A 57,270-nucleotide genomic window follows, 5' to 3' on the forward strand; every position below is an offset into this window, starting at 1 on the left:
ATCGCCGCCGTCAAAGACGTCTTGCCATGGTCAACGTGACCAATCGTGCCAATGTTCACATGAGGCTTCGTGCGCTCGAATTTACCTTTTGCCATAGTCTCTTTCCTTGGGCGCGTGGACCTTTGGTTCAGTCGAATGCGGGGCGATTAGCGAGAACGGCCACAAAACACAAGTGTCTTTTGGCCGGCCGGGGCTCCGCCATGCCCCCGGAGCATGCGACTGCGGGTGAATGACGCAGATATAGGAAGCCACCGGCGCCACTTTAAGAGGGGCCCGGAATGCGGCCGAAACCGGCGGAAGCTCTTGGGTACTGGAGCAGGAGGATTGGAGCGGGTGAAGGGAATCGAACCCTCGTATTCAGCTTGGAAGGCTGCTGCTCTACCATTGAGCTACACCCGCATTTCAAGTCTCCGGTCCGGCAGTGGTGGAGGAGGTTGGATTCGAACCAACGTAGGCTAAGCCAACGGATTTACAGTCCGTCCCCTTTAACCACTCGGGCACTCCTCCAGTCTGCCGACGGAGCCTTGCTGCAAGGCATTTGCAAGGATGCCGGAGCCCCTTACGGATGCCCGTCATCAGCGAAGCGCCTTATGGCCGCAAGGTTGTTTTGTGTCAACCGCGCCGGAGGCGTTTTCTCCGCAGAATTTTCATGCATGCCGCAGACATAGGCAAAGCGGGCCTCCCCGGCTATAGGACAGCAATGAGCGACATGAAGAAAACCGGCACCCCGAAGGATTCCCACTACGCAAGGCTGCGCCGCGCCCATCGCGACGAGAAGGCCGGCGGGCCGCCCCAGCATCGGCCCCGGCGCAAGGTCGCTCCCGGCGAAGGGCCTGCGGACGGGCTGGTGCATCTGTACGGGCTGCACACGGTGCGGGCGGCCATCGCCAACCCGGCGCGCAAGGTGCGTTCCATGCTGGTCACCCGCAACGCGGCGGAGCGGCTGGACATCGGGGCGCTGGAGGCCCTGCCTTTTCCGGCCCGCCTCGCCGAGCCGCGCGAGATCGAGAAGATCACCGGATCGGATGCGGTGCACCAGGGCGTGCTGATCGAGGCCGAGCCGCTGAGTCCCAAGCCGCTCGATGCGCTGGGCGAATCGAATCTGGTGCTGGTTCTGGATCAGGTGACCGACCCGCACAATGTCGGCGCCATACTGCGCTCGGCGGTGGCGTTCGGCGCCGGCGCGCTCATCACCACCGCGCGCCATAGCCCGGCCGAATCCGGCGTGCTGGCGAAATCCGCCTCCGGCGCCCTCGAACACATCGATCATATCGAGGTGCGCAACCTGGCGGAGGCATTACAGACCCTGCACGAGATGGGCTTCCAGAGCATCGGCCTCGATTCGGAAGGTCCGGCCGAGCTGGAAAAGACGTTTTCCGGCGACCGCATCGCGCTGGTTCTGGGGGCCGAGGGCAAGGGCCTTCGGCAAAAGACGCGCGAGACGGTGAGCGCGCTCGCCCGCCTCGACATGCCCGGCGCTATCCGCTCGCTCAATGTGTCGAATGCGGCGGCCGTGGCGCTCTACGCGGCAGGCAGGTTCCTGAACGCATAGTTCCCTTGCGCTTCCCAACGGAAGCGCGAGATTTCCGGTCAGATACTGTAACGGGCGGCACAACGGAACGCCGGTGGGAACATCCCGACGCCCCGTCTGCCACCCGCTACGGGTACTGGCTGTTCGCCAATCCCGTTCCTGCGATCAGGCTACATCATGCCCGGCCATGCGCTCCAGCGCGCGCACCATGGCCGAGTGATCCTCCTTGGCCCCGCCATTGGCGGCGCAGGAATTGAAAAGCTGCTGCGCGGTCGAGGTGTTCGGCAGCGACACGCCCAGCGAGCGGGCGCCTTCGAGCGCCAGGTTGAGGTCCTTCTGGTGCAGTTCGATGCGGAAGCCCGGATCGAAGGTGCGCTTGATCATGCGTTCGCCATGCACTTCCAGGATGCGCGACGAAGCCAGCCCGCCCATCAGCGCCTGCCGCACCTTGGCGGGATCGGCACCGGCCTTGGAGGCGAACACCAGCGCCTCGGCCACGGCCTCGATGGTCAGCGCCACCACGATCTGGTTGGCCACCTTGGTGGTCTGGCCGACGCTGTTGGGGCCGACCAGCGTGACGTTCTTGCCCATCTTGTCGAACACCGGCCTGGCGCGCTCGAAAGCCTTTTCCTCGCCGCCGACCATGATGGTGAGCGAGGCCGCCTTGGCGCCGACCTCGCCGCCCGAGACCGGAGCGTCGAGATAGTCGCAGCCGAGCTCGTTGATCTTCCTGGCGAACTCCTTGGTGGCGATCGGGGAGATCGACGACATGTCGATGACCAGCTTGCCCTTCGACAGGCCCGAGGCGACGCCGTTGTCGCCGAACAGCACCTCGTCCACCTGCGGGGTATCCGGCACCATGGTGATGACGATATCCGCCGCCTGCGCCACCGCGGCATTGCCGGTCACGACCTTCAGGCCCTTGGCGACGAGATCCGCAGGCGGTTTCGACCTGTGGTCGGTGGTGACGACCGTGTAGCCGGCATCCAGCAGATGCCCGGCCATCGGTGCACCCATGATACCCAGCCCGATGAAGCCGATGGTGTCCATTGCTCTGTCCTTTCGATCCGTCACGCTGCCGCGCTGTCCTTGGCCGCCAGTTCACGCAGCCAGCCAAGACCGGCCTCGGTGCCGTCCTTGGGCTTGTATTCCGCACCGATCCAGCCGGAATAGCCGAGGCGGTCGATGAAGTCGTAGAGGAACGGGTAATTGATCTCGCCCGTGCCCGGCTCATGACGGCCCGGATTGTCCGCAAGCTGGATATGCGCGATGCAGTCGAGATTGGCCTCGATCGTGCGGGCGAGATCCCCCTCCATGATCTGCATGTGATAGATGTCGTATTGCAGATAGAGATTCTGCGAGCCGACCTTCTCGATCAGGTCGAGGGCCTGTTGCGTGCCGGTCAGGAAGAAGCCGGGAATGTCGCGGGTGTTGATCGGCTCGATCAGCAAGCGCACGCCCGCCTCGCCCAGCTTGTCGGCGGCGAATTTCAGGTTCTCGACGAATACCTTCTCAAGCTCTTCCCGCGAAGCGCCGGCCGGCGCGATGCCGGCAAGGCAGTTCACCTGACCGCAGCCGAGGGCCTTGGCGTAGGTGATGGCCTTGTCGACGCCGGCCTGGAACTCCTCGACCCGGCCCGGCAGGATGGCGATGCCGCGCTCGCCGCCGGCCCAGTCGCCCGAAGGCACGTTGAAGAGAACCTGCGTCAACCCGTTCTTCGTCAGGCGGGCCGCCACCTCCTCCGGAAAGTGGTCGTAGGCTCCGAGATATTCCACGCCCTTGAATCCGGCGCGGGCGGCGGCCTCGAAGCGGTCGAGGAAGTCATACTCGTTGAAGAGCATGGAAAGGTTGGCTGAAAACCGTGGCATAACGCTGTTCCCTGATAAAATGAATCTACTCCCCGGCGCGGCCTGCCGGCCGCGAGCCGGCTCAGTCGAGCATGACGATGGCCGTCGGGGCATCCTCGTTGCGCTCGGCAAGCTCCTCGAATTCGGTGATGTTGTCGATCTCGGTGCCCATGGAGATATTGGTGACCCGTTCGAGGATGAATTCAAGCACGACCGGCACCTGATGCTCTTCCATCAACCGCCGCGCCTCGGCGAAGGCGTGCTCGAACTCCTCCGGCCTGCGCACGCGCACCGCCTTGCAGCCCATGGCCTCGGCGACGGCGACGTGATCGACACCATAACCGACTTCCGAATGGCCGACCGTGTTGATGTTCTCGAAGGCGAGGCTGACTTCAAAATCCATCGAGAAGCCGCGCTGGGCCTGGCGGATCAGGCCGAGATAGGCGTTGTTCACGACGATATGGATGTAAGGCAGCTTGTGCTGGGCGCCGACGGCCAGTTCCTCGATCATGAACTGGAAGTCGTAATCGCCTGACAATGCAACGATATTCGCATCCGGCCGCGCCGCACGAACGCCGAGCGCCGCAGGCAGGGTCCAGCCGAGCGGGCCGGCCTGGCCGCAATTGACCCAGTTGCGCGGCTTGTAGACGTGCAGGAACTGCGCGCCCGCGATCTGGCTGAGGCCGATGGTGGTGACATAGGTCGTGTCGCGGTCGAACGCCCGGTTCATCTCCTCATAGACGCGCTGCGGCTTCAGCGGCACCTGCTCGAAATGGGTCTTGCGCTTCATTTTCTTCTTGCGCTGCTGGCATTCCTTGGCCCAGCCGGACCAGTCGCGCAGCTTGCCGGCCGTCTTCCATTCCGTCGCGACGTCGAGCAGCATCTTAAGCGCAGCACCGGCATCGGAGACGATGCCGAGATCGGGGGCGAAGACGCGGCCGATCTGGGTCGGCTCGATATCGACATGGATGAACTTCTTGCCCTTGGTATAGACATCGACGGAGCCGGTGTGGCGGTTGGCCCAGCGATTGCCGATGCCGAAGACGAAATCCGACTCGATCATCGTGGCGTTGCCATAGCGGTGCGAGGTCTGCAGGCCGCACATGCCGGCCATCAGCCGGTGGTCGTCGGGGATCGAGCCCCAGCCCATCAGGGTCGGGACGACGGGCACGCCGGTGATCTCCGCGAACTCGATCAGCAGATCCGAGGCATCGGCGTTGATGATGCCGCCGCCGGCGACGATCAGCGGCTTCTCCGCCTCGTTCAGCATGGCCAGTGCCTTTTCGGCCTGGATGCGGGTCATGGCCGGCTTGAAGTCCGGCAGCGGCTCATAGGCGTCGATGTCGAAGTCGATCTCGGCAAGCTGGACGTCGATCGGCAGGTCGATCAGGACCGGACCCGGCCGCGACGAGCGCATGAGGTGGAACGCCTTCTGCAAGGCCATCGGAACCAGATAGGGCTCCATGACGGTGACCGCCCACTTGGTGACCGGGCCGGCAATCGCCGCGATGTCGACCGCCTGGAAGTCTTCCTTGTTCAGCCGGGCGCGCGGCGCCTGCCCCGTGATGCACAGGATCGGGATGGAGTCGGCCGAGGCCGAATAGAGGCCCGTGATCATATCGGTGCCGGCCGGGCCCGAGGTTCCGATGCACAGGCCGATGTTGCCGGCCTTGGCGCGGGTGTAGCCTTCGGCCATGTGCGAGGCGCCCTCGACATGGCGGGCAAGGATATGGCGGATCGAGCCGCGCGCCTTCAAGGCGGAATAGAACGGATTGATCGCTGCCCCCGGCACACCGAAGGAATAGGAAATCCCCTCCTTCTCGAGAACGAGAACAGCGGCATCGACAGCACGCATCTTGGCCATGGCGGCACCTCCAGCAATTCAGATGCTGCAAGGATGACACCGGATCCGGTATTTTTCAATTTTTTCAAAAAAGTTTTTCATTTTTTGTTCTTTTCGTCAACATGATGATTTTTCGTTCATTTTCATTTTTCAGATCGTTCATCCGAAGCTCTCCATAAAAAACTTTTTCATTGCGATGCGGAGAAAATGGGGGACAATGAATCATGGATAAGATCGAGAAACGCCAGCGCGGGCGGCCACGCGCGTTCAATCCCTCCCCGGAAGCGGGACAGGTACAGTCGCTGGACCGGGCCTTGCGGATACTGGCCATCGTGGCGGAGGGAAGCGGGCTTTCGCTGAGCGAACTCGCCGACAGGTCCGGCATCGCCGCCGCCACGGCCTATCGCATGCTCACCACCCTCGAAGCCCACGGCATGGTCGAGTTCGACCGCACCGAGCAATTGTGGTCGATAGGCGTCGAGACCTATCGCATGGGCTCGGCTTTCCTGCGCGGGCGCAAGCTGGTGGACCGGGCGCGCGTGGTGATGCAGGAACTCATGGAGAAGACCGGCGAGACCGCCAATCTGGGGCTTGCCGAGGAAGATTGCGTGGTGTTCGTCAGCCAGGTCGAAACGCATCAGGCGATCCGGGCCTTCTTCCGCCCCGGCACGCGCACGGCCTTCCATGCCTCCGGCATCGGCAAGGCGGTGCTGTCCCATCTCGACTCCGAAAGGGTGTCGGCCATCATCGCCCGTTCCGGCCTGGAAACCTACACCGACCGAACGCACTCTTCCCTGACCGAGCTGATGCGGGATCTTGCCGATGCCCGAACGCGCGGCTGGGCGGTGGACGATGAAGAGCGCAACATCGGCATGCGCTGCGTGGCTGCCGCCATCTTCAACGAATATGGCGAGCCGGTGGGAGGCGTGTCCGTATCCGGCCCCACTGTGCGCGTCACCCCCGAGCGGCTGGCCCAGATCGGGCCGGCGGTGCGGGACGCGGCGGCGGAAGTCACCGTCCTCATCGGCGGCCGGCGTTGAGGAAGTGGCCTCCCCCTCAGCCCATGCCGCTCACATGGCGCAGATAGAAGGCGAGCACCACGAAGCCGATCATGAAGGCGACACCTGTCCAGTCGATCTTCATGCCCCTGAACACCCTGATGGTGTTGAGCAGCAGCACCCAGGCGGCAAGCACGATCAAGGCGATGATGACGAAACGGATCATCTTCTCCCTCCGGGATGGCTCTTGTCATTGATGTAGGAAACGAAGCTGCGAGTTTCAGCCCATCCAGACGCGTTCCGGTTCGGATTTGTCTTTACTGGCGCGGCAAATATGCTAACCGAAGCGCGTTGCCCTTGTAGCTCAGCTGGTAGAGCAGCGGTTTTGTAAACCGAAGGTCGCGGGTTCGATCCCTGCCGGGGGCACCAGTTCTCCTGCCGAAAGCATTGCAGAAGCCGTATCGATATCCTGTTGAAAAAGTCTGGCAGCTTCCGTTGCGCGCGCCGGATCTGGCAGGCGCAGCAGATAGGCCGGATGCCATGTCACCAGCGCTGGAACACCAAACATCGTGTCAATCGTCCGACCACGCAACACGGTCACGGAAGCGCGCTTTCCGGTCAGCGATTGGACCGCGGTCGCTCCCAGCGCCAGAATGAGCTTTGGTTTGACCAGTTCTATCTCGCGTTTCAGCCACCAGCGACAATGATCGATGTCGCCCCGGTTCGGGCTCTGGTGGATGCGCTTCTTGCCACGTGCAACGAACTTGAAATGTTTCACCGCGTTGGTGAGCCAGAGCTTTTCCCTTTCGATCCCGTGATCTGCCAGAGCCTTGTCGAGCAACTGACCCGCCGGGCCGGTGAAGGGGCGGCCGGTCAGGTCCTCGACATCGCCCGGCTGCTCCCCCACGATCATGAGATCGGCCTGGGACGACCCCTCCCCGAACACCGTCCGGGTGGCGTTGCAGTGCAATGGGCATTGCATGCAGGCGGCGGCGTGTTTGCGCAACTCATCGATATTTGCCGCAAGCGCCCCTGTCCCTGCCTGCTCCACAGGTTCCCGAACTGAAGACCGGCGTGCAGCGAGGCGATCATGAAAAGCCGGTGTTGCAAGCTGCCTTTGCTGGTGAACCATGTGCGCCGCGCGCTGCCCCGCCCCCGCGACAAGAGCGGGTATCAGGGAAGCCTCCGGCAGATTCTTCCAGTATTTCTTCGGCATCTCCGCCTGCATCGCCTTCACCTTCAATCGCGCCGGATTGAAGATGGAAGCGTAGTAGGTGCGCCACAGCGCTTCGGTAGCATCCGACAGGTCCGGGCGGACCGCAGGCTTTTCCGACAGCGTAAGCTGACCGCCTTCAAGACCCGCGCTGCCCTTCGGCGTCAGGATCATCCAGTCCATGTCGGCGAAGCGCTTGGCGAAAAACGGGGCGGTGCGGGCAACGATATGATGATCCGGCTCGAACCAGGCCACGAAACGGCGGCGCGCTCCCGGCTTGCCGGAACATTCGCGGAAACGCACGAAAGCCGTCATCTTGTGGCAGTCGCGGCGCACGGATTTTTCCATGCGATGCAGGCGCTGCATGTCAGGATCGGGCAGAAAGCCGATCAGATGAGGGTCGCCCTGCAACCGCCACAAGGTTCGATAAAGCAGGGAGAAGCGGCCGGGATCGCTGTGGCAGACCACGGCCTCGGCCATATCCAGAAAGCGGCGCGGCACAGACGGCGTGGGGGCTTCCGCTCCGGGCAGCGGTACTTCGGTCGGCACTGCACCAAAAAGATCCGCATCGCCCTGCGACCATTCCACCTCCTCCGGCGGCACGCCGGCCAGAAGCAGCGAACGCGCCGCATCGCGCCACTCGCCAAGGTCGGCGGCACGGTGCAGACACACACGCGCACTCACAGCAACACCATCTGCTCGGGCTGCGGGGTGAAGAAATCGCGCAGATCGGACCGGTCGATAAGGCGCAGCGGCGTCCACCCGCGAGCGCACAGGAAGGCGCGTACCTTGCGGACCGAAATGTTCAGCCTTGCCAGATCGTCCAGCCCCAGGCTGCGCTGCCGGCGCGCGATGATAATGGCGGACACCGATTTCGTGCCCAGCCCCGGCACCCGAAGCAGCATCTCCCGCGAGGCCCGGTTGACGTCGACCGGGAAATCCTCGCGGTGCGAGAGCGCCCAGGCAAGCTTGGGATCAAGGTCGAGATCAAGCATGCCGTCCGGCCGGGCGGAGGTTATCTCGTCGATGCCAAAGCCATAGAAGCGATAAAGCCAGTCCGCCTGATACAGCCGGTGTTCGCGCATCAGCGGCGGTTTGGCGGGAGGCAGGCGGGAAGAGGCATCGGGTATCGGGCTGAAGGCCGAATAGTAGACGCGCTTGAGGTCATAGCTGCTGTAGAGCCGCGAGGATGTGCCGAGGATCGTCGCATCGCTCGCGCCATCGGCACCGACGATCATCTGCGTCGATTGCCCGGCCGGGGCAAACCGCTTGCGCCGCTTCGTAAACTTCGTCGGCTCGCTTGCATCCTCGATGCGCAGGCGCAAGTCGCCCATGGCGCGACGGATCTGCCCCGGCTGCTTCTCCGGCGCAAGATCGACAATGCCCTCATCCGTCGGCAGTTCGATGTTGATCGACAGCCGGTCGGCATAAAGGCCGGCTTCCTCAAGCAATCCTACCGACGCCTCGGGGATGGTTTTCAGATGGATATAGCCTTTGAATCCATGGGTCAGCCGCAGGTCGCGCGCCACGCGCACAAGCTGCTCCATCGTGTAGTCGGCGCTGCGGATAATGCCCGAGGACAGAAACAAGCCCTCGATATAGTTGCGCCTGTAGAATTCCAGCGTCAGCCATATCACTTCCTCCGGCGTGAACCGGGCGCGCTCGACATTGCTGGACGACCGGTTGATGCAATAGGCGCAATCATAAATGCAAAAGTTGGTGAGCAGGATCTTCAGCAGCGAAATGCAGCGCCCGTCCGGCGCATAGGCATGGCAGATGCCGGAACCTTGCGTAGACCCGATCCCACCATTGATGGAATCGCGCTTTTCAGTTCCGCTCGATGCGCAGGAAGCATCGTATTTCGCGGCGTCGGCGAGAATGGCGAGCCGCTCTTGCAGCGTCTTTTTCATGTATGTTCACTATATGTTCCGGATTGCGTTTTCAAGATCACGCAAGGGAAGGGTCGCTCTGGCAGGCTAACGGCGTGGCATGATCAGCCAGACGAGACCTGCAGCAATCACGCCGAGTCCCAGCCACAAAGGCAGCGGCACACCAAACACGGGCGGGCCATATTCGAACAGGCGCGGCGCGAGCCCAAGGGCGAAAGCGGCCGTAACGATAGAGACGGCGATACGCGTCGCCGCCCAGCGTATGTCGCCTCCGATGCGCTCCAGCCCCTGCAACTCGACGCTTGCCGAAATGCGCCCCTGCCGAACCCGCAGCGCCAGCAGACGGATCAAAGCCGGCAGGTCCAAGGCAAGGCCGGCGAGATCGAAGGCCAGCGCCCTGCCCTTGCCGAAAACCGCGCCGGGCGCATAGCGGCGCAGCATCTCGCTCTGCACCATGGGCGCGAGTCGCAACCGTTCGGGTGCGTCAGCCTGCATGGCCTCCCCGCCATCCCGACGGGAAGAAGATGCGAGGCCCGAAAGCCCTATCCTGCCCAGAACGTCGTCTATGCCGAAACGGGCGATAACCGCGACGATTTCGGCAAGGCGCTTGCGGTCGCGTATGGCGACCAGACCCGTTTCGAGCAGACTCATGACATCCTGACCCTTCATCCCGCCAGATATCGATAGACGAGGTAGAGCAGCACCAGCCAGATGGCGACGAGCAACGCCAGTATCACGACGATGGCGATCAGCGGCCGCTTGAACCAGCGTGCGATCCAGAGATCAGCATTTTCGCCTGCCTCGGCACGCACGCCCTGCGGCAACCGTCTTGCAATGAAGCCGACCAGCAGCGGCACGATCACCAGATCGTCGACCACGCCGAGCACCGGCACGGGAAAGGGGATGAGATCGATGGGGCTAAGCAGATAGAGCCCTGCAAACAGGCTCGCCGCTTTCAGATAGAAAGGGGTCCGCCGGTCGCGAAAGGCGTACCACAGCATCACGGCCTCACGGCGGAAAAGCATGAAACGCCGTTTCAGCAGGTTGAAGATCATCGCAATTCCTGTTCCCGAAATGAATTGCCGCTTTGGAAAAAGGAGGGGCACCGTCGGAAGCGCGTGATGTAGGGCGCGACTGCATAGAATCGAGGGCAGTTCCAACGCACAGTACAATCGAGGCCCGCAGGACAGGGGCTTCCCGGACCTGTTGAGACGCGCGGACCGCGCGCTTTACGCAAGTAAAGACAAGGCGGCCGTAATCGTGTGAAAACCGGCCTACCTAGTGCAGGGGAGCAACTGGCGCAGCGAAAGCTGCCTCCTCGTTCACGCCGGCGGCAGTTCGAACAGGCTGGCGCCGTTCCCCTGTAGCTGGATGTAACCGATGATGCGGAACCATCTGGCCACTTCCGGTTCTTCCAACCAGCTTCTCGACCGAATCGGCAGATTGCCGGTCAGTTCCTGAATGCGCCTTATATGCTTCTTGCAGAAACGCACCGTCGCGGCATTGAAGAACCCCTCGCGCGCCGCAAACGCCGTTTCGGCGGCGTGGTCGATTTCATGCCAAGTGATAATGGCCACCACCGTATCGCCATCCAGCAATGCATGGGCGCGGCCTTCCTTCAAATCCATCATCAGGCTGTCCTGCGCACCCTCCAGGGTCAGGCCTGCCGCGACATAGTCCGCGGACATGCGACCGGAAAGGTCGCGGAATACCGTTTCGAGATCGCCGATCGTGGCTGTCCGTGCCCTCATTCCGTCTCCTTGTCGAAAAAGGGCATTATGACGCCGCGAAACGGCAAGGCCAAGCAAACTATGACCATCCAGCCCCGTTGTTGGGGCAAAGCTGTCCCGTTTCCATGACAGGCCGATGACTACAGGGGGCGCTTGGTCGGGCAGGCCACGCCTGTCGCCTCACCGCAGGTCACGGACGAGGATTGCGGGCGTGAGGCGCCGCCATCCGTATGCTTTGCCAGCCCGGAAAAGGCCATGGCAAAGCCGGCCATGAGGAGAGCGATGATGAACATGCGTGTAAACGGCAATAGAGGTTCCTGTCGGTCAGGCCCCCGCCTTCCGTTTCCGGAGCAGCATGCGCCGCGTCCGTTTACGCCAGCTTAAGGCCAGTCTTAACAATGGTAAACCGGACAGGCCGGATGAAGGCGCGGCAATATGCAGCGGCTTTGCCAGCCAGCCCGACCCGTGTTAGGTCGCACATTTGCATCGCCACCGGGGATCGACGCCAGGACAATGAGAGACAAGCCAGGGACGGGGAAGCCAAGGCGGTTCGCATTCGTTTCCTCCGAGACGCCGGATGCGCGCACGGCGCTGGATGCGCTCGCCGCCGAATATGGACAGTTCCCGGTAGACGAGGCCGACGTCGTCGTGGCGCTGGGCGGCGACGGCTTCCTGTTGCAGACGCTGCGCGACACGATGGGCACCGGCAAGAAGGTGTACGGGATGAACCGGGGCACCATTGGCTTCCTGATGAACGAATATGCGCTCGACGCCCTGCCCGAACGCATCGGCGCGGCGGTTGCCGAAACCATTCGCCCGCTGGAAATGCGGGCCACCACCATGGACGGCGAGACGGTGACGGCGTTGGCCATCAACGAGGTGGCGCTGTGGCGCCAGTCCTACCAGACCGCCAAGATCCGCATTTCCGTGGATGGCAAGCTCAGGATGGAAGAACTGAGCTGCGACGGCGTCATGGTGGCGACGCCGGCCGGCTCCACCGCCTACAACCTTTCGGCGCACGGGCCGATCCTGCCGCTTGATGCGCCGCTGCTGGCACTGACGCCGGTGAGCCCGTTCCGGCCCCGCGCCTGGCGCGGCGCGCTGCTGCCGAACCGGTCCGAAGTGCGCTTCGAAGTCCTCGAGGCGGACAAGCGTCCGGTCAACGCGGCTGCCGACCATACCGAGGTCAAGAGCGTGCAATCGGTCACCGTGCGCCAGTCGAAAAGCGTCACCGCAACGCTGTTGTTCGACCCCAGCCATTCCTGGAACGAGCGTATCCTGAAGGAACAGTTCAGGTATTGATGGCGGTTTTTGCCGCTATAAAGCCGTTTCCATTAAGCTTAGATAGGGCAAATGCTGCGATTCTGCCCTGTTTGTGTTGACAAGACGCGGGCTTGAGCCTATCGCGATGCACATTATTGCGTGCCCGGACGGCACGCCGCGACGCAGACCGCCGCGCTACCCGAACCATCAAAGACAGCAAGCGAACTTGTCCTCAGACACCCAGACCGCTCAAGAAGCGTTGACATTCGCAGACCTCGGCCTATCGCCGAAGGTTCTTTCCGCAGTCGCGGATGCCGGCTACACGCAGCCGACTCCCATTCAGGCAGGCGCCATTCCCCATGCCCTCCAGGGCAAGGACGTGCTCGGCATTGCCCAGACCGGCACCGGCAAGACCGCTTCCTTCGTGTTGCCGATGCTGACACGGCTGGAAAAGGGCCGCGCCCGCGCCCGCATGCCGCGCACGCTGATCCTCGAACCGACGCGCGAACTCGCCGCGCAGGTCGAGGAGAACTTCATCAAGTACGGCAAGAACCACAAGCTCAACATCGCCCTGCTCATCGGCGGCGTGTCCTTCGACGAGCAGGATCGGAAGCTGGAACGCGGCGCCGACGTGCTGATCGCCACGCCCGGACGCCTGCTCGACCATCGCGAGCGCGGCAAGCTGCTGCTCACCGGCGTCGACATCCTCGTCATCGACGAGGCCGACCGCATGCTCGACATGGGTTTCATCCCCGATATCGAGCGCATATGCGAGATGATCCCCTTCACGCGCCAGACGCTGTTCTTCTCGGCCACCATGCCGCCGGAGATCACCAAGCTGACCGAAAAGTTCCTGCAGGCGCCGGTGCGCGTCGAAGTCGCGCGCGCCGCGAGCACGGCGACGACGGTCACCCAGCGGCTGGTCAAGTCCCGGTCGAAGCCCTGGGAAAAGCGCGATGTGCTGCGCAAGCTGATCAAGCAGGAAGAAGAAGACCTCAAGAACGCGATCATCTTCTGCAACCGCAAGGTCGAGGTTTCGGAACTGTTCCGGTCGTTGGCACGCCACGAGTTCAATGTCGGCGCACTTCATGGCGACATGGACCAGCGCGCCCGCATGACCATGCTGAGCAATTTCCGCGACGGCAAGCTCAAGCTGCTGGTGGCCTCGGACGTCGCCGCGCGCGGCCTCGACATTCCCGATGTCAGCCACGTCTTCAACTACGACGTGCCGATCCATGCCGAGGACTACGTCCACCGCATCGGCCGCACCGGCCGTGCCGGCCGCCTCGGCAAGTCCTTCACCATCGCCACGCGCAGCGACACCAAATATGTCGAGGCCATCGAGAAGCTTATCGGCCAGACGATCGAGTGGCACGATGGCGATCTTTCGACGGTCGAGGAGAGCGAGTCTGCGGACGAAGCGCCCCGCCGGGGCAAGGGCTCGTCCCGCCGCGGCGGACGCAAGGATGAGGGCCGCGAGCGCAAGCCGCGCGGCGGACGCCATCACGATGCGGCACCCAGCGAGGCCAAGGCCGAGGCTCAGGAGGAGCCGGCGCCGAAAAGCACCTCGCGCCCTGCCGGCAACGAGCGCAAGCCGCGCGACTGGGCCAATGACGACGCCCGGCCGGCCCGCGAGCACCGTGGCCGCCGCCGGAACGACGACGATGGCGACACGCCGGTGGGCTTCGGTGACGATGTGCCGGCCTTCATGCTGATCGCGGCCAAGGTCTGAGCGAAAAGGCTTCCAAACGAAAAGGGCGGATCAATGCGATCCGCCCTTTTCGTTTCATGCCCGCCGATGCCGGTCAGATAGCGGTTCCGGTCCAGTTGACGATCTGCGCCGCGGCATCGCCGAATGCCCGGTCGAGCGCCGAAACATAGGCCTGGTTGCCGCTGCCGGAGACCGGGGCCGAAGCGGTGAAGCTTTGCGCCGCGCGCACTTCGCCGGTGCGGTCGTTGAGCAGCCGCACGAACAGTTCCACCACCGCTTTTTGGCCGCCGGCGACCTGCACGTCGAAGGCGCGTATCTCGGTGATCACCTGATAGTCGATCGCCAGCCCCTCGCCCGGCTTGCCGACACCGGCGAAGCGGCCTGAGCGCTGGAAGGTTTCGGCCAGCCGTGCCTGTACGATCAAAGGCAGGCGGTCGGCCCATTGGGCCCCCTTCAGATACTGGATCGAGCCGTCCGCCGGCTTGATGACGATGTTCTGGCCATCGAACGCTTTCAGCGCCGCCGGCTCGGCAATCAGGATCTGCCGGCGGCTGAGGCTGCCTGAGTTCACGCTGGCTGCCGACAGCTCAAAGGTGTCGAGCGGTGCCGGGCCGCCGCCGGGCAGCGCGGCGCACCCCGCAAGGGTACAGGCGAGCAAGGCGGCCACGAAACGAAACTTCACGGAACTCACGGATGCGACCCTCGCCTTCAAAAGCTCGGTTGCTGATGGAATTCGGACGGGGATGGCTGGTGTTGCAGACAGGCGATCAACTGGCATCAACGGCGAACCCTTCCGTCATATTGCCTCACTTCCCCCTCGCCACCGGACAGGATGCGTTGCGGATTGCGTTGCAGGTCGGTGACGGCCTGCTCGATGCGGTTGATCGAGCGGCGACTGTCGTTGACCAGCGCCTCGACATTCTGGAGCCCCTTGCCGGAGAAGCGGGCCAGATTGTCGGTGATCGTGCCGAGCCGCGCATTCAGCGTGTCCGCCACCTGCTTGAAGGATCTCAGCGTCTCGCGCGCATCCGCCATCACGCCGTCGGCCTGGTCGGAGCCCAGCAAGTTGTCGACCTTGACCAGGATGCCGTCGACGCGCACCGAGGCGTTGTTCAGCCGCTCGGCAAGCTGGCGGGCATCGGAGATGGTCTGGTCGATATCGTCGGCACGACCGCTGAACTTCTCGGTGACCTGCGCGACATCGGCGGCCGCCTTGTTGGCGTTCTCGCTGGCGGTGCGGATATTGGCGAGCGCCTCGCGCACGTCCCTCGGATCGACGCCGTCCAGAACGCCGTCCACCTTGGCCAGCGTGGTCTGCGTGCGCTGGGCGAATTCATTGATGGAAGCGACCGCCTTGTCGACTCCCTCGATGACATCGTCGAACTTTTCGCCCGACCTGTTCAGGTTCTTGGTGAAATCGTCGATATTGGTGACGATCTGCCTGACCCGATCCTGATCGATCGAGTTCAGCAGCCCTTCGGCGGCCTTGATGGTGCCGTCCAGCTTGCCGGAAACGCCCTGCAACTCCTCGGACAGCGAGCTGACGCTGCTGAGGAATCTGTCGATGGAATCGGCATTGCTGGCCAGCGCATCGGAGAACTTCTGGGCGTTCTCGACGGTCTGGGTCAACGGACCGCGCACATCCTTGGTGAATCCCTCCAGTTGGGTCAGCACCTGGTCGGCACGCGAGAAGATGTCTTGCGCGGTCTGCAACAGATTGGTCACCGCCGACGGATTGGCGGTGATCTCGGCGATCCTGCCTTGCGCCTCGGCCTCATCGAGCAGCTTCGGCTCGTCGCGGTTGGCGCCCTTCAGCTCGATATTGGCCTGCCCGGTCAGGCCGGCCAGCCCGATATCGGCCTGCGTCGAACGCGTTATCGGGGTCAGCCGGTCAACCTCGGTGTCGGCAATGGCGACGCTCGGATTTTCCACGTCGATATAGACGCGGCGCACATCGCCCACCTTGACGCCATTGAACAGCACGAAGCTGCCGCGTCCCAGCCCGGAGGCGGAGCCGGGGATGCGCACGCGCATCACCACCGTCTCGCCGCGCTCGCCGATCGCCGCCGTCCAGTAGACGAAGCCGAAGGCGGCCAGGATCGCAGCCAGGGTAAAGATGCCGACGATGACGTAGTTGGCTCTTGTTTCCATTGCTTCACTTATCGCTATGCGCGGGCTTTCAGATCAAGTTGGCGGGCACGTTTTCCGCGGAAATAGGACTTTACCCACGGTTCTTCACTCTTGAGCATATCTTCGATGGTGCCCTCCACGATGACGCGCTTCTTGCCGAGCACCGCAACGCGGTCGCAGGCGGTGAACAGCGAATCAAGGTCATGGGTGACCATATAGACGGTCAGGCCCATGGTATCGCGCAGCTTGACGACCAGTTCGTCGAACTCGGCCGCGCCGATCGGGTCGAGGCCCGAGGTCGGCTCATCGAGGAACACGATGTCGGGGTCCAGTGCCAGCGCGCGCGCCAGCGCCGCACGCTTGATCATGCCGCCCGACAGTTCGGACGGGAATTTGTAGGCCGCATCCGCCGGCAGGCCGACCAGCTCGATCTTGAGCATCGCCAGCTCGTCCATCAGCTTCTTCGGCAGGTCGAGATATTCGCGCATGGGCACCTGCACGTTTTCCAGCACCGTCAGGGCGGAAAACAGCGCCCCGTGCTGGAACAACACGCCAAGGCGCATATCGATCCGCATTCTTTCGGCTTCGCTCGCCTCGTCGACATCGACGCCGAACAGGCGGATGGTGCCGGACCGCTTGGGCGTGAGGCCCAGAATGGTGCGCAGGAGCACCGACTTGCCCGAGCCGGAGGCGCCCACGAAGCCGAGGATTTCACCACGCCTCACCTCGAGCGAAAGGTTCTCCAGAACCGTCTTGGTGCCGAAGGCCACGGTCACGTCCCGCGCCGACAGGACCACCTCGCCCTGCCCTTCCGTTTCGGGCATTTCCGCCAGATTTCCGCTCACCGCCACCATCTCAGAAATCGATCGCCGCGTAGAACATGGCGAACAGGCCATCGAGCACGATGACCACGAAGATCGCCTTCACCACCGATGTGGTGACCTGCCGACCCAGCGATTCGGCGCTGCCGCCCACCTTCATGCCTTCCACGGAAGCGATGGTGCCGATGATGATGGCCATGAACGGAGCCTTGATCAGCCCCGCCGAAATGGTGCTGACATCGATGGCCACCCGCAGCCGGTCGATGAAGGCGGCGGGCGGAATGTCGGAATAGAGCCAGGCGGCCACGATGCCGCCGCCGAGGGCGGCGAAATTCGCCAGTATGGTCAGGCAGGGCAACGCGATGACCAGCGCCACCAGCCGCGGAAACACCAGGACACCGATCGGATTGAGGCCGATCACCTTGAGCGCATCGACCTCCTCGCGCATCTTCATGGAGCCGATCTCGGCGGTGATGGCGCTGCCCGAACGGCCGGCGATCATGATGGCCGTCAACAGCACGCCAAGCTCGCGCAGCACCAGCACGCCGACCAGATCGACCACGAATATGTCGGCGCCGAAATAGCTGAGCTGGTAGGCGCCCTGCTGGGCGACGATGGCGCCGACGATGGCCGACATCAGGAACACCACCGGGATGGCCCCGACCCCCATGCGGTCGATCTGGTTGAATATCGCCGCCGGGTTCACCGCATGGCCGCGGCCGAGCTTCATCTGTGCCCCGCGAATGGTGGCGCCGAGGATGTTCATGCCGGCGATGAAATCGTCGCGCATCGAATAGACGCCGCGCCCGACCAGCTCCAGAAAGCGGATGAGGATGTTGACCGAGGGTTCCGGCGCCGCCTCGCTGCGACGGCGCGAGATTTCCCCGACCGCTCCCAACAATATGCCGGCGACGTCGCTCTGGCCTTCGACCCGGACGGTCGCACCACGCGATTCGGAGGCCACGACCAGCCGGTCGATCAGCCATGCGCCGGCGGTGTCGAGCTTCTCGATGGCCGACAGGTCGAGAACCAGCGGCTGGCCGGCCACGCGCCGTTCGACATTGCGCATCTGCCCGTCGACATCGGCAACCGTGCGCGTCGTCCATATGCCCGAAAGGGCGCAGACCAGCCCGCCATCGCGCTCATCGAGCGCGACGCGCGGCTTGTGCGCGGCCCTCTCCGCCTTCGATGCGCTTGCGTCGCGTTTGCCGATGGTCAACATGGCACCCTGTTTAACCCGGCCACGCCGGGCTGTCGATTTGCAGGCACCCCTTCAAGGCTGCCGGGGAGAAAGAAAGATATGGCGCGTGTCATTTCGGTCGAGGTCGAAAAATTCCCGATTGCCGGAAGCTTCACCATCTCGCGCGGCTCCAAGACCGAAGCGGAAGTCGTGACCTGCACGATCCGCGACGGGAACAATGCCGGACGCGGCGAATGTGTTCCCTACAGGCGTTACGGCGAGACCGTGGAGAGCGTATGCGCGGCGATCGAGGAGATCTCCGCCCGAATCGCCGCCGGCCTCGACCGGCAGGCGCTGCTGGACGCAATGCCGGCAGGAGCGGCCCGCAATGCGGTGGATTGCGCGCTATGGGACCTGGAAGCCAAGGCGTCCGGCCGCACGGTCGCAAGCCTCGTCGCATGGCAGGCAGGGCCGCTGGAAACCGCCTACACGCTTTCTCTCGGCGAACCCGAAGCCATGGCCGCTCAAGCGCGCGCCAACGCCACGCGGCCGCTGCTCAAGGTCAAGATCGGCGGCGGCGGGGACGATATCGCCCGCATCCGTGCCGTGCGTGAGGCAGCCCCGCAAAGCCGCATCGTCCTCGATGCCAATGAAGGCTGGACCGAAACGGACATCGAACGCAACCTTAGCGCGGCGGCCGAACTCGGCGTTGCGCTGGTGGAGCAGCCCCTGCCGGCCGGCAAGGATGGCATGTTGCGCGACATTGCCCATCCTGTGCCGATCTGCGCCGACGAAAGCGTTCATCAGGCTGCCGATCTGGCAGCTCTTGCCGGGCTCTACGATGCCGTCAACATCAAGCTCGACAAGGCGGGCGGGCTCACCGCCGCGCTGATCCTGCGTGATCGGGCCCACGAACTCAGGCTGAAAGTCATGATCGGCTGCATGGTCGGCACGTCGCTGGCCATGGCCCCGGCCGTGCTGCTGGCGCAAGGCGCGGATTTCGTCGATCTCGACGGGCCCCTCCTTCTGGCCCGCGACCGCGAGCCCGGCCTCGCCTATGAAGGTTCGCTCGTTTTTCCGCCCCGGCCGGAACTGTGGGGTTGATCATCGCCGCCTGTCGGTTATGGCTTCGGTGCAAGGCCGACTGCCTCGCAATTGCCACGGTGCGTGCTAAAACACACCTCGAACGACCCTGAAGCGGGTCACGATCTTCCAGATTCGCCCGGTCCGCTTCGGATTCTTGTTTTTTTCGCATGTCCTTGTCCCGAAACCGGTTCCCACTTTCGGGAGACATGCTCTTAGGGGGACTGCTTTCATGGATAACGGCAACGGCAAAAGAACACGCTCCGACATCGAAGAGGCGGCGCTGTTCTTCCACCAGCATCCGGTGCCGGGAAAGCTGGAAATCCAGGCCACCAAGGCGCTCGGCAACCAGCGCGACCTGGCTCTGGCCTATTCGCCCGGCGTGGCCGCCCCCTGCCTCGAAATCCAGGACAACCCCGAAACCGCCGCCATCTACACCACCCGCGCCAATCTGGTCGGCGTGGTTTCCAACGGCACGGCGGTGCTCGGCCTCGGCAATATCGGCCCGCTCGCCTCCAAGCCGGTGATGGAGGGCAAGGCCGTCCTGTTCAAGAAATTCGCCGGCATCGACGTGTTCGACATCGAGATCGACGCGCCCGAGATCGACCAGATGGTCAGCACCATCTCGGCGCTGGAGCCGACCTTCGGCGGCATCAATCTGGAAGACATCAAGGCGCCCGAGTGCTTCGAGGTCGAGGAGCGGCTGAAGGAGCGCATGAACATCCCCGTCTTCCATGACGACCAGCATGGAACGGCCATCATCGTCGCCGCCGCCATCCTCAACGGGCTGGAAATCGCCGAAAAGAAGATCGAGGACGTCAAGATCGTCACCTCGGGCGCGGGCGCTGCGGCCCTTGCCTGCCTCAACCTGCTGGTCTCGCTCGGCGCGAAGATCGAGAACATCTGGGTCACCGACCGTTTCGGCGTCGCCTACAAGGGCCGCACCGAGGAGATGGACCGGTGGAAGGAGCCCTATGTCAAGGACACCAAGGCCCGCAAGCTGGCCGACGTGATCCGTGGCGCCGACGTGTTCCTCGGCCTTTCCGCAGCCGGCGTGCTGACGCCCGACTTGCTCAAGCTGATGGCCGAGAAGCCGCTGGTGCTGGCGCTTGCCAATCCCTCGCCCGAGATCATGCCGGAAGTCGCGCGCGAGGCGCGGCCGGATGCGATGATCTGCACCGGCAGGTCGGATTATCCCAATCAGGTCAATAACGTACTGTGCTTTCCTTACATCTTCCGTGGAGCGCTGGATTGCGGCGCCAGGGCCATCAATGAAGAGATGAAGATGGCGGCGGTGCGTGCCATCGCCGCGCTCGCCCGCGAGGAACCGTCCGACGTCGCCGCCCGCGCCTATTCGAGCGAGACGCCGATGTTCGGGCCGGACTTCCTCATTCCCTCGCCCTTCGATCCGCGCCTCATCCTGCGCATTGCGCCGGCCGTTGCCAAGGCCGCGAGCGACACCGGCGTGGCGACGCGGCCGATCACCGATATGGCGGCCTATATCGACAAGCTGAACCGCTTTGTCTTCCGCTCCGGACTGGTGATGAAGCCGGTGTTCACCACCGCGCGAAACTCGGCGAAAAACCGCATCGTCTATGCCGACGGCGAGGACGAGCGGGTGCTGCGCGCCACGCAGGTGGTCATCGAGGAAGGCATCGCCAAGCCGATCCTGATCGGACGCCCGCATGTCATCGACGTGCGTCTCAGGCGTTACGGCCTGCGCATCCGCGCCGGCGAGGACTTCGAACTCATCAACCCCGAGGACGATCCGCGCTATCGCGACTACGTCGACCTGCTTATCCGCATCGCGGGCCGTCGCGGCGTCACGCAGGAGGCAGCACGCACCATGGTACGCACCGACAATACGGTGATCGCGGCGCTCGCCCTCCAGCGCGGCGACGGCGACGCCATGCTGTGCGGACTGGAAGGCCGTTTCGGCAAGCATCTGCGTAATGTCTCGCTGATCATCGGCCCGCGGCCTGGCATCCAGGATCGCGACCTGTCGACGCTGTCCATGCTGATCACCCAGCGCGGGCCGCTGTTCTTCACCGACACCTATGTGTCGGTAGACCCCTCGGCCGAGGAGGTCGCGGAGATGACGATCCTCGCGGCAGAGGAAATCCGTCGATTCGGCATCGAGCCCAAGGCGGCGCTGCTGTCGCATTCCGACTTCGGCTCGCGTGATGCGCCGAGCGCCCACAAGATGCGGCGGGCGGCCGAGATCATCCATGAGATCGCGCCCGACCTCGAATGCGACGGCGAGATGAACGCCGATTCGGCGCTGTCGCCGCTGCTGCGGCAGCGCGTCTATCCGCATTCGCGCCTGAAGGGTGAAGCCAACCTGCTGGTCTTCCCCAATCTGGATTCGGCCAATATCGCCATGGCGACGGTCAAGCAGATGATGGATGCGCTGCATGTCGGCCCGATGTTGCTGGGCGCCGCCATGCCGGCCCACATCCTCACCCCGTCCGTCACCTCGCGCGGCGTGGTCAACATGACCGCCATCGCGGTGGTCGAGGCCGCCCAGAAGGCGCAGGCGACCGTGGATGCGGAATTACTGGCGGCCGCATCGAAGTAGCGGCAAGGCGGGGTTAACCGGCCGCTGCTAGCCTGTGCGCTGCTAAGGGGCAGCGAGGTTGGCGTGGCGGGCACGGTTCGCAGACTGGCGGCGGGCATGATGTGGACATTGGGGCTGGCGGCCACGCTGGCCGTGTCCGGCATCGCCACCGCCCATGCCGTGCCGTCCTGTCGCCAGCTCGAGGCCGAACTCACCCGTGCATCCGGCTCCGGTGGCGCCAAGGCGACAAGGAAATATGACGACGCCATCACCCGGCAACGCCAGCAGATCGACAAGGCCCGCCAGCGCGCCAGAAGCGCCGGCTGCGGCTTTTCCTTCTTCGCCCGCCCGGGCTCGCAATGCGGCGAACTGAACGCCACCGTCAAGCGCATGCAGGCCAATCTTCAAAGCCTGCAACAGACCCGCGAACGACTGGGCAAGACCGGCAGCAGCTCCGACCGCGCCCGCATCCTGGCCGCCCTCGACGCCAGGGGATGCCGGCCGAAGAAGAACTCTGCCACAGCGGCAGCGGGCGACGGCGCCGCACGGACCGACGCCAATGCGGGCGTCGTCATCCGTGGCACCGGCAGTTCGTCGATCTACTATCCGCTGAACCGGCCCTACCGCACCCAATGCGTGCGCACCTGCGACGGCTATTTCTTCCCCATGTCGAAATCGGCCACGCCGGCTGATTTTCAGCGCGACCAGAACCGATGCGAGGCGGCTTGCCCCGGCACGCGCGTGGAAATGTTCTATGGCGAAGGCGCGGCGGCAGAGCCCGCGAACATGATCTCGGCGGTCACCGGAAAGCGCTATGCGGACCTGCCCAACGCGCTCGTGTTCCGGCGGCTGGACATTCCTGTCGATCCGGCTTGCAGTTGCGGGGCTGCAACCCCGCAGGGCGGCACCTCCTTTGTCGGCGGCAATGGAGCACCGGGCACGCGGATCACGGCAAGGCCCGGCTCGTCGGTGCTGAGCGTGGAAGCACCGCGCGGGCGCGCCGGCAGAGCAAAGGCACAGCCTTCCGCGCCTGCGCCCGAGCGCGAGGCGGACGAAGACCGCAAGGTCAGGGTCGTCGGGCCGACGTTCCTTCCGGACCAATGAGCGGCAGCAGTTCGGCCAGTTCAGGACCGGATTCGCGTCCCGTCAGCGCCAGCCGAAGCGGCGCGAACAGTTCCTTGCCCTTGCGGCCTGTCGCCTTGCGAGCGGCAGCGGTCCATTTCTTCCAGACGCCTTCATCCCAAGGGGCCTCGGGCAGCAGATCGAAAGCCTGACGCAGGAATTCGCGGTCCTCGGCCTCGAATTCGGGCGCTTCCATCGGCCCCTCGTTGACGATGCGCCACCAGTCACGCGCATCCGCCAGCTTGTCGAGATTGCCGCGCACCGCGTCCCAGAAGGGCTCGGCCCGTTCATCGGAAATGCCGAGCAGGGTCAGCCTGTCGCGCACATCCTCGAACGGCATGTGGTGCAGCAGCGTGCGGTTGAGGACGTACAAATCGTCCGGATCGAACTTGGCGGCCGATTTGGATGTCGAGGCCGGATCGAAATGCTCGGCCAGCTCGGCCATGGTGGCAAGGGCCTGCACATTCTCCGATGTGCCGATCAGCACCGCCAGCGACGCGATCGCCATCGGTTCGACCCCGGATTCGCGCAGGCTCTCGACCGAAAGCGCGCCGGTGCGCTTGGAAAGCCCCTCACCGGAAGAGGTAGTGAGAAGATTGTGGTGGCCGAAGACCGGCGGTTCCGCCCCCAGCGCTTTGAACAGCGCGATCTGCACGCCGGTGTTGGTGACGTGGTCGTCGCCACGGATGACATGGGTGATGCCCATGTCGATGTCGTCCACCACCGAAGGCAGCGTATAGAGATAGGTGCCGTCCTCGCGCACCAGAACCGGATCAGACAGCGAGGCCAGGTCGACCGTTTCCTCGCCACGCACCAGATCGTTCCACTGCACCTCGGTGCGCTGCGGCTCGGCCGGATCGGTGATGAAATTGGGCAGCAGGAAACGCCAGTGCGGGCGCCGTCCATCCGCCTCATACTGGGCGATCTCATCCTGCGTCAGCGCCAGCGCCTCGCGCCCGTAGACGGGCGGCAGATTGCGCGTGCGCCTGATCTTGCGGCGCAAATCCAGCTCTTCCGGCGTCTCGTAGCAGGGATAGAGAACTCCCGCCGCCTTCAGCTTCTCGACCGCCTGGTCGTACACGTCGAAACGCCTCGACTGATATTCGATGCTGTCGGGGAAGATACCCAGCCAGTGCAGATCGTAGAGGATCGAGTCCGCGAATTCCTTGCGCGAGCGTTCCAGGTCGGTGTCGTCGAAACGCTGGATGAAACGGCCGTTGTTCTTTTGCGCGAACAGCCAGTTGAACAGGGCCGTGCGGGTGTTGCCGATATGGATTCGGCCGGTGGGCGAAGGGGCGAAGCGGACAGTAACGGTCATCCTCGGGGGCGTAATGGATGGCGTGCAGGTTGACAAGACAACCATTCGCACAGCGCTGTATCATTTAGTTGGCGGCATATGGCATCAACGCACCAGCCGCATGTACATGCCATCATTGGACACTTCGAAGCCGAAAGCTTCGTAGAAGGACTGCGCGTCGGTGGTGCGCAGGCTGAAAGCCAGTACCCCGGCGAGCTCCGGATGGTCGAGCAGCGCCCCGACCAGCTTCTTGCCGATACCGGCGCCGCGCCGCTCGGGCCACACGACCACGTCGCACAGATAGGCAAAGCAGGCATAGTCGGTCATGACACGGCCAAAGCCGACCTGCTCGCCGTCAATGAAGGCGGCCACGCACAGCGAATTGTCGAAGGCGCGGCGGTTGCCGGCCTCGGTGCGCCGCTTGCCCCAGTAGCTGGCCCGGATCAACCGCGAGGCGGCCTCGAAGTCGATCCGGTCGCGGTCGAAGGAAATTTCGACCTCCGGCCTGTCAGCCACGGTCCCGGAACCTGTTGGTGATCGGATAGCGGCGGTCGCGGCCGAAATTCTTCTTCGTGATCTTCACGCCGGGAGCAGCCTGCCGGCGCTTGTATTCGGCGATGTAGAGCATGTTCTCCACACGCGCGACCGTCTGGCGGTCATGTCCACGCGCGACGATGTCGTCGACGCCCATCTCGTGCTCGACCAGGCATTCGAGAATGTCGTCAAGCACCGGATAGGGTGGCAGCGAATCCTGATCGGTCTGGTTTTCACGCAATTCGGCGGAGGGCGCCTTGTCGATGATGTTGGCTGGGATCACCTCCCCGGAAGGTCCGAGCGCGCCCGGCGGCACCATCGTATTGCGCCAGCGCGAAATGGCGTAGACCTGCATCTTGTAGAGGTCCTTGATCGGATTGAAGCCGCCGTTCATGTCGCCATAGAGCGTGGCATAGCCGACCGACATCTCGCTCTTGTTGCCGGTGGTCACAACCATGGAGCCGAACTTGTTGGAAATCGCCATCAGAAGCGTGCCGCGCGCACGGCTTTGCAGATTCTCTTCCGTAATGCCGGGCTCGGTGCCCTCGAAGAGTTGCGTCAAGGCATGCTGGAAGCCTTCGACCGGCTCGGCAATCGGCACGATGTCGTAGCGGCAGCCGAGCGCGCGCGCGCAATCCTCGGCATCCTTGAGCGATTCCTTCGAGGTATAGCGATAGGGCATCATCACGCAGCGCACCCGCTCTTCGCCCAGCGCATCAACGGCCAGAGCCGCGCAGATGGCCGAGTCGATGCCGCCCGAAAGGCCAAGCACGACGTTCCTGAAACCGTTCTTGTTCACATAATCGCGCAGGCCCAGCATGCAGGCGCGATAATCGGCCTCCTCCTTTTCGGGAATCTGCGACATCGGCCCCTGCTCGCAAGCCCAGCCTTCTCCGTCGTTGTTTTGCGCGCCTGCGGCGACGCCGACGCGCTTCCACGTGGTGACGGCCAGCGTCTCCTCGAACTGGCTCATCTGGAAGGCGAGCGACTTGTCGGCCCCGATCGCAAACGAGGCGCCGTCGAACACCAGTTCGTCCTGCCCGCCGACCTGGTTGGCATAGATCAGCGGCAGGCCGCTTTCGATCACCTGCCGGATGACGACCTGCTGGCGCACGTCGACCTTGCCGCGATAGTAGGGCGAGCCGTTGGGCACGATCAGCAGTTCGGCCCCGCTTTCGGCCAGCGTCTCGCACACGCCATGCTCGCCCCAGATGTCCTCACAGATCGGGATGCCGAGACGCACGCCGCGGAAATTGACCGGTCCCGGCATGTCTGGGCCGGGCTGGAAGACGCGCTTCTCGTCGAACTCGCCATAGTTCGGCAGGTCGACCTTGAAACGCTCGGCAAGGATCTTGCCGCCATCGGCAACGATGACGGCATTGTGGGTGCCGCTCTTGCGCTTGAGGGGAACGCCGATGACGATGCCCGGCCCGCCATCGGCCGTGTCGTTCGCGATATCCCCGGCCGCCCGCTCGCAAGCCTTGAGGAAGGCCGGCTTCAGGATCAGGTCCTCCGGCGGATAGCCGGAGATGAACAGTTCCGTGAACAGGACGAGGTCGGCGCCCTGGCGGGCCGCATCCGCCCTCGCCTCCCGTGCCTTGGCAAGATTGCCGGCAACGTCACCCACCGTAGGGTTGAGCTGGGCAATGGCGATACGGAGGATGTCGGGAGCGGTCTTCTTGGTCATGGATGCCGGTTTAGCGGGAGTCCGCGCCGAAGGAAACAGCCAGCCTATACCGGCGTGCCGACCAGGCGCTCCAGTATGGCGACCAGCCAGACGCCGCCCGCCAGCACCACGGCGATCAGCACGGCCAGCGAGCCGCAATCCTTGGCAAGCTGGATGTCGACGTTGAATTCACGGCTCACGGCATTGCAGGCCGCCTCGATGCCGGTGTTCAGCACCTCGATGAGGATCAGGAACAGCACCGCGGCGATCAGCAGCGCGTAACCCGCCCAGGACGACGACACCAGCCAGCCCACCGGAATGGAGATCAGCAGCAGGATCAGCTCCTGCTGGAAGGCTGTCTCGCTGCCCGCCAGCCGGCGGAAAGCGCGGACCGAGTTGAAGAACGCATCGACCAGCCGCTTCATGTCCTGATTGTCTCCTGAAAGTCGCGGGCGAGGAACGGCACGATTGTGACCGTTCGATGGAACGCCTGCCTTATCCACCAGCGATCAGGAATCGGCAACCTTGATGGTGGGCGGAGACTGCTCGAACTGCGGCAACCCGTCGGTGATCTCGTAATAGTCACCCTTGTCCGCCACGAAGATATGGCTTTCCGCGACCAGTTCCGACGGGGTGTCGAAGGTGCCGGCGGTCACCGAGATCTCGTCCAGATCGTTATGCTTCCAGAACATCACCGAGCCGCAGGTGCCGCAAAAGCCGCGCCGGGCAAAATCCGAGGCGGCATACCAGACAAGCGCTTCCTCCCCTTCGATGGCGATGTCGGCCATGGAGACGTTGGTTGCGGCCAGGACGTGGCCCGTCTGCCGGCGACATTGCGAGCAATGGCAATAGACCACGCTGCGCAGCTCTCCCCTCGTGGTGAAGCGCACCTTGCCGCACAGGCAGGCGCCCCGACGCTCGTTCGACATGATTTCCTCCTCGATATCCCGCTGCTCGCGGCTTCCAATATGCACGTTTTTAATAAAGCTTTAGCCGACACCGAATAAGACTTTTTCGGCGGGGCTCGTATGGGGGCATGGAACCTCGCTACATATCTGGGTCACCGGATGCTCCCGACCCGGCGAACGCCTGCCAAGCAAGCCGGAACAAGGGTCGAACGGGTGTCATCCATGCAGCCGGCAGCAGCCTCCCCGGAAAGTCCCCAGAAGGACATCGCAGGCGCGGTGCTGGCCACCATGCGCCGCCTGGGCGTCATCGGCCTGCCGCGTAACTACGAGATCTTCTACGAAGCCATGACCGGCACCGATCCGGCTCTCGGCCTCGCGGTCGTCGCCCTCGGCAACCATCCCACCCAGCAGGAGCTGGACGACATCGGCAGGCGCTTCTTCACCCATCACCATGGCCAGAGCGTCGTCGAGCAGGCACGCGAGGTGCTGGCCCGGGAACTGGAGGACGTCGCCTCGCTGCTGCGCACCGAGCGCACGCAGGTGGAGAAATACGGCCGCATCCTGAACGAAACGTCGGACGGGTTGGCTAACCGCTCGATCATCTCGCGCGAACTGCTGCAGAAGATCGTCGGGGCGGTGGCCGCTGCGACCAGTTCGAGCATCGATCGCGGCAAGCAGGTGGAAAGCACGCTCAGCGACAAGTCCGCCGAACTCGAGGCCGTGAAGTGCAAGCTGGAGGAGTACAAGCGGCTCGCCGACACCGATCCGTTGACCCAGATCCTCAACCGCCGCGCCTTCGACAAGGAAATCGCGCGCATCTACAGCAGCCGCAAGGACATATTGTTCAATGCGCTGATCCTGGCCGACATCGATAACTTCAAGAAGGTCAACGACCGTTTCGGCCATCCGGTCGGCGACAGGATCATTCGTACGATCGCCAACATATTGCAGTCCAGCGTGCGGCGGGGCGTGTTCGTCGCCCGGACCGGGGGCGAGGAATTCGCCCTGATCGTCGAGGGCACCAGTGAAGACACCACTCTGGAGATCGCCGAGCGGCTGCGCAGGCTGGTCGAACAGACCCGGTTCACCGATCCGGCGACCGGTGCCGAATACGGCCCGGTCACCATCTCCATGGGCATTTGCATGGCCGCCGAGGCGGAAAGTTCCGGCGACCTCTACAGCAAGGCCGACAGGGCACTGTACCGCTCCAAGGTCACCGGTCGCAATCGGGTGACGAAGCACTCGTCCATCGCCGGCCAGAGCGGCAACAAATGGCTGCTCTACCGGAAGGACTGACCGGCCAGCTCTCCGCTTTCAATCATCATCCCAACCCCTGAAACGAAAAAGGCGCCCTGCAACGAGGGCGCCTTTCGCATTCAAGTCCTATACCGTCAGGCGGTTGCGGCCTGCTTCTCCACGACCGGGCTGTTCTTGCGCAGCAGGTCGGAGACCAGGAAAGCAAGCTCGATGGCCTGGTCGGCATTGAGGCGCGGATCGCAATGGGTGTGGTAGCGGTCCTGAAGCTCCTCGGCCGTGATGGCGCGGGCGCCGCCGGTGCACTCGGTGACGTTCTTGCCGGTCATCTCGACATGAATACCGCCCGGATGGGTGCCTTCGGCGCGATGCACGTCGAAGAAGGTCTGCACCTCCCTCAGGATCCGGTCGAAGGGCCGCGTCTTGTAGCCGGCCGCGGTGATGGTGTTGCCGTGCATCGGATCGCACGACCAGACCACCGACCTTCCTTCGGCCTTCACCGCCCGCACCAGCTTCGGCAGATGCTCTTCCGCCTTGTCGGAACCGAAACGCGCGATCAGCGTCAGGCGGCCCGGCTCGTTCTCCGGGTTCAGCCTGTCGATCAGATCAAGGAGGCCGTCCGCAGTCATCGACGGACCGCATTTGAGGCCGAGCGGGTTCTTGATGCCGCGGCAGTACTCGACATGGGCATGATCGGGCTGGCGCGTGCGGTCGCCGATCCAGATCATGTGGCCGGAGGTCGCGTACCAGTCGCCGGAGGTGGAATCGACGCGGGTCAGCGCCTCCTCGTAGCCGAGCAACAGGGCCTCGTGGCTGGTGTAGAAGTCGGTTTCCCGCAACGCATAGTTGGTTTCCGAGGTGATGCCGACGGCCTTCATGAAGTCCATCGTCTCGGTGATGCGCCGGGCGAGCGATTCATACTTCTCGCCCTGCGGGCTGTCGGCCACGAAGCCCAGCATCCAGCGGTGCACGTTCTCGAGGCTGGCATAGCCGCCCTGCGCGAAGGCGCGAAGCAGGTTCAGCGTCGCTGCCGACTGGCGATAGGCCATGACCTGCCGGCGCGGATCGGGAATGCGCGAGGCCGCCTCGAAATCGATGCCGTTGATGATATCGCCGCGATAGCTCGGCAGCGTCACCTCGCCCCGCGTCTCGTTGTCGGCAGAACGGGGCTTGGCGAACTGGCCGGCAACACGGCCGACCTTCACCACCGGCTGCGAGCCGGCGAAGGTCAGCACGACCGACATCTGCAGGAAGACGCGGAAGAAGTCGCGGATGTTGTCCGCGCCATGTTCCGCGAAGCTTTCGGCGCAATCGCCGCCCTGGAGGAGGAATGCGTCACCGGCAGCCACGCTGGCAAGCTGCTTCTTCAGCTTGCGCGCCTCGCCTGCAAAAACGAGTGGCGGAAAGCTGGAAAGCTGGGCCTCGACGGCCCTCAGGGCGTCGGTGTCCGGATAAGCCGGAACCTGCTGGATCGGCTTTGCTCTCCAAGAATTCGGGGACCACTTCGTCATTGTCTTAACCACTCTTTATTGCGGGGCCAGCGCCCCATCACTCCCCTATATAAGTATAGGAAACGTCGCTCCATACATGAAGCGGCGTATCTGTGCCAGTCCGCAATTTACCTTACGTCTGCTCTACCATCGGAGCCGGGCTCACCGCTCACGGCTGACCCCACCGCAAAGTGATTCGATTCGGGGTCAAAACCTGCTCGATGACGGGCCGGTCACGCTCGAAATGGCCTTCCCCGTCGCGCATAGCCGGCTGCCGATACTTGGCTAGTTTACCATGCGTTAACCATCAGGCCGATTCAAGACATCTCCAAATCAATTTGATTTTGTTGATCTTTTTCCGGCGCACTCAGCCTTTTGCACGTATAGCGCGCTGTTGCGCGGAGGCAACTTCAGCCAGTCGGCGCATGGCTACGCCCATTATCTTCATTGAATCTGATCAAGGAGTGTTACCATTTGTAACAGAGAAAGAGAGGTTTAAGCGAAACGTGTTGAGGCTCGGCAGAGCGCGCCCAGAGGCGAAAGGAACCGGCGAAAGAAAAACGCCGCCGCTCCGCACGCCGGTGTCTGCGATGCTTTCGTTCTGGAGCCTGATGCGGGCCTACTGGTTCTCCGACAAGTGGAAGGAAGCCTGGAGCCTGACGCTGGTGGTGGCCTTCCTGACCGCCCTTTCCAGCAAGGCCGGCGTTTGGTTCGCGGAGGCTTCCGGCGAACTGATCAACTCGATCGCCTATTTCCACAGCAGCACCAACGAGGCGCCGCTCGGCACCCTGCTCGGCCATGCTGCCTTCCTCGTCGCGCTCGTCATCTTCAAGGACGCGGGCATCACGGGAACCAAGAGCTTCGTTTCGGCGACCCTCCACCGGCGCTGGCGCGGCTGGCTGAACGGCAGGTTCAACGATGCGCTGCTGGATGCCAACCACACCCACTTCCACGCCCAGCATGGAGCCGACACCGCGCCCGACAACATCGACCAGCGCGTGCAGGAATCGATCAAGGGCATGACCGGAGGCGCCATCGGCCTTGCCATGGGCGTGATGGCGGTGGCCAGTTCCGTCTTCTTCGTCGGCCAGAAGCTGCTCGAAACCTCCACGGAAGTGCGCGGCTTCGAGTTCCTGGGCGAATATGGCAGCGTCGTCTTCGCCCTTGTCGCCGTTGCCGCCTATGTCCCGGTGAACACATGGATCGCCGTCAAGCTCGGCGGCATGCTGGAGCGGCTTTCGATCAGGATGCAGAAGGCGGAGGGCAGCTATCGCGGCGAGCTTTCGACGCTGCTGCGGCGCAGCTTCCACGTTGCTTCTGCCCGTGGCGAAGCCGTGCAAAGGACCATGCACGAGCGGCTCTACACCGAGATCGACCGCACATGGAGCCGGCTGATCTGGGTGAATGCAGGCTACGGCTCGTTCGAGCGCATCTACAACTTCGTCGGTGCGCGCGTCGTCGCCTATGCGCCGGGCCTGCTGCCCTTCGTCCATAACCGCATCGACCTGAAGGGCTACATAACCGGAGCCGAACTGGTCAATTCACTGATCAGCCAGTGCTCCTGGTTCATTCACGTCATGCCCGCCATCGCCACGCTGCGCGCCAACAGCCGCCGCGTCATCGACCTGGCGCGAGCCATCGAGAACGTGCAGAAGCCGGTGGAGTTCTACCGGCGCACCGGCGACAGCGACTTCCGCTACACCACCCAGAACCCGGTTTTCGGCCTCAGCGTGCAGAATTTGCGCCTCAACCATCAGGGCCACGGCAGCGAACCGTTCCTGGTCTGCGACCGGCTGGGCTTCCGCCGTGGCGAGTGGACCTTCCTCAAGGGCGAATCCGGTTGCGGCAAGACCTCGCTGATCAAGGCGCTCAACGGCTTGTGGCCCTATGGCGGCGGCACCATCGCCTTCCCGCAGGGGGTCACGACTTTCTACGCGGCACAGGAAGTGAAGCTGCCTCCGGTCACGCTCAAGGAACTGGTCTGCCTGCCTCAGGGACCGGAGAACCACCATGACGCCGCGGTGGCGGCAGCGCTGCACAAGGCGGGACTGGGCGAATTCATCGAGCATCTGGCGGACGAGGCAAAGGCCGGAAAGAGCTGGGACCAACTCCTGTCCGGCGGCCAGAAGCAGAAGCTGGTCGTCGCCCGTATCCTGCTGCACAAGCCCGGCCTGCTGTTCCTCGACGAGGCGACCGGCGCGCTCGACCCCGAAAGCAAGATCGCCTTCCACCAGGCCATCAAGGACAATTGCCCCGGCGTCACCGTCATCAGCGTCATGCACGAAGCGGTGCCGCCGCGTTCGGCTTCAGGCGAGGAGTTCTATCACAGCGTGCTGACCATCGCCGACGGCGTGGCCACCAAGGAGCCGCTCGCGCCCAGCCTGCCGGCCGAGATCACCGAAATCCTCACCCAGCCATCGGCGCTTGCGGAAGGCTGGCTGCGCATCCCCCGCCGCCTGCGGGCCGTCACCCGCAACGAGGGTCAGGCTCGCCTTCCCGGTTGACTTGCCCGGCAACCCTCCTATGTTGCGGCCGCTCGCAGCCTTCAACCAAACCTGCGAGTGGAAAGGTCAACCCGCCATGTCTGGCGACAGTCACAGTCGAATAAAATCGCCGTCTGCCTGACGTGACCCTTTCGGGCTCGCCTCCGGCCGACGGCAAGGAGTGAGCCCATGAACAAGTTTTCGCCCGTTGCGAACGGCGATGCCATCGCAATCGCCCGTGTCCTCGCCAATGATCACGTCGCCGACATCGTCGAGGCGCTGAACAGCGAGCCCCGCGAACTCGCCTCCGAACTGCTGGCCCAGGTGCCGTTCGAACGGGCCGTCGAGATATTCGACCAGCCCGAGCTCGACGGCGCCCCCGAGCTGATCGCGGCCCTGCCCCGCGATCGCGCCGGCAAGCTGCTTGCGGAAATGTCGGCGGACCGTGCCGCCGATGTGCTGCGCGAGCTCACGGAGCCTGCCCGCTCGGAACTCCTGCATGCGCTGGCGCCGCCGCTGCGGCATTCGCTGCTGTCGATCCTGGGCTATCCGGAAGGCAGCGCAGGCTCGATCATGACCACGGAATATGTCTGCGTGCCGCCCGACTGGACGGTCGCGCGCACGCTGGACTATATCCGCCAGGTGGAGCGTACCCGCGAAACGGTCTACGCCATCTATGTGGTCGATCCCGATACGCATCACCTGCTGCACGCCTTCGGCCTGAGAAGGCTGATCATCAGCCAGCCGGACGAAAAGATCGGCTCCATCGCGGCCGACACCACGCCGGTCACGGTGCCCCCGCTGATGGATGTCGAGCAGGTCGCGCAGCTCATCCGCAAATACGACCTGCTGGCGGTGCCGGTGGTGGACGAGGACAAGATTCTCGGCATCGTCACGGTGGACGACGTGCTGGACACGATGATCGAGGAAAACACCGAGGACGTGCACCGTTTCGGCGGCATGGAGGCGCTGGACGAGCCCTACATGAAGATGGGCTTCCTCTCCATGATCGGCAAGCGCGGCGGCTGGCTGTGCGCCCTGTTCCTCAGCGAAATGCTGACGGCGAGCGTCATGCAGCATTATGAGGTCGAGCTGGAAAAGGCCATCGTGCTCACCCTGTTCATCCCGCTCATCATGAGCTCGGGCGGCAATTCCGGTTCGCAGGCCACCTCGCTGGTGATCCGCGCGCTTGCCCTGCGCGAGCTGACGCTGGCGGACTGGTGGCGGGTGGCCATGCGCGAGTTGCCGAGCGGCGTCGTGCTGGGCGCGATGCTCGGCACGGTCGGCATGGCCCGCATCGTGCTGTGGCAGTATCTCGGCCTCTACGATTATGGCCCCTACTGGCACCTGATCGCGCTTACGGTGGGCCTCGCATTGGTCGGCATCGTCACCTTCGGCTCGCTGACCGGCTCGATGCTGCCCTTCGTGCTGAAGCGCATCGGCTTCGATCCCGCCAGCGCCTCGGCGCCTTTCGTGGCCACGCTGGTCGACGTGACCGGCCTTGCCATTTACTTCACCGTGGCGGCCATGGTGCTCACCGGCACCATTCTTTAAGCCAGGTCACGGGCGGGCGGATCAGTCGATCCGCTCGCCTTTCTTCACCCGGTAGCTCGGCTTGTACATGGTGACGAATTCCTCGGCCGCGGTCGGATGGACCGCCATGGTGCGGTCGAAATCGTCCTTGGTGACCCCCGCCTTCAGCGAAATGCCGAGCAGTTGCGCCATCTCGCCGGCATCCGGCCCCATGATGTGGGCGCCGACCACCTTGCGCGAGGCAGCGTCGACCACCAGCTTCATCAGCATCTTCTCGTCGCGGCCGGAAAGCGTGTTGCGCATGGGCCGGAACGAGGCGCGATAGACTTCCAGTTCCTCGAATTTCTTCGCCGCCTCATGTTCGGACAGGCCGACCGTGCCGATCTCCGGCTGCGAGAAGACGGCGGTGGCGATGAGGTCATGGTCCGGCGCGGTCGGATTGTCCTTGAATGCCGTCTCCACGAAGCACATCGCCTCGTGGATCGCCACGGGCGTGAGCTGCACCCGGTCGGCCACGTCGCCGATGGCCCAGATGTTGTCGACATTGGTGCGCGAATAGCGGTCGACCACAATGGCGCCGGTCACCGAGGTTTCAACGCCTGCGGCCCCGAGCCCCAGCCCTTCGGTGTTGGGCGAGCGCCCCATGGCGAGCATGAACTGGTCGACGGTGCGCGTCTCGCCATTGTTCAGCCGCACGTCGAGGCGGCCGTCGTCACGGCGCACGACCTCTTCTGCCACGGCGTGACAGACGATCTCGATGCCCTTGTTGGCCATCGCCTCGTGCAGGCCGGTGCGCAGGTCCATATCGAAGCGATTGAGGATTTCCATGCCGCGATAGACCAGCGTCGTCTCGACGCCCAGACCATGGAAGATGTTGGCGAATTCGACCGCGATATAGCCGCCGCCGCCGATCATGATGGATTTCGGCAGGGTCTCCAGATGAAACGCCTCGTTGGAGGTAATGCAGTGCTCATGGCCCGGAAGCGCCGGATGGGGTGCTGGACGCCCACCGGTGGCGATCAGGATCTGATCCGCAGTGATCGTGCGCCCCTCGCCCGCCAGCCGCACCGTGTGGCGATCGACCAGCTCGGCGCGCGTATCGAAGATCGTGGCGCCGGCCCCCCCCACGTTCCTGCGATAAATACCTTCAAGGCGGGCAATCTCGCGATCCTTGTTGGCAAGCAGCGTCTGCCAGTCGAAGCTGACCGGCGGAACGCTCCAGCCATAGCCGGCGGCGTCCTCGAAATGCTCGCTATATTGCGAAGCGTAGACAAACAGCTTCTTCGGCACGCAGCCGCGAATGACGCAGGTGCCGCCGAATCGATATTCCTCGGCTATGGCCACGCGCTTGCCGAGTGCGGCCGCCACCCGTGCCGCCCGTACGCCGCCCGAACCGCCACCAATGACGAAGAGGTCGTAATCGTAAGCGGCCATGTGAGGAATCCCTTGAGCGGAAAGAATGCCCGACAGGTAAGACGCACAGGCCAAAAAGAAAAGCCCGGCACAAGCCGGGCTTTCTGCATTGTCGTTTCGGCGGCGCGTGGACCGGTCGGATCAGTTGCCGCTCGCGGGGGCCTGCCCCGCGGCCGGAGCCTCCGTCCCGTCTGCCGGCTGCACCTGAGCGCCCGGGGCGGACTGCAAGACCTCACCGACTTGCTGGGCGAGGTCGCGGGCAATGCCGTTCTGCCAGATCTCGGCGGCGCGAACCAGTTCGCGCGAGACGATCGGGCCGCTCTCGAGCAGCTTCTTGCCTGCGGCCGAATTGTAGAAAGCGGCGATTGCCGTCAGGTCTTCCTCGGAAAACACCTTGGCATAGGCGGTGGCGGCTTCACGCTCCAGATCGGCGCGGCGCGAGGCCATCGCCAGGGCCTTGCTCGAAACCGTGCTGCTGATGAGTTCCTGGAGATCGGGATTCTTCTGGATCAGGCTTGCCTGCAACGCGGCGGCGGCCTGCGGCAGGATGCCATCGAAGGAATCGGTCGCGCCAATCGCGTCCACCGCATCGCGCGCCGCCTTCAAATGGCTCTCGGAAATGTCCTGTGCGAAGGCCGGCATGGCCAGGCTCAGCACGGCGGTCGCCGCAAGCGCGGTCGCAAGGCGACGAATCCGGTTCTGAAATTTCATGATCGGCAGGGCTCCCTGATTTACCGGACAGCGTGGATTGTCTCGATGCCGCCGCTGCCGGCGACAATCGCCGCAGACGCCAGCCCGATGAAAAGACCGTGCTCCACCACACCCGGAATGGCGTGCAAAGCATTCGATAGCGCTCTTGTATCCGGAATGCGGCCAAAAGATGCATCCAGGATGAAATGGTCGCCGTCTGTAACAAATGGCTGTGAACCCGTCATCCGCAATTTGATTTCGCCCGACAGGCCGAGCTTCTTCGCGGCGGCGGCAATGGCGAGTTCGGTGGCACGCAGGCCGAAGCGGTTGACCTCGATCGGCAACGGGAAGCGGCCCAGCGTTTCGACCAGCTTCGACTTGTCGGCGATGACGACCATGCGCGCCGAAGCGGCCGCCACGATCTTTTCACGCAGCAGCGCGCCGCCCCCGCCCTTGACCAGGGTCAGCTCCGAATCGATCTCGTCGGCGCCGTCGATGGTGAGGTCGAGTTCCGGCGTCTCCTCCAGCGTGGAAAGCGGAACGCCGAGCTCGCCGCACAGCGCCGCCGTACGCTCCGAGGTCGGCACGCCAACGACGTCGAGGCCGGCAGCCACTTTCTCCGCCAGCAGGCGCACGAATTCCTCGGCGGTCGAGCCGGTGCCGATGCCCAGCCGCATGCCGTTTTCGACATAGCCGAGCGCCTCGCGCGCCGCCTCGATCTTCAACTGCTTCTGGTCCATACGGTGCCTGCCCTTTTTCGCGATGCCGGCTCCTAGCATTTTTGTCGTTCCGGTCAAAGCTTCGTATCGATGCGCGCGGCCGCGAGCCCGTGACAGAGGGCGCGCTTGCATGTGCAGGCCTTGCGGGCTATCGCCTGCATGAAAAAGCAGGGAAAACCATGTCCAGACCCACCATCGTATTCGACCTTGACGGCACATTGGTCGACACCGCGCCCGACCTCATGGACAGCCTGAACCACACACTGGCGGTCGGAGAGCTTGCCGCCGTGGACGAGGCTGCTTTCCGGCGCTTCGTCGGCAATGGCGGGCGGGTGATGATCGAGCGCGCCTTCGCGGCCCAGAACAGGCCCCTGCCCGTCGAGGAGCATGACCGGCTGCTGGGCGTGTTCCTCGAACACTACACCGACAACATCCCCGGAAGGTCGCAGCCATTCCCCGGCGTGGCCGATGCCATCGCCCGCTTCGAGCGGGACGGCTATCTGCTGGCGATCTGCACCAACAAGTATGAGGCGAACTCGCTGGCTCTGATCGAGTCGCTGGGGTTGAGCCGGCATTTCGCGGCCAATTGCGGCCAGGATACCTTCCCCTTCCGCAAGCCCGATCCGCGCCATCTCACCGAAACCATCCTGCGCGCCGGCGGCGATCCGCGCCATGCGCTGATGGTGGGCGATTCCCGCACCGACATCGACACCGCCAAGGCGGCCGGCATCCCGGTGGTGGCGGTGGACTTCGGCTATACCGACCGGCATGTGCGCGAATTCGACCCGTCGGTGATCGTCTCCCATTTCGACGAGATCACCCTCGACCTGGCCCGCGACCTGATGAGCGCCGCCGCGCTCTGAAGCCGGCACGCGGCAGTCCGCCTTCGCGTGATCGAAATGTTTGTGCGAAGGCGGCCGCGGGGTGGTTGACAGGAAGGGACGCCGCCCCTTATATCGCGGCGCGCTTGGCCGACAAGGCAACGAGCGGGCGATTAGCTCAGCGGGAGAGCACACCCTTCACACGGGTGGGGTCGCAGGTTCAATCCCTGCATCGCCCACCATCCAACCGCTTCATGCCGTTGGATGAGTTTACCGGCAAAAGTCAACCGACAAGGCACGTGCTGTTCGGCCAGGGACACGCCAGCCTCATCAGCATGCGAGCACCCGTGTTCGCCCCGCTGAACGGTCTGGCCCTCACCCGGATGAGGTCGACCCGTCCCCATATGCTGCACCCCCTCGCCATATTGGCGTAGGTCCAAGTAATTTCACTCGCCTGCGAAATAGCCTAGCATGATCGCCAAGGGCTGGAGACGTCTGCCTCGCAATGCACGCCGACATTGACCGCGTCGATCTTCACAAAGGTGCATCACATGGCAAGCAAACTCATAATCGATGTCGGCATGCACAAGGGCGAGGACACCGGTTTTTATCTTGAGCGCGGACACAAGGTGATAGGGGTCGAGGCAAACCCGACGCTTGTTGCCGAACTCAGGACCAAATTTTCCTCATATATATCGACGGGAAACCTCGTCATCATTGACAAGGCGATCGCGGAAGAGCCCGGAGTCGTTGATTTTTATATAAACGACCAAAATTCCGTCTGGGGTTCGATCGATCCCGCCTTCGTGAAGCGCAATGCAAGGGATGGTCACACCGCATCCCAGGTCATCCAGGTCCCGTGCATAACGATGGAGGACGTCGTCAGCAGGTTTCCGGACCCCTACTACATAAAGATCGATGTCGAAGGCATGGACCTGTCCTGTTTGCGTTCGCTTTCCCGCTCTGCTTGCCGCCCCAAATATATCTCGATCGAATCCTCCGTGAGCAGCCCCGCCGACAGGTGGTCCGAAGAGCTGACCCTGTTCCAGGATATGGGCTATGACACCTTCAAATTCGTGGATCAGGCGCGTCTCGATCACCTGAACGGATCGATCCTGAACCGCGAGGGCAGCGCCACCACCTACAAGCATGTGCGCGAGGCAAGCGGTCCCTTCGGGGAGGAAACGCCAGGCGAGTGGATGAGGGTCGACCACGCCGCCAGCACGGCGCGTCGCCTGCGCAGGGAGTTCGAAACCTATTCAGCCATGTCCAGCACGCCGCGACCTGTCGTGAAAATGTTTCGCGGCCTGAGGAAGCTCCGGGGGCTCCCGGTTCCGGACGGCTGGTACGATCTGCACGCCCGGCATTCGTCTCATTGAGCGGCAGGCGCCGGACCGCCCGGAAATCTGAAGCATGCCGTCCGAAAGGGAAAACCGCTTTCGGGACAATGTCATACGCAAAAACAAAGACTTGAGGCGCAAGGAGCGAATTTGGAAGATCGCGACACGCTTCAAGCCCCTTCCGGCTCAGTCGCGCCCTTACCGATGGCCGCGGCCGCCGCCTCGTTTCCGGCACGGCCCTCCTGTCGGGGCGGCGCAAGCGGCACGGGCATGGGTTGCGTGCCCTTGAGCAACTGCTTGCCGGCATAGAAGCCCCCAACGACCTGCAGGTCGAGCCGCTCGATGTCGCGGCGGCGCACCTCGTCCATCAGTTCCTCAGCCTCCTCTTGCGGAATACCGAGACGGTCCAGCGTGGCACGCCCGAACAGCAAGGCCGATTCCAGCGTTTCGCGGATCTGGTAGTCGACGCCGGCCTTCATGAGATCGATCGCCACGCTGCGGTCTGCCGCGCGCACCAGAAGCGGCGTTAGCGGAAACTCCGCCTTGACGTGCTCGACGATGCGCATGGCGGCATCCGGCTTGTCGATGCAGACCAGGATCGCCTTGGCATGCTCCGCCCCGGCGGCATGCAATATGTCCAGCCGCGTGCCGTCGCCATAATAGACCTTGAAGCCGAAATCGGCGGCGGCGCGGATCATGTCGACATCGTTGTCGATGATCGACACGTCCTCGCCGCGCAACAGCAGCGGCTGGCTGACGATCTGGCCGAAGCGGCCGAAACCGATGACCAGCACGCTGCCCTTAAGGTCGCGGGCGACCTCCACGCCGTCCAGCGACTGCGGGGACGGCGGCGTCAGCCGCTTCAGCACCATCATGGCGAAGGGCGTCAGCACCATCGATATGATGACGGTGGAGGTGAAAACCGCGTTCACCGCGCCGTCGATCAGGCCCACGCTCGCCGCCGTGGCATAGAGCACGAAGGCGAATTCACCGCCCTGCGCCATCAGCACGGCCCGCTCCAGCGCCTCCGCATGGGGCGTCCTCAGCAGGCGCGCGACAGCGTAGATGCCGAGCCCCTTGACCACCATGAACGCCGCACGGCCACCGCGACAAGGCCGACATTGCGGGCGATGACATCGAGGTCCAATGACATGCCGACGCCAAGAAAGAACAAGCCCAGCAATATGCCGCGAAAGGGTTCGATATCGGCCTCGAGTTGATGGCGGAACGACGATTCCGACAGCAGCACCCCGGCGAGGAACGCCCCCATGGCCATGGACAGGCCGCCAAGCTGCATGGCCAGCGCCGAACCGAGCACGACCAGCAGCGCGGCCGCCGTCATCACCTCGCGCGCGCCGGCCCGGGCCAGCACCCGAAACAGCGGGTTGAGCAGGAAGCGCCCGACCAGCACGAGACCGGCAACCGAGCCGAGCGCAATCGCCACGGACAGCCAGCGGGATTGGGTGCCCGTGTCGGCGGCGCCGGGAGCGATGAAGGCGACGAAGGCCAGAAGCGGCACGATGGCAAGGTCTTCCAGCAGCAGGATGGACACGATGCGCTGCCCCTTCGGCGTCGAAAGCTCGCCGCGCTCGTTGAGCAACTGGAAGACGATTGCCGTGGAGGTCAGCACGAAGCCCATGCCGAAGACGAAGGCCACCGGGGCGGAATAGCCCAGCAGCATGCCGACGCCGGTGAGCAGCAGCCCGCAACAGCCGACCTGAAGCGCACCGAGCCCGAGGATTTCCCCGCGCAGGCTCCACAGGCGCGATGGCTGCATTTCCAGCCCGATGATGAACAGAAACATCACCACGCCGAGTTCGGCGACATTGATGATCGCAGCCGGATCGCTGAACAGGCCGAGGCCGAAGGGGCCGATGGCCAGGCCGGCGGCAAGATAGCCCAGCACCGAATCGAGCCCGACGCGCCTGAACAGCGGAACGGAAACCACTGCGGCTGCAAGCAGCACCACGACCGGGACAAGGTCTACGCCATGTTGTGCCGCCTCGCCTGCCATGCCGTGCCTTTCCCGCGATTTCGCGCGCCCGCACCCTGCAGTCTATGCGCATGGCGTGGGCGAGAAAACCGGTCGCTGTTCATTTCCGCTCCCGGCATCAACGTATTTGTGAACGGCCGGTTGCGATCGGCCTGCCTATACTGGCCCGTCGCCGCAACGTGGAGGAACAGTCAATGACCCGCCTCACAGCGAAGGATTTCCCGCAGGAACTGCTCGAACTTTACGACTATTACGCGCATGGCAGGATCACCAAGCGTGAGTTCCTCGACCGTGCCAGCAAATTCGCGGTCGGTGGCGTGACGGCCGCTGCCATCCTGGCCTCGCTGAGCCCGGACTACGCGCTTGCCCAGCAGGTCGAGTTCACCGATCCCGATATCCTGCCCGAATACATCACCTACCCCTCCCCCAACGGCAATGGCGAGGTGCGCGGCTATCTGGTTCGCCCGGCCGCCGCCTCCGGGCCGGTTGCCGGCGTGGTCGTCGTTCACGAGAACCGCGGACTGAACCCCTATATCGAGGACGTCGCGCGGCGCGTCGCCAAGGCCGGCTTCGTCGCGCTCGCGCCCGACGGACTGACATCCGTGGGCGGCTATCCCGGCAATGACGAAAAGGGCCGCGAATTGCAGCAGCAGGTCGATCCCGAAAAGCTGATGAACGATTTCTTTGCGGCGATCGAGTTCCTGACGAAGCATGACGCGACAACCGACAAGATCGGCATCACCGGCTTCTGCTATGGCGGCGGCGTGTCCAATGCGGCTGCGGTGGCCTATCCGGAACTTGCCGCCGCCGTGCCGTTCTACGGCCGGCAGCCCAGGGTGGAAGACGTGCCGCGCATCCAGGCGCCGCTTCTGATCCACTACGCGGAGCTGGACACCGGCATCAACGAAGGCTGGCCGGCCTATGAGGCAGCGCTGAAGGAAAACGGCAAAACCTACGAGGCCCATGTCTACCCCGGCGTCAATCACGGCTTCCACAACGACTCGACGCCCCGCTATGACGAAGCGGCGGCCAAGTTGGCCTGGGACCGTACCATCGAATGGTTCAAGCGTTACCTGGCGTAGGGGCAGGCCCGGGTTTGACGACAAAAGCGTCGCTGATGTAAGCGCGACCACCCCAAGAGATCGCTTCTGTTTTTCCCGCGAATCGCAGAAGTGCTCTATCTCCTTGTTTTCCTGCAATTCCCCGGGGAAAGCGGTTTCCGCTTTTCCGGGATTGCCTTTGGTGTGGAGTCGCCCAGCGTGCAGAAGCTTGTCCAGATCGTCCTGATCACCGTCGTTGCAGCCATCGTCGTCGTGGGCTGGAGGTGGCATGGCTATGTCACCAACACCGAAAGCCCCTATGACGAGGTGGGGATCGAGCTGAACAGCCGCATGCCGGGGCCGATCAACAAATGGGGCTGCGACCGGCTGCACGCCACCTTCGGCAATGTGCTGCCGCCCTATGGGTGCCAGACCGGCGATGACGGCCGGTCCTGGCGATAGGATCATCCGGAAATCCGCGGCAAGGCCCGGCGCGGAAGCGGCAAAAGGTCCGCCCCGGCCTACTTCTTCTTGTTCAGCGAGGACACAGCCAGATTGGTGAGCTTGTTGTTGGCGGCCTTTTCCTGATCGAGGATTTCGGTCAGCAGATTATGCGCCTCGGTGTTGCCGAGCACCTTGGCCCATTCGCGCAGCGAACCGTAGCGCGAAATCTCGTAGTGCTCCACGGCCTGCGCGGCTGAAAGCAGCCCGGCATCCAGGGCCGTGCCTGTCGCCTCTTCCATCAGGCCTTCGCTTTCCTTGATAAGCCCTTCAATGGCATCGCATTTCTCACCCTCGGGTTTGACCCCGATGGTCCCGAACACCTTTTTCAGCGTCTCGATCTGCCCTTTGGTTTCCTTGAGGTGGCCGTCGACCGCCTTCTTCAGATCCGGATTTTTCACGGCCTTGGAGACTTTCGGCAGCGCCTTGGTCAGCGCATTCTCCGCATAGTAGACATCCTTGAGCGTGTGCTCGAACAGGTCCGCCAGAGTTTTCATCGCTTGTCCTCATGAAAAGAGAGACCTCCCGCCTTCCCAAGAATGTGAACCCTCCCACTTGGTTCCGCCGGCATCGTAGGCCACGAGACAAATGGAAAACCCGCCACCCTTGCAGGTGGCGGGTTGGAACAGGCGGTAAAGCCGGTCGAAGCGGTCAGGCGTTGGCCGCCGCCACCGCCCGCTTTGCCATGACGACGACCAGATTGGCGCGATATTGCGGGGAAGCGTGCATGTCGCTCATCAGCCCCTTGTCCGGCACGGTAACGCCCTCCAGCGCCGCCGCATCGAACGACTTGGCCAGCGCGGCCTCGAGCGGGCGGGAACGGAAAACGCCGTCATCGCCGGCACCGGTCACGCCCACCCGCACCTCCTCCTTGCCGTTGGCCTTGCCCCTGGCCACGAATACGCCGACCATGGCATAGCGCGAGGCCGGATTGCGGAATTTCGCATATCCTGCCTTGGCCGGTGCCGTGAAGGTGACGGCGGTGATGATCTCGCCGTCCTTCAACGCCGTTTCGAACAGGCCCTTGAAGAACGTCTCGGCGGCGATCTCGCGCTTGTTGGTGACGATGGTGGCGCCAAGCGCCAGCATCGCGGCCGGATAGTCGGCGGCCGGATCGTTGTTGGCGATGGAGCCGCCGAGGGTGCCCTTGTGGCGAACGGCGGGGTCGCCGATCATCGAGGCCAGATGCGCCAGCGCCGGACAGGCCTTTTTCAGCTTATCGTCGGTGGCGACCTCGGCATGCGTGGTCGCCGCCCCGATGGTGACGGCCTTGCCCGTCACCTTGATGCCTTTCAGCGCCGCGATGCGGGAGATGTCGATAACGTCCGAGGGCGCGGCAAGCCGCGTCTTCATGGCCGGGATCAGGGTCATGCCGCCGGAAAGCAGCTTGGCATCGTCCCGCGCCAGCTTGGCGGCTTCGGCGACGGAGGCCGGACGGTGGTAGTTGACCGAATACATGATCGTGCCTCCCTCAATGCTTCCGGGGCTTCCGGGCCTGAAGCGCCGCCCACACCTTCTGCGGTGTCGCCGGCATGGTCAGGTCCTCGGTTCCGATGGCGTCCGTGATGGCATTGATGACGGCCGGCGGCGAGCCGATGGCCCCGGCCTCCCCGCAGCCTTTCATGCCGAGCGGATTGGACGGCGACGGCGTGTTCGAGGTCGAGACCTTGAACGACGGCAGGTCGTCGGCGCGCGGCATGGTGTAGTCCATGTAGCTCGCCGTCAGCAGCTGGCCGCTGCCGTCATAGTGGGTTCCTTCCAGCAGCGCCTGGCCGATGCCTTGGGCAATGCCGCCATGCACCTGCCCCTCGACGATCATCGGATTGATGATGTTGCCGAAATCGTCCGCCGCCACGAATTGCACGATGTCGGTGACGCCCGTTTCCGGGTCGACCTCGACCTCGCAGATGTAGCAGCCGGCCGGGAAGGTGAAGTTGGCGGGATCGTAGAACGCCGTTTCCTTCAGGCCGGGCTCCATGCCGGCCGGCAGGTTGTGCGCCGTGTAGGCCGCCAGCGCCATCTGGAACCACGGCACGTTCTTGTCTGTGCCGGCCACTTTCAAGGTGCCGTTCTCGATGACGATGTCGGCTTCGTCCGCCTCCATCAGATGCGCGGCGATCTTCTTGGCCTTGGCCTCGACCTTGTCGAGCGCCTTGGCGATGGCGCTCATGCCGACCGCGCCGGAGCGCGAGCCGTAGGTGCCCATGCCCATCTGCACCTTGTCGGTGTCGCCATGGACGATGGAGATGGACTCCAGCGGCACGGAAAGGCGCTCGGCCACAAGCTGGGCGAAGGTCGTTTCATGACCCTGCCCATGACTGTGCGAGCCGGTCAGCACCTCGATCGTACCGACGGCATTGACGCGCACCTCGGCAGATTCCCACAAGCCCACGCCGGAGCCGAGCGAGCCGACCGCCGCCGACGGCGCGAGGCCGCAGGCCTCGATATAGCAGGAGAAGCCGATGCCGCGCAGCTTGCCTTCCTTCTTCGCCTTCTGGCGGCGCTTCTCGAAGCCGGCATAGTCGGCCGCCTTCATGGCCGCGTCGAGCGAGGTGGCGAAGTCGCCAGCGTCATAGTTCATGATGACGGGGGTCTGGTGCGGGAAGGCGGTGACGAAGTTCTTGCGCCGCAGTTCCGCCGGCGAAACGCCGAACTGGCGCGCCGCCACCTCCATCATGCGCTCGACCAGGAAAGCCGCTTCGGGTCGTCCCGCCCCGCGATAGGCATCGACCGGCGCGGTGTTGGTGTAGATGGCCCTCACATTGCCGTGGATCGCCGGGATATCGTACTGGCCGGAGAGTAGCGTCGCGTAGAGATAGGTCGGCGTGACCGACGAGAACAGCGACATGTAGGCGCCGAGATTGGCCAGGGTGTCGACCTTGAAGCCGAGAATCCTGTGGTCCTTGTCGAAAGCCATCTCGGCATGGGTGACATGGTCGCGGCCATGCGCATCGCACAGGAAGCTCTCGGTGCGGTCCGCCACCCATTTCACCGGAACGCCGGTCTTCTTCGAGGCCCACAGGCACACGATCTCTTCCGGGTAGATGTAGATCTTGGAGCCGAAGCCGCCACCGACGTCAGGGGCGATGACGCGCAGCTTGTTCTCCGGCGCGATATTGTAGAAGGCGCTCATCACCAGCCGGGCGACATGCGGGTTCTGCGAGGTCGTCCAGCAGGTATAGTGGTCTTCCGCCCGGTCGTAATGACCAAGCGCGGCGCGCGGCTCCATGGCGTTCGGCACCAGGCGGTTGTTGACGACGTCCATCTTGACCACATGCGCCGCCTGCTTGAAGGCCGCCGCAGTCTCCTTGGCGTTGCCGATCTCCCAGTCGAAGATCAGGTTGCCTTCCGCTTCCGGATGGATTTGCGGCGCACCCCTGGCGATCGCCCCGGTCACCTCCGTGACCGCCTTCAGCTCCTTGTAGGTGATCTCGACGGCCTCGGCCGCGTCGCGCGCCTGGGCCTTGGTGTCTGCCACGACGACGACAACCGCGTCACCGACATAGCGCACCTTGTCGACGGCGAGCGGCGACCAGGCACCCATCTTCATCGGCGTGCCGTCCTTGGAATGGATCATCCAGCCGCAGATGAGATTGCCGATGCCGTCGGCCTTCAATTCCCTGCCGGTCAGCACACCGATGACGCCCGGCATCGACTGCGCCGCCTTGACGTCGATCTTCTTGATCTGCGCATGCGCGTGCGGACTGCGCACGAACGCCGCGTGCTTCATGCCGGGCACCACCATGTCGTCCACATAGCGGCCTGCGCCGGTGATGAAGCGCCTGTCCTCCTTGCGCGCCACACGCGCGCCGACGCCTTCGATACCCATAATCGTTCTCCTCCAGAACCAGATGAGCCGATAGCGAATGAAGTCCGGCAAAGCGGGAAGAAGCGGAAAGGCGATGGATGATACCAATGCGGAAATGACAATTCCGCTATTTCGCTCTTCCCCGTTCGCTTTTCCTCAAGCCGCCTTCTTCGCCCTTCCCTTCGGCGCCTTGGCCATGGTCCTGGACGCGGCCAGGATCGCCTTGACGATGTTGTGATAGCCGGTGCAGCGGCAGATGTTGCCTTCCAGCTCGGCGCGCACGGTCGCTTCGTCCAGCCCCTGCGGGTGACGCCGGATCATGTCCACGGCGGTCATGATCATGCCGGGCGTGCAAAAACCGCATTGCAGGCCGTGGTGTTCGCGGAACGCCGCCTGCACCGGGTGCAGATCGCCCATGCCGGCAAGGCCTTCGATGGTGATCACTTCCGAGCCGGACGCCTGCACGGCCAGCATGGAGCAGGACTTCACCGCCTTGCCGTCGACATGGACGACGCAGGCGCCGCACTGCGAGGTGTCGCAGCCGACATGTGTGCCGGTCAGCCCCAGATGTTCCCTCAGGAAATGAACAAGAAGTGTCCGGTCCTCGACGGAGGCGCTGACCTGCCTCCCATTGACCGTCATTGATACATCCGACATGGAGCCTCCCCTGGGTTTTTAACCTTGGTACCCGGCATCCGACGAAACGCCGGCGAGGCGTTATTCTTATACGCAATAGCGCCGACGACAATAGCTGCCGTCGACGCAAGCACGCCAAGTTGAATGCACCTAAAGTCTAATGTCGCAGGAATGCGCCGCCGAAGGAGGAGAATCCGTCAGGTGGCGCTGTCGGGTGGCGGGGCTTCCGCAGGTGCCGCCTGCCCCTTCTCGGCCGCCTCGCGCTCGGCCTCCTCCCGGGCGCGGCTGCGTTCGATCATGCGCGCGGTCCAGATCGAAATCTCGTAGAGGATGATGGTGGGGACGGCGAGGCCGATCTGGCTCAGCGGATCGGGCGGGGTCAGCACCGCCGCCACCACGAAGGCGAGGACGATCGCCCATTTGCGCTTGTCTTCCAGCGCCTTCGACGAGAGCAGCCCTACCCTCGCCATCAGGCTGGTGACCACCGGCAACTGGAACACCAGGCCGAAGGAGAAGATCAGCGTCATGATGAGACTGAGATATTCGGAGACCTTCGGCAGCAGCGAAATCTGCACCTCGCCCTCGCCGCCGGACTGCTGCATGGTGAGGAAGAACCACATCACCATCGGCGTGAAGAAGAAATAGACCAGCGAAGCGCCGATCAGGAACAGGATCGGCGAGGCGATCAGGAACGGCAGGAAGGCGGCGCGCTCGTTGCGATAGAGGCCTGGCGCGATGAACTTGTAGATTTGCGTCGCGATCAGCGGAAAGGCGATGACCATGCCGCCGAACATGGCGAGCTTGATCTGCGTGAAGAAGAATTCCTGGGGCGCCGTGTAGATCAGCTCGACCTTGGTCGGATCGAGGCCGGCCCAGCTCGTCGCCCATTTGAAGGGAATGACCAGCAGGTTGAACAGCGCCTTGGCGAAGAAGAAGCAGAACAGGAAGGCCACGAAGAACCCGCCGATCGACCACATCAGCCGAGTCCGCAGTTCCATGAGATGCTCGATGAGAGGCGCCGACGACTGGTCGATCTCATCCTTTTCGCTGGCGCTCACTTGGGCGTCCTCGTCGTCTTGCTTGCGGTCCTGACGGCGCTCGGCTTGGCGGCGGGTTTCTTCCCGGCAGGCTTGGCTTCCGCCGCCTTGGCCGGCGCGGGCTTCGCCGGCGCCTTGCGGCTGGCGGCGGCCTTGCGACCGGACCCGTTCGTCGTGGCCTTCGGAGCGCTGGCCTCCACGGCAGCCGCCTTGGCGACTTTCGCGGTGCCCGGGGCCGCCGGCTTCGCCGCCCCTGCCCTGGCGGGCGGCGCCTTGTCACCGGCCGCCTGCGCGGGCGGCACGGAAGCATCGGTCATGGCCGGAAACGGCGCATCGGCTTCGGACGGCTTGGTCTCGGGAACCGGCGTCGCCTTCGGCTTGCCGGCGTCGTCGAGACTGGCCTTCACATCGGCCGCGGCCTTCTCGAAGGGATTGAGCTGCTTGCGGATTTCCGCCGCCGGATTGAGGCTGCGCAGCGAATCGACGGACTTCTTCACGTCCTCGAGTTCCGCTTCCTTCAGCGCCTCGTTGACCTGCTTCTGGAAATCATTTGCCATGCCGCGCATCTTGGCCGTCATCCGGCCGAAAGTGCGCAGCATCTGAGGCAAATCCTTGGGTCCGACGACCACGATCAGCACGACCGCGATCACCAGCATTTCGGACCAGCCGACATCAAGCATGACTACTCAACCCGAAAGGCGGAAACGGAATCAGCTCTTGCCGGCCTTTTCCTTGGAAGGCGAAACCGTTTCGTCGGCACGGTGCTCGACAGTGCGCGTATCGTCATCGTCGTCGGCCATGCCCTTCTTGAAGCTCTTGATGCCCTTGGCCATGTCGCCCATCAGTTCCGGGATCTTGCCGCGGCCGAATACCAGCAGCACGATCACCAGCACGATCAGCCAGTGCCAAATCGAAAACGAACCCATTGCACTCTCTCTCGTAAGTGTTCCAGAAACTGATCTATGCGCTTTCGCGCCCAGTTTCAAACGCAACTGGCACAATCTTCACGAATGATTTGAGAATGTCACGCGGTTTCGAGCAGCACGCCCGCGCAAATGCGCGCACCCCGGATCAGACGCTCAGTCTTCAGTCACCTTTGGGGTGAGCAGGCCCAGATCCTCCAGATCGAGATCGGTCAGCGGGTCCTCGTCCTCGGTCAGCGCGTCCGAATCGACGGGAGGCAGCGGAATGGCGAAATTGGCCGGCATGCGGCTGGACAAAAGGCCCGCCCCCTTCAGTTCCTCGATGCCCGGCAGGTCGCGCAGTTCCTCCAGCGAAAAATGATCGAGGAAGGCGTCGGTGGTGCCATAGGTAACCGGGCGGCCGGGCGTCTTGCGGCGGCCGCGCATGCGCACCCATTCGGTTTCGAGCAAGGTGTCGAGCGTGCCTTTCGAGGTCTCCACGCCGCGGATTTCCTCGATCTCGGCCCGGGTCACCGGCTGATGGTAGGCGATGATGGCCAGCACCTCCAGCGCGGCGCGCGACAGCTTCTTCTGCTGCACCGTATCCCGGCTCATCAGGAAGGCGAGATCACCGGCGGTGCGGAATGCCCACCCCTCGCCGACCCGCACCAGATTGACGCCCCGCACCGCATAGATGCGCTGCAGTTCAAGCATGGTCGCCGTCACGTCGACGCCATCCGGCAGGCGAGCCGCAAGCTGCTTTTCGCTGACCGGCCCGGCACTTGCGAAGACGATCGCCTCGGCCATGCGCGCCACCTCATGCGCATTGGTGCGCACGAGCCGGGCGCGCGGATCGTCGCCGTCTTCCTCGTTGGGGAACGGGATGACGGATGCGTTGCCGCCCTCGCTCATCACGACGCCTCCCCGGCCGCGCGAGGCCCTCGCCCGCGAAGGTAGAGCGGCGCGAAGGGCTCCTGCTGGCGCATCTCGACCGCCCCCTCGCGGACCAGTTCCAGCGACGCGGCGAAGGAACTGGCGATGGCGGTGCGCTTGTCCTCGGGCGTGGCCAGATAGCGGATCAGGAAGCCGTCGAGGGCGGTCCAGTCGTCCAGTTCGCCGATCATGCGCGTCAGGATCTCGCGGGCCTGCTTGAGCGACCAGACGCCCCGCCTGGCAATCTGCACATTGGTGGTGGCCTGCCGCTGGCGCTGCGACGCATAGGCGCTCAACAGATCGTAGAGCGTCGCCGAATACTGGTTGCGCTTTTCGACGATGACGATTTCAGACATGCCGCGTGCGAAGACGTCGCGGCCGAGGCGGTTGCGGTTGACCAGCCGGGTGGCCGCATCGCGCATGGCTTCGAGGCGGCGCAGGCGGAATTGCAGCACCGCCGCCAGTTCCTCGCCGCTCTGACCTTCCTCGCCCGGCTGCTTGGGGATCAGCAGCTTGGACTTGAGGAAGGCGAGCCACGCCGCCATGACCAGATAGTCGGCAGCCAGTTCAAGCCGCAGGGCGCGCACCCGATCGATGAAAACCAGATATTGCTCGGCCAGCGCCAGCACCGAGATACGGGCGAGGTCGACCTTCTGGTTGCGGGCCAGATGCAGGAGCAGGTCGAGCGGTCCTTCGAAGCCGTCGACATCGACAACCAGTGCGGGATCGTCGCTGCGCCGGTCATCGTCGGCCCACAGCCGTTCCATCGGCGTGAGCCTCGGTGCCTTCTGCTCCCCTGCTGCCGTCTGCGCCACGTTTCCTTGCTCCTGACGGCCCTGCCGCCCTTGCCGGCGGGATCAGGCCACCGCCGCAAAATACTCCGCAAATTCCGCTCTAAGCTCTTCTTCGGCACCCTCGTTTGGCACGCCGATCACGGCCAGCGCCCGTTCGGCACGCTTCCGCGCCCGGCCTTCCAGGGCCTTCGCCTTCGACGCGGCGGCCGCCATTTCCTCCATGACGCCGTTGCAGTGAAGAACGATATCGACGCCAGCCGCAAGGATTGCCGCCGCCTTGGCGCCGAAATCCCCAGAAAGTGCCTTCATGGAGATGTCATCGCTGATCAGCAGCCCGTCGAAGCCGATTTCCCCGCGTATCACTTCCTCCACCACCTTGCCCGAAGTGGTGGCCGGGCCCTTCGGATCGATGGCGCTGAACACCACATGCGCGGTCATCGCCGCCGGCAGGTCGTTCAACGCTCTGAACGGGGCGAAATCGTGTCGGCGCAGCTCGTCCAGCGAGTCATGCACGGTCGGCAGCTCGAAATGCGTGTCGGCCGAGGCGCGGCCATGGCCGGGAATATGCTTCATCACCGGCAGCGCGCCGCCTTCCATCAAGCCTTCGGCCGAGGCCCGGCCAAGGGCGGCCACCGCATCGGGGTCGCGGCCATAGGCGCGCTGGCCTATGACGTCGTTGGCGCCCTCCACCGGCACGTCGAGGACCGGCAGGCAGTCGGCGGTGATGCCGTAGCGGGCAAGGTCGAAGGCATGCATGCGCGCATGCAGCCAGGCGGCGCGCAGGCCGGCCTCGCGATCGCGCCTGTGGATTTCGCCGACGGCGACTGCCGGCGGGTAGTTCGGCGCCAGCGGCGGCCGCAGGCGCTGTACCCGGCCGCCCTCCTGATCGATGAACACCGGCGCATCCTCGCGCCCGACACAATCGCGCATGGAAGCGACGAGATCGCGGATCTGCTCCGGCTCGCTGATGTTGCGGGCAAAGAGGATGAACCCCCACGGGCTTTCACCCCGATAGAAGCGGATTTCCTCGCGGGTGAGCGAATGGCCGGCACAGCCGAGGATGAGCGTCTTTGATTCGGTCATACGCTGAATTTAGAGGGTTCGGGCGGGAAAGGGAATCGCCCCTTCGGAATGCAAAAGAGCCGGCGCGTTTCCGCACCGGCCCGGTTCGACTGGATATCCCCGGCGTCCGTTACTTCGAGACGAAGCAGGCGCCGCCGGCAGCCTTGTACTTCTCGCACAGGCTGATCGCCTCGGCGCGCGAGTCCGCAGCAACGCGAACCCGGTAGAAGGTGCCCTTGCCGGCCACCTCGGCCTTGACGATGTTGACGCTGCGGCCCTCCAGCACGCTTGCGTAGCGGCGGGCGAGGTCCTGATAGGTGGACTGCGCCGCCTCGACGCTCGGCTGCGAGGCGATCTGCATGGCCCAGGTTCCCGCTGCCGCCGCATTCGGATCGAGCGCGGCAACCTGTCCGGGCTTGACCTCGCCAACGATATCGACGGGTTGCTCGGCCGGACGCTGGGGCGCGACGGGCGCTGCCGAAGGCGTATTGGCCGACTGCTGCGGAGCGGCGGGCGTCACGGCCCCGGTCTGCTCGGCGCCCGGCGCGCTGACCGCCTGCGGGGCAGGATCGGTCGGCTCCGTTGCCGCGATCTGCTGGGCGGGCGCGGGATCCTCGCGCGGGACGAGCGTTCCATCCGGCCTGACGACCATGGTGCGCACCTTGCGCGGCGCCACCGCCGGCACCTCGTCCGCGGCCGCATCGTTCTCGACGAGAGCCGGCGCGACACGATCCTCGGACTTGCCGGCCGGCTGCGCGGCTTCATCCACCGGCAACCCGCCCACGACGCGGGCTTCGGGAGCCGTGGAGGTCACGTCGATCGGCTGCTCGGCATCGGAAACCAGCTTTTCCTGGGTAGGGGCCGCAGGTCTGCCGCCCTTGGCCACCATGTCATAGACCTTGTTGTCCTGATTGGGGATGACGGTGCCGCCGGGGTTTTCCGGCTTGACCTTGATCGGCGCGTCATCAGCCTTGACCAGCACCGGCGCATCGCCGGAACCGCCACCGCCGAAGGACAGGGCAAAGGCTCCGATGCCGCCGATCAGCGCCACCGCGCCGACAACGGCGGCGGCCAGCAGCATGCGATTGCGCGGACGCTGCTCTTCCGTCTCGCCCGCTTCGGACATGGTTTCGCCGGCGTCCGGGTCGTAGTCGAACCCGTCATCGGCAGCCGCCTGCGGCGCATAGGACTGGCTGGCGGCCGCGTCGAACTCGAAGTCATCGAACGCCTGGTCATAGGCATCGGCCGTGACCTGCGCCGAACCACCGGCGGCAGCCTGCTCCGGCTGCTGGCGGGGCACCTGGAAAGAAGCGGCCTGCTGCGCCGGCTCCGGTGCGGGCGTCGGCTCGCCGACATTCATCTCGTTCAGGAGGCTGGAGAACTCGGCATCGAGGTCGTCATACGCCGGCGCTTCCGTCTTGTCCTCCTCGAAGGGGACATCCGGAATATCGAGATCGTCGGCCAGGGCGACAGCCTTTTCGGGAATCTCGATCGTCTCCAGCTCCGGTATTTCGGCAACCGGCGGACGGGCAGGCGCTGCCGCCACCTCGGACAGTTCCGAATAAGCCGCGGGCGTTTCTGCCCCGACCTGATCGGTGGTGCGATAATCCTGCTCCACCTCATAGCTGCCGGCAGCGGGCTCCGCCTCGTAGTGGTAGGCGGTGGCGCCGGTCTGCTGGACAGGCTGGGCAAAGCTCGCCTGCGGCTGGACGGGATCCGGCTGCGGGCGGATGAAGGGCGTGCCGCGGCTCCAGTTATGCGCCTGGGCAGCGGCTGCGGCGACCGCGGCGGCGGTCGGAATGAACGGCTTCAACGCCTCGACCGGATCGGCCGAGGTCTCATCGGCATACTGCTCTCGCGCGTCGTCCGCATGGGAGGCGGCGTCGAAGGCTGCAAGATCGATATCGAGGTCGAAGTCGTCCGGATTGGACACGGATTCCTGCGGCTGGACCGAAGCCTCGTACACCGGTGCGGCGGCCGGCTCGACATGAACGTCGAGGGGCTTTTCCAGTTGGAAATCGGGCTCGTAGGCCGGCTCCGGGCGCGCCGACATCCTGTTGAGCAGCGCATTCAACTCGTCTTCGAGCGACGCGGCGGGCGCTTCAGGCGCGGGTTCCGGCTCGGAATATTCGTAGCTGTCCTGGCTGTAAGCCTGTTCCGCGCCGTAGTCCTGTTCCTCGGCATGGCCGGCCTGGGTGGGCTGCTCGTCGAAAACGGCGGCGGCCAGAGCGCGCTCGAAATCGTCGCCCTCTTCGTGAGGCTCGCTCGCGACCGGCTCCTGCGGGGCAGGGATTGCGGCTTCCGGCTCGTCGAAAACGAAATCGGAATCGTCGAACGCCGGAAACTCTTCCGCGGAGGCGGTCTCCCGGGGTGCATCCTCCTCAAATTCGGAGGCGAACGAAGCTTCGATCTCGCCGAGTTCCTGCTCGTCGGACTGCGGGGCATCCGGCAGGTCCGATGCCAACATCTTCTCGAAATCAGCAAAGTCGGGATGCTCTTCGGGAGCGGCCCCGGCAGACGCCGGCGGCGCGGCATCGGCGGACTGGTCGAAGGCGGATTCGTCGAAGAAGAAATCCTCGGCAGGCTGGGCGGCCCGCTCCTCGCCGGCATAGGGCTCCGCGACGGACTCTTCAGCTTGCGGATAGGCGGCTTCGGGTGCCGGCGCGGGCTGCGGCTCCTCGCCGAACTCGCCCATCAGTTCCTTCTCGAGGTCGATGGCGAAATCGTCCTCGGCCGCAGGTTGCGAACGGGCCTCGTCTTGCGGCTTGACCGGAACGCGCGGATCGAAACCCATGATCCGGGTCAGTTCCGCGAACGGATCGTCTTCCGCGATATCGTCGCGGTCTGCTATCCTCAGCTGGGTTCTGTCTGCCATCGTCGTTCCCGAACTCGCACAATCGGACGCCATCGACGTCGCGTAGGTTGGCCCCTACCAGCGCAATGTGGGCAAATGGTGACAGGTATTCCGCTGTAGTCTAACGCATCTCTTTCGGTGCATCGGCACCGACAAGCGTCAGACCGGACTGAAGAACGTCAGCAACGGCCTGCACCAGCCCTAGTCTGGCAAGCGTCAATTGTGGATCGTTAACCTTAACAAAACGTAAGTCGGGGTTATCGGTGCCACGATTCCAGTGTGCGTGGAAGGAACTTGCCAGGTCATAGAGGTAGAATGCCAGCCGATGCGGCTCCTGCGAGGACGCCGCCTGCTCGATCAGCCTGGGATATTCCGCGAGCTTGCGGATCAGCCCGATCTCGCCCTCATCCGACAGGCCCGAAACGGCAGCCGACAGCGTCTCGCGGCCTGGTTCGGCGATGCCCATCTGCTCGCGCGCCTGCCGCAACACGGAATGGCAGCGCGCCGAGGCATACTGCACGTAAAACACCGGGTTGTCCTTCGACTGCTCGGTCACCTTGGCGAAGTCGAAGTCGAGCGGCTCGCTGTTCTTGCGGTAAAGCATCATGAAGCGGATCGGGTCGCGCCCCACCTCCTCGACGACCTCCCGCAGGGTCACGAAATCGCCGGAACGCTTCGACATGCGCACCGGCTCGCCGTCGCGGAACAGCTTGACGAGGTTGCACAACAGCACCGTCAGCTTCAGGTCACCGCCGGAAATGGCCTTCGCCAGCGCTTCCAGCCGCTTCACATAGCCGCCGTGGTCGGTGCCGAGCACGAAGACCAGCTCGTCGAAGCCGCGCCCATATTTGTCCTTCATGTAGGCCACGTCGCCGGCGAAATAGGTGTAGGAACCATCCGACTTGACCAGCGGCCGGTCCATGTCGTCGCCGACATCGGTGGAACGGAACAGCGTCTGCTCGCGGTCCTCCCAATCCTCGCTCTTCTCGCCCTTCGGCGGCGGCAGCTTGCCCTTGTAGACGAAGCCCTTGAAGGTCAGGTCGTTGATGGCGGTCTGGATCGCGCCGCCATTGCCGGCATGCAGGGTACGCTCGGAAAAGAACACCTCGTGATGGACGTTGAGCAGCGCGAGGTCGTCGCGGATCATCACCATCATCGCGCCAATGGTGCGGTCCTTGACCAGTGCCAGGGCCTCCACCTCGGGCATTTCCAGCAGCTTGCCGCCGAACTCCTTGGCCAGGTCCTGCCCGACGGGCATGAGGTAATCGCCCGGATAGAGACCGGGCGGGATTTCGCCGATCGTCTCGCCCAGCGCCTCGCGGTAGCGCAGGAAGGCTGAGCGGGCGAGCACGTCGACCTGCGCGCCGGCGTCGTTGATGTAATATTCCTTGGTCACCTCATAGCCGGCGAAGTCCATGAGGTTGGCCAGCGCATCGCCCACCACCGCACCGCGACAGTGGCCGACATGCATCGGCCCCGTCGGGTTGGCCGAGACATATTCGACGTTCACCTTGCGCCCGCCGCCGAATTTCGAGCGGCCGTAGTCGGCCGCCTGCGCGAGGATACCGGTCAGGTGGTGCTGCCAGAAACCGTCGGTAAGGCGCAGGTTGACGAAGCCCGGCCCCGCCACTTCGGCGCTGGCGACATCGGCATCCCGGGAGAGCGCCGCCACGAGGCGTTCTGCCAGCGCGCGCGGATTCTGGCCGGCCGGCTTGGCCAGGACCATGGCCGCATTGGTGGCCAGATCGCCGTGGCTGGCATCGCGCGGCGGCTCGACGGCGATGCGCGACAGATCGAGCGCGGCCCCGTTCTTGTCTTTCAGATCAAGCGCTTCTACGGCTTTGATGATCCGCGCGGTGAAGTCGGCGAAGATGTTCATTCCAAATCTCGTGAGCTAACAGGCCTCGTTTGGCCAAGACTGCCAACAGTATGAACGTCATCCCGCAAGCCAAGTCGAGCGGAGCGAGAATGGCTATCCGGGATCCATTCCATAACCTGCAATCGTTCCGGCATGGATCCCGGACAATTGACCTGCGCTTCGCTCCGGTCACTTTCCGGGATGACGGCGCCTGCTCGACAGCCGCAGCAAAATCGGCTTCGCCCTAGCTCAAATCCGGCGTGTGGTCAAACAGGCGCCGGTGCTCCTTGAGTGCATAGGTGTCGGTCATGCCGGCCAGGAAATCGGCCACATGGCGCGCCTTGATGCGGTCTTCCGCACGGTCGAGCCCCTCACGCCAGCCCTCGGGCATGGCGCGGGGATCGGCAAAATAGGCATCGAACAGGTCGGCGACGATCCTCTCGGCCTCGGCGCGCACGCGCATGACTTCCGGGTGCCGGTAAAGGTGCTTGTAGAGGAACGCCTTCAGCTCCTTCTCCTCGGCGGCCATTTCCGAAGTGAAGGTGACGATGGTTTCGCCGGCCGCGCGCACCGCCTCGGCGCTGACGGGCCGCAGCCGGGCAAGGTTCGCGCCGGCGGCCGAAATCACGTCCTCGACCATCATGGTGATCTGGCGTCGCATCAGCTCATGACCGATGCGCACGTCGTCGAGCGCGGGATAGCGCTCGCGCACGGCACGCAGGATCTTTCCCGGCAGTGCAAGGTCTTCCAGCATGTCGAGTTCAAGCAGGCCGGCGCGCAGGCCGT

Annotated in this window: 50 protein-coding genes, 4 tRNA genes and 2 pseudogenes (1 of these 56 only partly in view); 16 read left to right on the forward strand and 40 right to left on the reverse strand. The window is 64.1% G+C overall.

Annotation, left to right across the window (positions count from 1 at the left end):
• The 3 genes from ABID37_RS02535 to ABID37_RS02545 all read right to left on the reverse strand — a co-directional run.
• Positions 1–95, reverse strand: a 95-nt coding sequence (locus ABID37_RS02535) for a GTP-binding protein (protein WP_032936484.1), incomplete at its 3' end; no start/stop codon positions are given.
• 230 nt (positions 96–325) lie between these two features.
• Positions 326–399 (reverse strand) — tRNA-Gly (locus ABID37_RS02540).
• A 23-nt stretch (positions 400–422) separates the two neighbouring features.
• Positions 423–507: transfer RNA gene (locus ABID37_RS02545), tRNA-Tyr, on the reverse strand.
• A 193-nt stretch (positions 508–700) separates the two neighbouring features.
• Between ABID37_RS02545 and ABID37_RS02550 the strand changes: the two genes are divergently transcribed.
• On the forward strand, positions 701–1,552 hold the full coding sequence (locus ABID37_RS02550) for a TrmH family RNA methyltransferase (protein ID WP_354192467.1): 852 nt from the start codon (positions 701–703) through the stop codon (positions 1,550–1,552).
• Between the two features lie 144 nt (positions 1,553–1,696).
• Here the strand turns inward: ABID37_RS02550 and ABID37_RS02555 are convergent, their stop codons facing one another.
• The 3 genes from ABID37_RS02555 to gcl form a co-directional block, all read right to left on the reverse strand.
• Positions 1,697–2,581, reverse strand: a complete 885-nt coding sequence (locus ABID37_RS02555; protein ID WP_354192468.1) for a 2-hydroxy-3-oxopropionate reductase — start codon at positions 2,579–2,581, stop codon at positions 1,697–1,699.
• A gap of 20 nt (positions 2,582–2,601) precedes the next feature.
• Complete coding sequence (hyi, locus tag ABID37_RS02560) at positions 2,602–3,399, reverse strand: hydroxypyruvate isomerase (protein ID WP_354192470.1); 798 nt, start codon at positions 3,397–3,399, stop codon at positions 2,602–2,604.
• Positions 3,400–3,460: 61 nt separating this feature from the next.
• On the reverse strand, positions 3,461–5,242 hold the full coding sequence (gene gcl, locus ABID37_RS02565) for a glyoxylate carboligase (RefSeq protein WP_354192471.1): 1,782 nt from the start codon (positions 5,240–5,242) through the stop codon (positions 3,461–3,463).
• 203 nt (positions 5,243–5,445) lie between these two features.
• Between gcl and bhcR the strand changes: the two genes are divergently transcribed.
• Positions 5,446–6,261 carry an HTH-type transcriptional regulator BhcR gene (bhcR, locus tag ABID37_RS02570; protein ID WP_354192472.1) on the forward strand — a complete coding sequence of 272 codons (816 nt, stop codon included), beginning with the start codon at positions 5,446–5,448 and terminating at the stop codon, positions 6,259–6,261.
• 16 nt (positions 6,262–6,277) lie between these two features.
• Here the strand turns inward: bhcR and ABID37_RS02575 are convergent, their stop codons facing one another.
• The gene (locus ABID37_RS02575; protein ID WP_354192473.1) at positions 6,278–6,445 is read right to left on the reverse strand and encodes a hypothetical protein; all 168 of its coding nucleotides are present in this window, start codon (positions 6,443–6,445) and stop codon (positions 6,278–6,280) included.
• 127 nt (positions 6,446–6,572) lie between these two features.
• Here ABID37_RS02575 and ABID37_RS02580 point away from each other — a divergent pair.
• Positions 6,573–6,648: transfer RNA gene (locus ABID37_RS02580), tRNA-Thr, on the forward strand.
• A gap of 88 nt (positions 6,649–6,736) precedes the next feature.
• Here the strand turns inward: ABID37_RS02580 and ABID37_RS02585 are convergent.
• The 6 genes and pseudogenes from ABID37_RS02585 to ABID37_RS02610 all read right to left on the reverse strand — a co-directional run.
• Positions 6,737–8,206, reverse strand: a pseudogene (locus ABID37_RS02585) (UdgX family uracil-DNA binding protein); the annotation flags it as partial.
• A complete protein-coding gene (locus ABID37_RS02590) occupies positions 8,113–9,342 on the reverse strand; it encodes a putative DNA modification/repair radical SAM protein (protein WP_354192475.1) in 1,230 nt (409 codons plus the stop codon). The gene ABID37_RS02590 and the pseudogene ABID37_RS02585, both read right to left, overlap by 94 nt.
• A gap of 66 nt (positions 9,343–9,408) precedes the next feature.
• Complete coding sequence (locus ABID37_RS02595) at positions 9,409–9,972, reverse strand: hypothetical protein (protein WP_354192476.1); 564 nt, start codon at positions 9,970–9,972, stop codon at positions 9,409–9,411.
• 14 nt (positions 9,973–9,986) lie between these two features.
• Positions 9,987–10,376, reverse strand: coding sequence for a YkvA family protein (locus ABID37_RS02600; protein ID WP_354192477.1), 390 nt, complete (start codon positions 10,374–10,376; stop codon positions 9,987–9,989).
• Positions 10,377–10,643: 267 nt separating this feature from the next.
• Positions 10,644–11,072: a hypothetical protein gene (locus ABID37_RS02605; RefSeq protein WP_354193034.1), complete on the reverse strand. Its 429-nt coding sequence runs from the start codon at positions 11,070–11,072 to the stop codon at positions 10,644–10,646.
• Between the two features lie 119 nt (positions 11,073–11,191).
• A complete protein-coding gene (locus ABID37_RS02610) occupies positions 11,192–11,359 on the reverse strand; it encodes a hypothetical protein (protein WP_354192478.1) in 168 nt (55 codons plus the stop codon).
• Positions 11,360–11,564: 205 nt separating this feature from the next.
• Between ABID37_RS02610 and ABID37_RS02615 the strand changes: the two genes are divergently transcribed.
• A complete protein-coding gene (locus ABID37_RS02615) occupies positions 11,565–12,353 on the forward strand; it encodes an NAD kinase (RefSeq protein WP_354192479.1) in 789 nt (262 codons plus the stop codon).
• Between the two features lie 187 nt (positions 12,354–12,540).
• On the forward strand, positions 12,541–14,046 hold the full coding sequence (locus ABID37_RS02620) for a DEAD/DEAH box helicase (protein WP_354192481.1): 1,506 nt from the start codon (positions 12,541–12,543) through the stop codon (positions 14,044–14,046).
• A 73-nt stretch (positions 14,047–14,119) separates the two neighbouring features.
• Here ABID37_RS02620 and ABID37_RS02625 read toward each other — a convergent pair whose 3' ends face one another.
• From ABID37_RS02625 to ABID37_RS02640, 4 genes are all read right to left on the reverse strand, one after another.
• Positions 14,120–14,707, reverse strand: a complete 588-nt coding sequence (locus ABID37_RS02625; RefSeq protein WP_435521533.1) for an ABC-type transport auxiliary lipoprotein family protein — start codon at positions 14,705–14,707, stop codon at positions 14,120–14,122.
• Between the two features lie 95 nt (positions 14,708–14,802).
• Positions 14,803–16,176 carry an MlaD family protein gene (locus tag ABID37_RS02630; RefSeq protein ID WP_354192483.1) on the reverse strand — a complete coding sequence of 458 codons (1,374 nt, stop codon included), beginning with the start codon at positions 16,174–16,176 and terminating at the stop codon, positions 14,803–14,805.
• Positions 16,177–16,190: 14 nt separating this feature from the next.
• Positions 16,191–16,979: an ABC transporter ATP-binding protein gene (locus ABID37_RS02635; protein WP_435521534.1), complete on the reverse strand. Its 789-nt coding sequence runs from the start codon at positions 16,977–16,979 to the stop codon at positions 16,191–16,193.
• Between the two features lie 31 nt (positions 16,980–17,010).
• A complete protein-coding gene (locus ABID37_RS02640; RefSeq protein ID WP_354192486.1) occupies positions 17,011–18,198 on the reverse strand; it encodes an ABC transporter permease in 1,188 nt (395 codons plus the stop codon).
• Positions 18,199–18,276: 78 nt separating this feature from the next.
• On the opposite strand from ABID37_RS02640, the gene dgcA reads away from it, so the two are divergent.
• The 3 genes from dgcA to ABID37_RS02655 all read left to right on the forward strand — a co-directional run bounded on the left by dgcA (position 18,277) and on the right by ABID37_RS02655 (position 22,900).
• The gene (gene dgcA / locus ABID37_RS02645; protein ID WP_354192488.1) at positions 18,277–19,260 is read left to right on the forward strand and encodes an N-acetyl-D-Glu racemase DgcA; all 984 of its coding nucleotides are present in this window, start codon (positions 18,277–18,279) and stop codon (positions 19,258–19,260) included.
• Between the two features lie 211 nt (positions 19,261–19,471).
• Entirely contained in the window at positions 19,472–21,817 is a 2,346-nt protein-coding gene (locus tag ABID37_RS02650; protein ID WP_354192489.1) for an NADP-dependent malic enzyme, read from the forward strand.
• Between the two features lie 63 nt (positions 21,818–21,880).
• Positions 21,881–22,900, forward strand: a complete 1,020-nt coding sequence (locus ABID37_RS02655) for a DUF2865 domain-containing protein (RefSeq protein ID WP_354192490.1) — start codon at positions 21,881–21,883, stop codon at positions 22,898–22,900.
• Here ABID37_RS02655 and gltX read toward each other — a convergent pair.
• The 5 genes from gltX to ABID37_RS02680 form a co-directional block, all read right to left on the reverse strand.
• Positions 22,863–24,236, reverse strand: coding sequence for a glutamate--tRNA ligase (gene gltX / locus ABID37_RS02660; RefSeq protein ID WP_354192491.1), 1,374 nt, complete (start codon positions 24,234–24,236; stop codon positions 22,863–22,865). The genes ABID37_RS02655 and gltX overlap by 38 nt on opposite strands.
• A gap of 84 nt (positions 24,237–24,320) precedes the next feature.
• On the reverse strand, positions 24,321–24,731 hold the full coding sequence (locus ABID37_RS02665) for a GNAT family N-acetyltransferase (protein WP_354192493.1): 411 nt from the start codon (positions 24,729–24,731) through the stop codon (positions 24,321–24,323).
• Complete coding sequence (locus ABID37_RS02670) at positions 24,724–26,436, reverse strand: NAD+ synthase (protein ID WP_354192494.1); 1,713 nt, start codon at positions 26,434–26,436, stop codon at positions 24,724–24,726. Before ABID37_RS02670 ends, ABID37_RS02665 begins: the two co-directional genes overlap by 8 nt.
• A 44-nt stretch (positions 26,437–26,480) precedes the next feature.
• Positions 26,481–26,840 carry a diacylglycerol kinase gene (locus tag ABID37_RS02675; protein ID WP_354192495.1) on the reverse strand — a complete coding sequence of 120 codons (360 nt, stop codon included), beginning with the start codon at positions 26,838–26,840 and terminating at the stop codon, positions 26,481–26,483.
• 84 nt (positions 26,841–26,924) lie between these two features.
• Positions 26,925–27,344: a GFA family protein gene (locus ABID37_RS02680; RefSeq protein ID WP_354192496.1), complete on the reverse strand. Its 420-nt coding sequence runs from the start codon at positions 27,342–27,344 to the stop codon at positions 26,925–26,927.
• A gap of 201 nt (positions 27,345–27,545) precedes the next feature.
• Between ABID37_RS02680 and ABID37_RS02685 the strand changes: the two genes are divergently transcribed.
• Positions 27,546–28,619, forward strand: a complete 1,074-nt coding sequence (locus tag ABID37_RS02685) for a GGDEF domain-containing protein (RefSeq protein WP_354192498.1) — start codon at positions 27,546–27,548, stop codon at positions 28,617–28,619.
• Positions 28,620–28,714: 95 nt separating this feature from the next.
• On the opposite strand, the gene ABID37_RS02690 is transcribed toward ABID37_RS02685, so the two are convergent.
• On the reverse strand, positions 28,715–30,088 hold the full coding sequence (locus tag ABID37_RS02690; protein WP_354192499.1) for a class II 3-deoxy-7-phosphoheptulonate synthase: 1,374 nt from the start codon (positions 30,086–30,088) through the stop codon (positions 28,715–28,717).
• 569 nt (positions 30,089–30,657) lie between these two features.
• Between ABID37_RS02690 and ABID37_RS02695 the strand changes: the two genes are divergently transcribed.
• The gene (locus ABID37_RS02695) at positions 30,658–32,571 is read left to right on the forward strand and encodes an ABC transporter ATP-binding protein/permease (RefSeq protein WP_354192501.1); all 1,914 of its coding nucleotides are present in this window, start codon (positions 30,658–30,660) and stop codon (positions 32,569–32,571) included.
• Positions 32,572–32,739: 168 nt separating this feature from the next.
• A complete protein-coding gene (gene mgtE, locus ABID37_RS02700) occupies positions 32,740–34,104 on the forward strand; it encodes a magnesium transporter (RefSeq protein WP_354192502.1) in 1,365 nt (454 codons plus the stop codon).
• A 21-nt stretch (positions 34,105–34,125) separates the two neighbouring features.
• On the opposite strand, the gene gor is transcribed toward mgtE, so the two are convergent.
• From gor to rpiA, 3 genes are all read right to left on the reverse strand, one after another.
• Positions 34,126–35,517, reverse strand: a complete 1,392-nt coding sequence (gor, locus tag ABID37_RS02705) for a glutathione-disulfide reductase (protein ID WP_354192503.1) — start codon at positions 35,515–35,517, stop codon at positions 34,126–34,128.
• A 120-nt stretch (positions 35,518–35,637) separates the two neighbouring features.
• Positions 35,638–36,207: a DUF2059 domain-containing protein gene (locus ABID37_RS02710; protein WP_354192505.1), complete on the reverse strand. Its 570-nt coding sequence runs from the start codon at positions 36,205–36,207 to the stop codon at positions 35,638–35,640.
• A 20-nt stretch (positions 36,208–36,227) separates the two neighbouring features.
• Complete coding sequence (gene rpiA / locus ABID37_RS02715; protein WP_354192506.1) at positions 36,228–36,926, reverse strand: ribose-5-phosphate isomerase RpiA; 699 nt, start codon at positions 36,924–36,926, stop codon at positions 36,228–36,230.
• Positions 36,927–37,084: 158 nt separating this feature from the next.
• On the opposite strand from rpiA, the gene ABID37_RS02720 reads away from it, so the two are divergent.
• The 3 genes from ABID37_RS02720 (at position 37,085) to ABID37_RS02730 (ending at position 39,105) form a co-directional block, all read left to right on the forward strand.
• Entirely contained in the window at positions 37,085–37,768 is a 684-nt protein-coding gene (locus tag ABID37_RS02720; protein WP_354192507.1) for a phosphoglycolate phosphatase, read from the forward strand.
• A 125-nt stretch (positions 37,769–37,893) separates the two neighbouring features.
• Positions 37,894–37,968: transfer RNA gene (locus ABID37_RS02725), tRNA-Val, on the forward strand.
• A 309-nt stretch (positions 37,969–38,277) separates the two neighbouring features.
• Positions 38,278–39,105, forward strand: coding sequence for an FkbM family methyltransferase (locus ABID37_RS02730; RefSeq protein ID WP_354192508.1), 828 nt, complete (start codon positions 38,278–38,280; stop codon positions 39,103–39,105).
• A 131-nt stretch (positions 39,106–39,236) separates the two neighbouring features.
• Here ABID37_RS02730 and ABID37_RS02735 read toward each other — a convergent pair.
• Positions 39,237–41,080: pseudogene (locus ABID37_RS02735) on the reverse strand (monovalent cation:proton antiporter-2 (CPA2) family protein).
• A 173-nt stretch (positions 41,081–41,253) separates the two neighbouring features.
• On the opposite strand from ABID37_RS02735, the gene yghX reads away from it, so the two are divergent.
• Together yghX and ABID37_RS02745 are read left to right on the forward strand one after the other, a co-directional pair.
• A complete protein-coding gene (gene yghX / locus ABID37_RS02740) occupies positions 41,254–42,141 on the forward strand; it encodes a YghX family hydrolase (RefSeq protein WP_354192509.1) in 888 nt (295 codons plus the stop codon).
• 177 nt (positions 42,142–42,318) lie between these two features.
• Positions 42,319–42,561 carry a hypothetical protein gene (locus ABID37_RS02745; RefSeq protein ID WP_354192510.1) on the forward strand — a complete coding sequence of 81 codons (243 nt, stop codon included), beginning with the start codon at positions 42,319–42,321 and terminating at the stop codon, positions 42,559–42,561.
• A gap of 59 nt (positions 42,562–42,620) precedes the next feature.
• Here the strand turns inward: ABID37_RS02745 and ABID37_RS02750 are convergent, their stop codons facing one another.
• The 13 genes from ABID37_RS02750 to ABID37_RS02810 all read right to left on the reverse strand — a co-directional run.
• Entirely contained in the window at positions 42,621–43,097 is a 477-nt protein-coding gene (locus tag ABID37_RS02750; protein ID WP_354192511.1) for a YciE/YciF ferroxidase family protein, read from the reverse strand.
• A gap of 154 nt (positions 43,098–43,251) precedes the next feature.
• Positions 43,252–44,058, reverse strand: a complete 807-nt coding sequence (locus ABID37_RS02755) for an FAD binding domain-containing protein (RefSeq protein ID WP_354192512.1) — start codon at positions 44,056–44,058, stop codon at positions 43,252–43,254.
• Between the two features lie 13 nt (positions 44,059–44,071).
• The gene (locus tag ABID37_RS02760; protein WP_354192513.1) at positions 44,072–46,429 is read right to left on the reverse strand and encodes a xanthine dehydrogenase family protein molybdopterin-binding subunit; all 2,358 of its coding nucleotides are present in this window, start codon (positions 46,427–46,429) and stop codon (positions 44,072–44,074) included.
• A 135-nt stretch (positions 46,430–46,564) separates the two neighbouring features.
• Positions 46,565–47,065: a (2Fe-2S)-binding protein gene (locus tag ABID37_RS02765; protein ID WP_354192514.1), complete on the reverse strand. Its 501-nt coding sequence runs from the start codon at positions 47,063–47,065 to the stop codon at positions 46,565–46,567.
• 176 nt (positions 47,066–47,241) lie between these two features.
• Complete coding sequence (tatC, locus tag ABID37_RS02770; RefSeq protein WP_354192515.1) at positions 47,242–48,102, reverse strand: twin-arginine translocase subunit TatC; 861 nt, start codon at positions 48,100–48,102, stop codon at positions 47,242–47,244.
• Positions 48,099–48,761 (reverse strand): Sec-independent protein translocase protein TatB, encoded by a 663-nt coding sequence (gene tatB, locus ABID37_RS02775; protein ID WP_354192516.1) that lies wholly within the window; start codon positions 48,759–48,761, stop codon positions 48,099–48,101. The genes tatC and tatB overlap by 4 nt, the downstream gene beginning before the upstream one ends.
• A 30-nt stretch (positions 48,762–48,791) precedes the next feature.
• Positions 48,792–49,007: a twin-arginine translocase TatA/TatE family subunit gene (locus ABID37_RS02780; protein ID WP_354192518.1), complete on the reverse strand. Its 216-nt coding sequence runs from the start codon at positions 49,005–49,007 to the stop codon at positions 48,792–48,794.
• A 153-nt stretch (positions 49,008–49,160) separates the two neighbouring features.
• Positions 49,161–49,895 (reverse strand): SMC-Scp complex subunit ScpB, encoded by a 735-nt coding sequence (gene scpB / locus ABID37_RS02785; protein ID WP_354192519.1) that lies wholly within the window; start codon positions 49,893–49,895, stop codon positions 49,161–49,163.
• Complete coding sequence (locus tag ABID37_RS02790; RefSeq protein WP_354193035.1) at positions 49,895–50,683, reverse strand: segregation and condensation protein A; 789 nt, start codon at positions 50,681–50,683, stop codon at positions 49,895–49,897. The genes scpB and ABID37_RS02790 overlap by 1 nt, the downstream gene beginning before the upstream one ends.
• Before the next feature lie 90 nt (positions 50,684–50,773).
• The gene (nagZ, locus tag ABID37_RS02795) at positions 50,774–51,793 is read right to left on the reverse strand and encodes a beta-N-acetylhexosaminidase (protein WP_354192520.1); all 1,020 of its coding nucleotides are present in this window, start codon (positions 51,791–51,793) and stop codon (positions 50,774–50,776) included.
• 109 nt (positions 51,794–51,902) lie between these two features.
• Positions 51,903–54,647, reverse strand: coding sequence for an SPOR domain-containing protein (locus ABID37_RS02800; protein ID WP_354192522.1), 2,745 nt, complete (start codon positions 54,645–54,647; stop codon positions 51,903–51,905).
• A 100-nt stretch (positions 54,648–54,747) separates the two neighbouring features.
• Entirely contained in the window at positions 54,748–56,505 is a 1,758-nt protein-coding gene (gene argS, locus ABID37_RS02805) for an arginine--tRNA ligase (RefSeq protein ID WP_354192524.1), read from the reverse strand.
• Between the two features lie 223 nt (positions 56,506–56,728).
• Positions 56,729–57,270: the 3' end of a deoxyguanosinetriphosphate triphosphohydrolase gene (locus ABID37_RS02810; RefSeq protein WP_354192525.1), read on the reverse strand. The gene runs 691 nt beyond the window's last position; 542 of the gene's 1,233 nt are visible here — the last part of the coding sequence; its start codon lies off the right edge, out of view; the stop codon is at positions 56,729–56,731.

It is taken from the genome of Aquamicrobium terrae, from assembly GCF_040545735.1.
Lineage (GTDB): Bacteria > Pseudomonadota > Alphaproteobacteria > Rhizobiales > Rhizobiaceae > Mesorhizobium > Mesorhizobium terrae_A.

Bases quoted from the DNA above. Each gene is read 5' to 3' on its own strand.
- mgtE (WP_354192502.1), top strand. From the start codon at position 32,740: ATGAACAAGTTTTCGCCCGTTGCGAACGGCGATGCCATCGCAATCGCC.
- ABID37_RS02575 (WP_354192473.1), bottom strand. From the start codon at position 6,445: ATGATCCGTTTCGTCATCATCGCCTTGATCGTGCTTGCCGCCTGGGTG.
- ABID37_RS02765 (WP_354192514.1), bottom strand. From the start codon at position 47,065: ATGTCGGATGTATCAATGACGGTCAATGGGAGGCAGGTCAGCGCCTCC.
- gltX (WP_354192491.1), bottom strand. From the start codon at position 24,236: ATGACCGTTACTGTCCGCTTCGCCCCTTCGCCCACCGGCCGAATCCAT.
- ABID37_RS02695 (WP_354192501.1), top strand. From the start codon at position 30,658: ATGCTTTCGTTCTGGAGCCTGATGCGGGCCTACTGGTTCTCCGACAAG.
- ABID37_RS02760 (WP_354192513.1), bottom strand. From the start codon at position 46,429: ATGGGTATCGAAGGCGTCGGCGCGCGTGTGGCGCGCAAGGAGGACAGG.
- nagZ (WP_354192520.1), bottom strand. From the start codon at position 51,793: ATGACCGAATCAAAGACGCTCATCCTCGGCTGTGCCGGCCATTCGCTC.
- ABID37_RS02670 (WP_354192494.1), bottom strand. From the start codon at position 26,436: ATGACCAAGAAGACCGCTCCCGACATCCTCCGTATCGCCATTGCCCAG.
- ABID37_RS02750 (WP_354192511.1), bottom strand. From the start codon at position 43,097: ATGAAAACTCTGGCGGACCTGTTCGAGCACACGCTCAAGGATGTCTAC.
- ABID37_RS02730 (WP_354192508.1), top strand. From the start codon at position 38,278: ATGGCAAGCAAACTCATAATCGATGTCGGCATGCACAAGGGCGAGGAC.
- ABID37_RS02710 (WP_354192505.1), bottom strand. From the start codon at position 36,207: ATGAAATTTCAGAACCGGATTCGTCGCCTTGCGACCGCGCTTGCGGCG.
- rpiA (WP_354192506.1), bottom strand. From the start codon at position 36,926: ATGGACCAGAAGCAGTTGAAGATCGAGGCGGCGCGCGAGGCGCTCGGC.
- dgcA (WP_354192488.1), top strand. From the start codon at position 18,277: ATGGCGCGTGTCATTTCGGTCGAGGTCGAAAAATTCCCGATTGCCGGA.
- ABID37_RS02590 (WP_354192475.1), bottom strand. From the start codon at position 9,342: ATGAAAAAGACGCTGCAAGAGCGGCTCGCCATTCTCGCCGACGCCGCG.
- argS (WP_354192524.1), bottom strand. From the start codon at position 56,505: ATGAACATCTTCGCCGACTTCACCGCGCGGATCATCAAAGCCGTAGAA.
- ABID37_RS02555 (WP_354192468.1), bottom strand. From the start codon at position 2,581: ATGGACACCATCGGCTTCATCGGGCTGGGTATCATGGGTGCACCGATG.
- tatB (WP_354192516.1), bottom strand. From the start codon at position 48,761: ATGCTTGATGTCGGCTGGTCCGAAATGCTGGTGATCGCGGTCGTGCTG.
- ABID37_RS02720 (WP_354192507.1), top strand. From the start codon at position 37,085: ATGTCCAGACCCACCATCGTATTCGACCTTGACGGCACATTGGTCGAC.
- ABID37_RS02790 (WP_354193035.1), bottom strand. From the start codon at position 50,683: ATGGAACGGCTGTGGGCCGACGATGACCGGCGCAGCGACGATCCCGCA.
- ABID37_RS02755 (WP_354192512.1), bottom strand. From the start codon at position 44,058: ATGTATTCGGTCAACTACCACCGTCCGGCCTCCGTCGCCGAAGCCGCC.
- gor (WP_354192503.1), bottom strand. From the start codon at position 35,517: ATGGCCGCTTACGATTACGACCTCTTCGTCATTGGTGGCGGTTCGGGC.
- ABID37_RS02600 (WP_354192477.1), bottom strand. From the start codon at position 10,376: ATGATCTTCAACCTGCTGAAACGGCGTTTCATGCTTTTCCGCCGTGAG.
- ABID37_RS02680 (WP_354192496.1), bottom strand. From the start codon at position 27,344: ATGTCGAACGAGCGTCGGGGCGCCTGCCTGTGCGGCAAGGTGCGCTTC.
- gcl (WP_354192471.1), bottom strand. From the start codon at position 5,242: ATGGCCAAGATGCGTGCTGTCGATGCCGCTGTTCTCGTTCTCGAGAAG.
- ABID37_RS02635 (WP_435521534.1), bottom strand. From the start codon at position 16,979: ATGCCCGAAACGGAAGGGCAGGGCGAGGTGGTCCTGTCGGCGCGGGAC.
- ABID37_RS02630 (WP_354192483.1), bottom strand. From the start codon at position 16,176: ATGGAAACAAGAGCCAACTACGTCATCGTCGGCATCTTTACCCTGGCT.
- ABID37_RS02650 (WP_354192489.1), top strand. From the start codon at position 19,472: ATGGATAACGGCAACGGCAAAAGAACACGCTCCGACATCGAAGAGGCG.
- ABID37_RS02675 (WP_354192495.1), bottom strand. From the start codon at position 26,840: ATGAAGCGGCTGGTCGATGCGTTCTTCAACTCGGTCCGCGCTTTCCGC.
- ABID37_RS02550 (WP_354192467.1), top strand. From the start codon at position 701: ATGAGCGACATGAAGAAAACCGGCACCCCGAAGGATTCCCACTACGCA.
- ABID37_RS02595 (WP_354192476.1), bottom strand. From the start codon at position 9,972: ATGAGTCTGCTCGAAACGGGTCTGGTCGCCATACGCGACCGCAAGCGC.
- ABID37_RS02800 (WP_354192522.1), bottom strand. From the start codon at position 54,647: ATGGCAGACAGAACCCAGCTGAGGATAGCAGACCGCGACGATATCGCG.
- ABID37_RS02640 (WP_354192486.1), bottom strand. From the start codon at position 18,198: ATGTTGACCATCGGCAAACGCGACGCAAGCGCATCGAAGGCGGAGAGG.
- ABID37_RS02780 (WP_354192518.1), bottom strand. From the start codon at position 49,007: ATGGGTTCGTTTTCGATTTGGCACTGGCTGATCGTGCTGGTGATCGTG.
- scpB (WP_354192519.1), bottom strand. From the start codon at position 49,895: ATGAGCGAGGGCGGCAACGCATCCGTCATCCCGTTCCCCAACGAGGAA.
- hyi (WP_354192470.1), bottom strand. From the start codon at position 3,399: ATGCCACGGTTTTCAGCCAACCTTTCCATGCTCTTCAACGAGTATGAC.
- ABID37_RS02605 (WP_354193034.1), bottom strand. From the start codon at position 11,072: ATGAGGGCACGGACAGCCACGATCGGCGATCTCGAAACGGTATTCCGC.
- bhcR (WP_354192472.1), top strand. From the start codon at position 5,446: ATGGATAAGATCGAGAAACGCCAGCGCGGGCGGCCACGCGCGTTCAAT.
- ABID37_RS02685 (WP_354192498.1), top strand. From the start codon at position 27,546: ATGCAGCCGGCAGCAGCCTCCCCGGAAAGTCCCCAGAAGGACATCGCA.
- ABID37_RS02615 (WP_354192479.1), top strand. From the start codon at position 11,565: ATGAGAGACAAGCCAGGGACGGGGAAGCCAAGGCGGTTCGCATTCGTT.
- ABID37_RS02690 (WP_354192499.1), bottom strand. From the start codon at position 30,088: ATGACGAAGTGGTCCCCGAATTCTTGGAGAGCAAAGCCGATCCAGCAG.
- yghX (WP_354192509.1), top strand. From the start codon at position 41,254: ATGACCCGCCTCACAGCGAAGGATTTCCCGCAGGAACTGCTCGAACTT.